47 protein-coding genes, 2 tRNA genes and 1 pseudogene are annotated in these 54,361 nt (G+C 63.6%); 22 read left to right on the forward strand and 28 right to left on the reverse strand.

The window, feature by feature from the left end:
• The first annotated feature begins 476 nt into the window (after nucleotides 1-476).
• Nucleotides 477-2,372, forward strand: a complete 1,896-nt coding sequence (locus AC1DN9_RS26805) for an ATP-binding cassette domain-containing protein (protein WP_478105022.1) — start codon at nucleotides 477-479, stop codon at nucleotides 2,370-2,372.
• Between the two features lie 73 nt (nucleotides 2,373-2,445).
• A complete protein-coding gene (locus tag AC1DN9_RS26810) occupies nucleotides 2,446-4,194 on the forward strand; it encodes a phospholipase D family protein (RefSeq protein WP_478105024.1) in 1,749 nt (582 codons plus the stop codon).
• Between the two features lie 16 nt (nucleotides 4,195-4,210).
• Here AC1DN9_RS26810 and AC1DN9_RS26815 read toward each other — a convergent pair whose 3' ends face one another.
• Nucleotides 4,211-5,638 (reverse strand): aminotransferase-like domain-containing protein, encoded by a 1,428-nt coding sequence (locus tag AC1DN9_RS26815; protein WP_478105025.1) that lies wholly within the window; start codon nucleotides 5,636-5,638, stop codon nucleotides 4,211-4,213.
• A gap of 101 nt (nucleotides 5,639-5,739) precedes the next feature.
• Between AC1DN9_RS26815 and AC1DN9_RS26820 the strand changes: the two genes are divergently transcribed.
• From AC1DN9_RS26820 to AC1DN9_RS26865, 10 genes and pseudogenes are all read left to right on the forward strand, one after another.
• Nucleotides 5,740-6,339 carry a LysE family translocator gene (locus AC1DN9_RS26820; protein WP_478105026.1) on the forward strand — a complete coding sequence of 200 codons (600 nt, stop codon included), beginning with the start codon at nucleotides 5,740-5,742 and terminating at the stop codon, nucleotides 6,337-6,339.
• Complete coding sequence (locus AC1DN9_RS26825; RefSeq protein WP_478105028.1) at nucleotides 6,336-7,268, forward strand: DMT family transporter; 933 nt, start codon at nucleotides 6,336-6,338, stop codon at nucleotides 7,266-7,268. Before AC1DN9_RS26820 ends, AC1DN9_RS26825 begins: the two co-directional genes overlap by 4 nt.
• 27 nt (nucleotides 7,269-7,295) lie before the next feature.
• Nucleotides 7,296-8,510 (forward strand): aminotransferase-like domain-containing protein, encoded by a 1,215-nt coding sequence (locus tag AC1DN9_RS26830; RefSeq protein ID WP_478105029.1) that lies wholly within the window; start codon nucleotides 7,296-7,298, stop codon nucleotides 8,508-8,510.
• Nucleotides 8,511-8,535: 25 nt separating this feature from the next.
• Complete coding sequence (locus AC1DN9_RS26835) at nucleotides 8,536-9,177, forward strand: glutathione S-transferase family protein (RefSeq protein ID WP_478105031.1); 642 nt, start codon at nucleotides 8,536-8,538, stop codon at nucleotides 9,175-9,177.
• A 5-nt stretch (nucleotides 9,178-9,182) separates the two neighbouring features.
• Nucleotides 9,183-10,085 carry a PhzF family phenazine biosynthesis protein gene (locus tag AC1DN9_RS26840; RefSeq protein ID WP_478105032.1) on the forward strand — a complete coding sequence of 301 codons (903 nt, stop codon included), beginning with the start codon at nucleotides 9,183-9,185 and terminating at the stop codon, nucleotides 10,083-10,085.
• Between the two features lie 9 nt (nucleotides 10,086-10,094).
• Nucleotides 10,095-10,781, forward strand: a complete 687-nt coding sequence (locus AC1DN9_RS26845) for a VOC family protein (protein WP_478105034.1) — start codon at nucleotides 10,095-10,097, stop codon at nucleotides 10,779-10,781.
• 2 nt (nucleotides 10,782-10,783) lie between these two features.
• Nucleotides 10,784-11,416 carry a LysE family translocator gene (locus AC1DN9_RS26850; RefSeq protein WP_478105035.1) on the forward strand — a complete coding sequence of 211 codons (633 nt, stop codon included), beginning with the start codon at nucleotides 10,784-10,786 and terminating at the stop codon, nucleotides 11,414-11,416.
• Nucleotides 11,416-12,380: pseudogene (locus tag AC1DN9_RS26855) on the forward strand (threonine dehydratase). The gene AC1DN9_RS26850 and the pseudogene AC1DN9_RS26855 overlap by 1 nt, the downstream one beginning before the upstream one ends.
• 91 nt (nucleotides 12,381-12,471) lie before the next feature.
• Complete coding sequence (locus AC1DN9_RS26860) at nucleotides 12,472-13,113, forward strand: response regulator (RefSeq protein ID WP_478105036.1); 642 nt, start codon at nucleotides 12,472-12,474, stop codon at nucleotides 13,111-13,113.
• Between the two features lie 69 nt (nucleotides 13,114-13,182).
• Entirely contained in the window at nucleotides 13,183-13,857 is a 675-nt protein-coding gene (locus tag AC1DN9_RS26865) for a histidine phosphatase family protein (protein ID WP_478105038.1), read from the forward strand.
• Here AC1DN9_RS26865 and cutA read toward each other — a convergent pair.
• Genes cutA through AC1DN9_RS26880 form a run of 3 tightly spaced genes read right to left on the reverse strand, consistent with a single transcriptional unit; the run spans nucleotide 13,848 to nucleotide 14,828 of the window.
• Entirely contained in the window at nucleotides 13,848-14,180 is a 333-nt protein-coding gene (cutA, locus tag AC1DN9_RS26870) for a divalent-cation tolerance protein CutA (protein ID WP_478105039.1), read from the reverse strand. The genes AC1DN9_RS26865 and cutA overlap by 10 nt on opposite strands.
• A 24-nt stretch (nucleotides 14,181-14,204) precedes the next feature.
• The gene (locus AC1DN9_RS26875; RefSeq protein WP_478105040.1) at nucleotides 14,205-14,546 is read right to left on the reverse strand and encodes a hypothetical protein; all 342 of its coding nucleotides are present in this window, start codon (nucleotides 14,544-14,546) and stop codon (nucleotides 14,205-14,207) included.
• A 36-nt stretch (nucleotides 14,547-14,582) separates the two neighbouring features.
• Nucleotides 14,583-14,828: a GlsB/YeaQ/YmgE family stress response membrane protein gene (locus tag AC1DN9_RS26880; protein ID WP_478105042.1), complete on the reverse strand. Its 246-nt coding sequence runs from the start codon at nucleotides 14,826-14,828 to the stop codon at nucleotides 14,583-14,585.
• A gap of 125 nt (nucleotides 14,829-14,953) precedes the next feature.
• Here AC1DN9_RS26880 and AC1DN9_RS26885 point away from each other — a divergent pair, with 125 nt between their 5' ends.
• Nucleotides 14,954-15,583, forward strand: a complete 630-nt coding sequence (locus tag AC1DN9_RS26885; RefSeq protein ID WP_478105043.1) for a YbhB/YbcL family Raf kinase inhibitor-like protein — start codon at nucleotides 14,954-14,956, stop codon at nucleotides 15,581-15,583.
• 20 nt (nucleotides 15,584-15,603) lie between these two features.
• Here the strand turns inward: AC1DN9_RS26885 and AC1DN9_RS26890 are convergent, their stop codons facing one another.
• Nucleotides 15,604-16,422, reverse strand: a complete 819-nt coding sequence (locus AC1DN9_RS26890) for a creatininase family protein (protein ID WP_478105044.1) — start codon at nucleotides 16,420-16,422, stop codon at nucleotides 15,604-15,606.
• A 24-nt stretch (nucleotides 16,423-16,446) separates the two neighbouring features.
• Nucleotides 16,447-17,799 (reverse strand): PQQ-dependent sugar dehydrogenase, encoded by a 1,353-nt coding sequence (locus AC1DN9_RS26895; RefSeq protein WP_478105046.1) that lies wholly within the window; start codon nucleotides 17,797-17,799, stop codon nucleotides 16,447-16,449.
• Nucleotides 17,800-17,896: 97 nt separating this feature from the next.
• Here AC1DN9_RS26895 and AC1DN9_RS26900 point away from each other — a divergent pair, with 97 nt between their 5' ends.
• The 5 genes from AC1DN9_RS26900 to AC1DN9_RS26920 all read left to right on the forward strand — a co-directional run bounded on the left by AC1DN9_RS26900 (nucleotide 17,897) and on the right by AC1DN9_RS26920 (nucleotide 25,312).
• On the forward strand, nucleotides 17,897-18,640 hold the full coding sequence (locus AC1DN9_RS26900; protein WP_478105047.1) for an alanyl-tRNA editing protein: 744 nt from the start codon (nucleotides 17,897-17,899) through the stop codon (nucleotides 18,638-18,640).
• A 115-nt stretch (nucleotides 18,641-18,755) separates the two neighbouring features.
• Entirely contained in the window at nucleotides 18,756-20,885 is a 2,130-nt protein-coding gene (locus AC1DN9_RS26905; RefSeq protein WP_478105089.1) for a protein-disulfide reductase DsbD family protein, read from the forward strand.
• A 96-nt stretch (nucleotides 20,886-20,981) separates the two neighbouring features.
• The gene (locus AC1DN9_RS26910; protein ID WP_478105049.1) at nucleotides 20,982-21,671 is read left to right on the forward strand and encodes a thioredoxin family protein; all 690 of its coding nucleotides are present in this window, start codon (nucleotides 20,982-20,984) and stop codon (nucleotides 21,669-21,671) included.
• Nucleotides 21,672-21,722: 51 nt separating this feature from the next.
• Nucleotides 21,723-22,826, forward strand: a complete 1,104-nt coding sequence (gene hemE / locus AC1DN9_RS26915) for a uroporphyrinogen decarboxylase (protein ID WP_478105050.1) — start codon at nucleotides 21,723-21,725, stop codon at nucleotides 22,824-22,826.
• A 371-nt stretch (nucleotides 22,827-23,197) separates the two neighbouring features.
• Nucleotides 23,198-25,312 (forward strand): primosomal protein N', encoded by a 2,115-nt coding sequence (locus AC1DN9_RS26920; protein WP_478105052.1) that lies wholly within the window; start codon nucleotides 23,198-23,200, stop codon nucleotides 25,310-25,312.
• A 19-nt stretch (nucleotides 25,313-25,331) separates the two neighbouring features.
• Here the strand turns inward: AC1DN9_RS26920 and AC1DN9_RS26925 are convergent, their stop codons facing one another.
• On the reverse strand, nucleotides 25,332-25,541 hold the full coding sequence (locus AC1DN9_RS26925; protein WP_478105053.1) for a hypothetical protein: 210 nt from the start codon (nucleotides 25,539-25,541) through the stop codon (nucleotides 25,332-25,334).
• Between the two features lie 203 nt (nucleotides 25,542-25,744).
• On the opposite strand from AC1DN9_RS26925, the gene AC1DN9_RS26930 reads away from it, so the two are divergent.
• Complete coding sequence (locus AC1DN9_RS26930) at nucleotides 25,745-26,437, forward strand: hypothetical protein (protein ID WP_478105055.1); 693 nt, start codon at nucleotides 25,745-25,747, stop codon at nucleotides 26,435-26,437.
• A 20-nt stretch (nucleotides 26,438-26,457) separates the two neighbouring features.
• On the opposite strand, the gene AC1DN9_RS26935 is transcribed toward AC1DN9_RS26930, so the two are convergent.
• Nucleotides 26,458-27,468: an AEC family transporter gene (locus AC1DN9_RS26935; protein WP_478105057.1), complete on the reverse strand. Its 1,011-nt coding sequence runs from the start codon at nucleotides 27,466-27,468 to the stop codon at nucleotides 26,458-26,460.
• Between the two features lie 129 nt (nucleotides 27,469-27,597).
• On the opposite strand from AC1DN9_RS26935, the gene AC1DN9_RS26940 reads away from it, so the two are divergent.
• The 3 genes from AC1DN9_RS26940 to AC1DN9_RS26950 are packed head-to-tail and all read left to right on the forward strand — an operon-like array spanning nucleotide 27,598 to nucleotide 31,306.
• Nucleotides 27,598-29,697, forward strand: a complete 2,100-nt coding sequence (locus AC1DN9_RS26940; RefSeq protein WP_478105059.1) for an ATP-dependent helicase — start codon at nucleotides 27,598-27,600, stop codon at nucleotides 29,695-29,697.
• On the forward strand, nucleotides 29,694-30,167 hold the full coding sequence (locus tag AC1DN9_RS26945; protein WP_478105061.1) for a hypothetical protein: 474 nt from the start codon (nucleotides 29,694-29,696) through the stop codon (nucleotides 30,165-30,167). The genes AC1DN9_RS26940 and AC1DN9_RS26945 overlap by 4 nt, the downstream gene beginning before the upstream one ends.
• Nucleotides 30,164-31,306 (forward strand): phospholipase A, encoded by a 1,143-nt coding sequence (locus AC1DN9_RS26950; protein ID WP_478105062.1) that lies wholly within the window; start codon nucleotides 30,164-30,166, stop codon nucleotides 31,304-31,306. Before AC1DN9_RS26945 ends, AC1DN9_RS26950 begins: the two co-directional genes overlap by 4 nt.
• A 16-nt stretch (nucleotides 31,307-31,322) precedes the next feature.
• On the opposite strand, the gene AC1DN9_RS26955 is transcribed toward AC1DN9_RS26950, so the two are convergent.
• The 20 genes from AC1DN9_RS26955 to AC1DN9_RS27050 form a co-directional block, all read right to left on the reverse strand.
• Nucleotides 31,323-32,858, reverse strand: a complete 1,536-nt coding sequence (locus tag AC1DN9_RS26955; RefSeq protein ID WP_478105063.1) for a DHA2 family efflux MFS transporter permease subunit — start codon at nucleotides 32,856-32,858, stop codon at nucleotides 31,323-31,325.
• A complete protein-coding gene (locus AC1DN9_RS26960) occupies nucleotides 32,855-33,325 on the reverse strand; it encodes a MarR family winged helix-turn-helix transcriptional regulator (RefSeq protein WP_478105065.1) in 471 nt (156 codons plus the stop codon). Before AC1DN9_RS26960 ends, AC1DN9_RS26955 begins: the two co-directional genes overlap by 4 nt.
• A 68-nt stretch (nucleotides 33,326-33,393) precedes the next feature.
• Complete coding sequence (locus AC1DN9_RS26965; protein ID WP_478105067.1) at nucleotides 33,394-34,596, reverse strand: ammonium transporter; 1,203 nt, start codon at nucleotides 34,594-34,596, stop codon at nucleotides 33,394-33,396.
• 176 nt (nucleotides 34,597-34,772) lie between these two features.
• Nucleotides 34,773-35,846, reverse strand: coding sequence for a glycosyltransferase (locus tag AC1DN9_RS26970; protein WP_478105069.1), 1,074 nt, complete (start codon nucleotides 35,844-35,846; stop codon nucleotides 34,773-34,775).
• Between the two features lie 198 nt (nucleotides 35,847-36,044).
• Nucleotides 36,045-36,120 (reverse strand) — tRNA-Phe (locus tag AC1DN9_RS26975).
• A gap of 18 nt (nucleotides 36,121-36,138) precedes the next feature.
• Nucleotides 36,139-36,834 carry a response regulator gene (locus tag AC1DN9_RS26980; protein ID WP_478105071.1) on the reverse strand — a complete coding sequence of 232 codons (696 nt, stop codon included), beginning with the start codon at nucleotides 36,832-36,834 and terminating at the stop codon, nucleotides 36,139-36,141.
• A 79-nt stretch (nucleotides 36,835-36,913) separates the two neighbouring features.
• Nucleotides 36,914-39,238, reverse strand: coding sequence for a sensor histidine kinase (locus AC1DN9_RS26985; protein ID WP_478105073.1), 2,325 nt, complete (start codon nucleotides 39,236-39,238; stop codon nucleotides 36,914-36,916).
• A complete protein-coding gene (locus tag AC1DN9_RS26990; protein ID WP_478105075.1) occupies nucleotides 39,235-39,894 on the reverse strand; it encodes a DUF4390 domain-containing protein in 660 nt (219 codons plus the stop codon). Before AC1DN9_RS26990 ends, AC1DN9_RS26985 begins: the two co-directional genes overlap by 4 nt.
• A complete protein-coding gene (gene rsmB / locus AC1DN9_RS26995; RefSeq protein ID WP_478105076.1) occupies nucleotides 39,845-41,194 on the reverse strand; it encodes a 16S rRNA (cytosine(967)-C(5))-methyltransferase RsmB in 1,350 nt (449 codons plus the stop codon). Before rsmB ends, AC1DN9_RS26990 begins: the two co-directional genes overlap by 50 nt.
• Nucleotides 41,195-41,242: 48 nt before the next feature.
• Entirely contained in the window at nucleotides 41,243-41,824 is a 582-nt protein-coding gene (locus tag AC1DN9_RS27000) for a LemA family protein (RefSeq protein ID WP_478105077.1), read from the reverse strand.
• Between the two features lie 105 nt (nucleotides 41,825-41,929).
• A complete protein-coding gene (gene rpoC, locus AC1DN9_RS27005) occupies nucleotides 41,930-46,168 on the reverse strand; it encodes a DNA-directed RNA polymerase subunit beta' (RefSeq protein WP_478105079.1) in 4,239 nt (1,412 codons plus the stop codon).
• Nucleotides 46,169-46,189: 21 nt separating this feature from the next.
• A complete protein-coding gene (rpoB, locus tag AC1DN9_RS27010; protein ID WP_478105081.1) occupies nucleotides 46,190-50,314 on the reverse strand; it encodes a DNA-directed RNA polymerase subunit beta in 4,125 nt (1,374 codons plus the stop codon).
• 249 nt (nucleotides 50,315-50,563) lie between these two features.
• Nucleotides 50,564-50,938 carry a 50S ribosomal protein L7/L12 gene (gene rplL, locus AC1DN9_RS27015; protein WP_262076740.1) on the reverse strand — a complete coding sequence of 125 codons (375 nt, stop codon included), beginning with the start codon at nucleotides 50,936-50,938 and terminating at the stop codon, nucleotides 50,564-50,566.
• Between the two features lie 43 nt (nucleotides 50,939-50,981).
• A complete protein-coding gene (gene rplJ, locus AC1DN9_RS27020; protein ID WP_478105082.1) occupies nucleotides 50,982-51,512 on the reverse strand; it encodes a 50S ribosomal protein L10 in 531 nt (176 codons plus the stop codon).
• 249 nt (nucleotides 51,513-51,761) lie between these two features.
• Nucleotides 51,762-52,460 (reverse strand): 50S ribosomal protein L1, encoded by a 699-nt coding sequence (gene rplA / locus AC1DN9_RS27025; protein ID WP_478105084.1) that lies wholly within the window; start codon nucleotides 52,458-52,460, stop codon nucleotides 51,762-51,764.
• Entirely contained in the window at nucleotides 52,461-52,892 is a 432-nt protein-coding gene (gene rplK / locus AC1DN9_RS27030; RefSeq protein ID WP_028252759.1) for a 50S ribosomal protein L11, read from the reverse strand.
• 147 nt (nucleotides 52,893-53,039) lie between these two features.
• Complete coding sequence (gene nusG, locus AC1DN9_RS27035; protein ID WP_478105085.1) at nucleotides 53,040-53,636, reverse strand: transcription termination/antitermination protein NusG; 597 nt, start codon at nucleotides 53,634-53,636, stop codon at nucleotides 53,040-53,042.
• Nucleotides 53,637-54,020 carry a preprotein translocase subunit SecE gene (secE, locus tag AC1DN9_RS27040; RefSeq protein WP_478105087.1) on the reverse strand — a complete coding sequence of 128 codons (384 nt, stop codon included), beginning with the start codon at nucleotides 54,018-54,020 and terminating at the stop codon, nucleotides 53,637-53,639.
• 103 nt (nucleotides 54,021-54,123) lie between these two features.
• A tRNA-Trp gene (locus AC1DN9_RS27045) sits at nucleotides 54,124-54,199 on the reverse strand.
• A gap of 14 nt (nucleotides 54,200-54,213) precedes the next feature.
• The coding region (locus tag AC1DN9_RS27050) for an EF-Tu C-terminal domain-related protein (protein ID WP_478099174.1) at nucleotides 54,214-54,361 on the reverse strand (148 nt) is incomplete at its 5' end.

The raw sequence follows: 54,361 nt of genomic DNA on the forward strand, positions 1-54,361 counted from the left end.
CAGCGAAGCCCTCTATTATTACACGCTTTTCAGAAGATCTGAAAAACTTTTTAAGCTTTTCTTTTCCCCCCTCCGCTCACCTCAACCTCGCTCCGAAGAACTCCTTCGAGATCCGTGTTTAGCGGAGCCTGCGATTATGACACGGTTTTTTAAAACCAGTCAAACCCTAGGGTTTTTGCTTCTTCGACCACTACTCTCAATCCGCTCCGAAGTGAGGCAGTCAGTCAATTCAGCTGAGCTTTCGATTATGCAGTGTTTTTTCAAACAACCTTCACATCGACTGCGCATTTTTCGACCTACTTGGCTCTTCCCCATGTAAGAGGGAAATCACCTGAACCGCCTTCGCGCTTTCAGCCGAGCCCACGAGTATATGCCATCCTTCGTCGCCTAGCGGAAGGCCATCCAGACTTGCGCATCGTCACTTCACTGCTGGCACAGGGATAGAGCGAGTTCCCCAATCCGATAATCCACTCCACATGGCACTCATCACTCTTCTCGATGCCCAACTGGCATTCGGCCACGTCCCGCTGTTGGATCATGCGGACTTCTCTCTCATTGAATCTGAACGCATCGGGCTGATCGGCCGCAATGGTGCCGGCAAGTCTTCGCTTCTCAAGATTCTCGGCGGACTGGAGAGACCCGACGATGGGACGCTTCAGGTTCAACAAGGACTGCGAGTCACTTACGTCGCGCAAGAGCCATCACTCGACATGGAGGCCAATGTCTTCACGGCCGCGAGTGCGGGCCTCGCCAACGTGATCGCCATTCGGGATCAATACTTGTCCGGTGCGCCCGGCGTCGATCTCGACGCGCTCCAGTCACAGATCGAGGCATTCGACGCTTGGAACTGGGAGCAGCGCGTCAACGAGACGCTGCACCGGCTGCATCTGGACGGGGCGGCACAGGTCGGCTCGCTTTCCGGCGGCACACGTAAACGCGTGGCGCTCGCGCAGGCACTCGTTGCGGCGCCTGCCGTATTGCTTCTCGACGAGCCGACCAATCACCTTGACCTCGACTCGATTGAATGGCTCGAACAACTGTTGATCGACTTCAAGGGAAGCGTGGTGACCATCACGCACGACCGGAGCTTTCTCAACCGAGTCGCCACGCGCATCGTGGAACTGGACCGAGGCAAACTGAGTTCTTATCCCGGCAACTTCGAGCAGTATCTGATTCAGAAAGAGGAGCAACTCGCGCAGGAAGCGGTGATCAACGCCAAGGCCGACAAACTGCTCGCCCAGGAAGAAATATGGATCCGCAAAGGCGTCGAGGCCCGCCGAACACGGAGCCAGAGCCGAATCGGCCGGCTCGAAGCACTCCGCGCCAATCGCGCTGCCAGGCGGGAGGTACTGGGGAGCGTCAACATGGACGTCTCATCGGGCCAAAACAGCGGGAAGATCGTTGCCGAATTGACCGACGCATCCAAGGCTTTCGGCGACAAGAAGGTGATCCGCGGATTCACCGGCACGATCCTGCGCGGTGACAAGGTCGGCATCCTCGGTCCCAATGGCGCCGGCAAGACGACACTGCTGAAGCTGATCCTCGGCGAACTGGAGCCCGACAGCGGGAAGATCCGCCGTGGAACCAACGTGCAGGTGGCCTACTTCGACCAGATGCGCAATGCACTCAACCTCGACGCGACACTGGAGGACTTCATCAGCCCCGGCAGCGAATGGATCGAGATCGGCAGTCAGCGCAAGCACGTCAAGAGCTACCTTGCCGACTTCCTGTTTTCGCCTGCACGTGCCCATTCACCCGTGCGTTCGCTCAGTGGCGGAGAACGCAATCGGCTGCTGCTGGCACGCTTGTTCGCGCGCCCGGCCAATGTGCTGGTTCTGGACGAGCCGACCAATGACCTCGACATCGACACGCTCGAGCTCCTCGAAGATTTGCTCCAGAACTACGACGGGACCGTATTCCTCGTCAGTCACGACCGAACCTTCCTCGATAACGTAGTCACGAGCACGATCGCGTTCGAAGGCGACGGCCGCTGGCGCGAATATGAAGGCAGCGTGCAGGATTGGCTGACCCAATCGAAGCGCGCACGAGAGATTGCCGAACAACGCGCCGCCGCGGTTGCGCCGGCACCTGCAGCACCGCCGCCCGCCTCTGCCGCACCTCAACGTACCGGAGCAAGGAAGAAGCTCAGCTACAAGGAACAGCGCGAACTCGAATTGCTCCCAACGCAAATCGCCTCCCTGGAGGAGGAGCAGAAACGCATCACCGAGATGCTGGAGTTGGACGGGGGCGCCATCTACGCGAACGATTCATCGCGGGCAGCCGAACTTGGCGAACGCCACGCCCGCATCGACGAGGAGTTGCTGGCGGCGCTCGAACGCTGGGAAGAACTCGGCGCTTTGGGCCCGGGTTAACGGCGTTCTTGTCTGACGCGCGGCAGCCGGCGGCCGCGCTTAGGATGCGCCGTCTAGGCTCTCCTGATGCTGCATGCCCTCATTCGTAACGCTTCGACGATCTGCCGCGACGGCCCTTCGCTTTTGCGTCGCATGCGGCCTTGCCTACTGCTTGTCCGCCTGCGCCGAGTTGCCGCAAGACGTTCAACGGCCGGTCTCGACCGCCCTGGCATCACCGACGGAGACGCCTTTGGCGGTGCTCGTGAAGCAACGCCGGGATGCTGCGGCAACCCGCTTCGACTCCGGCTTCCTGCTGATCGATGGACCTCAGGCCGCGTATGGAAGCAGACTGGCCCTGGTCCAGGGCGCGCAAAAGACGCTGGACCTCCAGTACTACGCGATCCACGCCGACGCCAGCACCGCCCGCTTGCTCCTGGGGGTGCGCGATGCAGCGCGGCGTGGCGTGCGTGTTCGCATCCTGCTCGACGACTTCCACAGTACCGGTCGCGATGCTCGTGTGATGCGGCTTGCCTTCGAGCCCAACATCGAAATGCGGATGTTCAATCCGCTGACCGGCGCGAGAGCATCGACTCTGGGACGCCTTGTGAGTTCGCTCGATGATGCATCGCGCGTCCAGCAGCGGATGCACAACAAGCTCTTCATCGCGGACAACGTCATTGCCGTTACCGGCGGCCGCAACCTTGGAGATGCCTACTTCGGCAACGACAAGAGCGCAAATTTCATCGATCTCGACGTGTTGGTGGCAGGACGCATCGTGCAGGACTTGTCGCGCAGCTTCGACGCCTACTGGAACAACAATCGCGCCTATCCGGTGCAATCACTCGTCTCGCGGGACGAACTCAACAAGATTCGCGATCAGGCACGAGCGGCTGACAAAGCAGAGCGCGAACGCGCGGCGTCCGGCGCCGCACCGCCTGAAAAAGCCAATGGCCCTGCCCCGACGGCCGAACAGCGCGCCCGTGCCTGGGACGAGAAGCCCATGGAGCTTCGCGATGCGACCTTTGTGTGGGCCCCCGCGGTCGTGCTGGTCGACAAGCCGGGCAAGATCCCTTTGGACGGAGCCAGTGCTGGGAACGCGGGCGCTCCGAACAAGGCTCCCGGCCTCGTGGTGATCGGCAAGGCGGGACGATCCCATCAGGTGCGCGCGAACAATTCGATCGATGCTGCAGCCAATGCGGCCCAAGATGGCGACACCGTCGTCGAAGGGCTTCTGCAACTGATCGGCCTCGCCCGACGCGACCTGCTGATCATTTCCCCCTACTTCGTCCCTGGTCCCGACATGATTCAGGCCTTCGCCGCTGCGCGAGCGCGCGGCGTCAGCATCCGGGTGCTCACGAACTCCCTCGCATCGAACGACGCGCCCGTCGCTCATGTGGGCTACGCGCGGCATCGCGAGGAGCTACTCGCGATGGACGTCGAACTCCACGAACTGCGCAGCGAGCAAGCAGGTCTGAGCAGCGCCTTCGGGGCGGGAAGCAACGTCTCCGGTGAATCACGTTCGATGCTCCATTCGAAGGTGCTGGTCGTAGATGGCCAGCTTCTGGTGGTCGGCTCGATGAATCTCGATCTGCGCTCGCAATTGCAGAACACCGAAATCGCGGTGCTGATTCGCAGCAGCGAGCTTTCGCAGACCGCGACTGACAAGATCGAGGCGGTGTTGCGCGAGGGCGCGTGGCATGTCGAGCGGCGCGACGGCCAGCTTGTCTGGCGGGCGCCGCAAGGCAGTGGACTGGCCGACGTCACTTCCGAGCCCGATACCAGCGCCGGCCTTCGCCTGCTGCTCAAGATGTTCGGGCCGCTCGCGCCGGACAAACTGCTCTGACCGCCGACCCCGGCGTCTAGAGCTGGTCCCTCACTCGCGTGAACACCCTCCAGAACCCTGCATCCTGGCCGGTGGCGAAATTGATTCTCATCAGGGTGGTCGGAGGGCGCCTCGCATGAAACAGCGAGCCGGGCGCGATCAGATAGCCCTCGTCCAGCATGCGCTGCGTCAATACATCGGTATCGACACCCGTGTCGAGCCACCCGAATAGTCCTGCCGGCTCCGACGCCAGCGTGCATCCCGCACCCAGCGCAAGCTTGACGGTACGGCCGCGCGCCCCGTCGAGGCGCAGTCGAATGCGCTCCGCGTGTCGGCGCAGTTGGCCTTGATCGATACACCACGCCAACGCGCGCTCGAACAAGGAGGGCGTGGTCAAGGTCGCGATCAGCTTGGTTTCGAGAAGACGCCCGACCATTTCTGATGAAGCCGCGAGGAAACCAATGCGCCAGTTGGGCGCGAGAATCTTCGCGAACCCGCTGACATAGATGGTTCGCTGCAAGCCGTCGAGCGCGCAGAGACGAGTCGCGTGCTCGGGCGCGAGATGGCTGTACGTGTCGTCCTCGACGATATGGAAATCATGCTTGTTCGCCAGCTGAAGCACGCGGTGAGCGCTGCCCGGCGACAGGCTGTACCCCGTCGGGTTGTGCAGCACGCTGACACTCACGAACAGCTTCGGCCTATGGCCTTCGCCAGCGCTGCAATAGCGCTCCATGACGTCCAGATCCGGGCCGTCGGTATGGCGTGGGACAGGCAGGATACGCATGCCTAGCGCTTCCAGTCTCGCGAACTCGAGCGCCCAGCCCGGCTCCTCGACCATCACGGGATCGCCCGGCCGCAACAAGGTCCGGCTGACGATGTCGAGTGCATGCGTGGCGCCGACCGTTGTCACAATCTGCTCGGGTCCCGCAGGCACATTGATGCGCGCGAGCTTGGTGGCCAGGCTGCGTCGCAAACCACTGTCCCCGGCGGGCTCGCCGTATTGCAGCGAGAACTCCTGCAGCGCCTTGGTATTTGTCACGCGGCGCACTGCGGCAGGCATGAATGTCGACTCCAGCCAATCGGGCGGAAAGACGCCCATGCCCGGCTGCGGCTTGTCGCTGGGCCGATGGAACATGCCACGGATCAGCATGCTGGCATCGGCCGCCACCGTCTGCACCGGCGGTTGCTGAGCGACGAAGGTCATGCTCAGTGATGCGGCCCCGGTAGTCGCCGCAGCCGAATCACGGACATAGAAACCCTTTTGGCGGCGCGCCTCGACAAGTCCCTGCGCAAGGAGCTGGTCATAGGCCGCAACCACAGTGTGCGGACTCACGCCCTGCTGGCGCGCGCATTCACGCACGGACGGCAGGCGCGCTCCCGGCGCCAGCAACCGGTTCCGGATGCGTTCGGCAAATCGGTCGGCGAGTTGGCCAGTCAGCGACTGGGTGGAGGTTCGTGTCAGCATGCGATCCGGGTTCTGTGTCGATCCTGAGACCAATACAGATTTCAAACATGTTCGAAAATCTGTACCGGAACTGTAATGGTCATCAGTTTAAAGTGTGGCCCATGAACTGGCAAGAATTCACCGCGCTGCTGGTACTGGCCACGGCGATGAGTTTCTCGCCCGGCCCTAACACCACGCTCTCTACGGCACTGGCAGCCAACGGCGGCCTGCCGCGCGCCATGCGCTTCGTGATTGCCGTCCCTGTGGGCTGGACGCTTCTTCTGATGCTCTGTGCGGCAGGCGTCGGGGCACTCGTGGTGGCCGCGCCGTCGCTGCGATGGGTCATCAAGGCGCTCGGCATCGTCTATCTGCTATGGCTTGCGTGGAAGCTCAGCGGCAGCGCCTCGCTCGCTCAGTCGAATGGCGAGCAACTCAGCGTCGGCTTCAAGCAGGGGGTTCTGCTTCAATTCCTCAACATCAAGGCGTGGCTGCTGGCGTTGACGCTGGTCGCAGGCTGGATCGCCGGTCAGCCCGATGCGCTGCACCGCTTCGCCATCGTGGCACCGGTCATGCTGGTCTACGCCTTCGCCAGCAACTTCAGCTATGCACTGGCTGGCGCGTTGCTGCGCAACTGGCTGGCGCAGGGCCGACGACTGCTTTGGTTCAACCGCGGCATGGCGGCTGTGCTGGTGCTCACCGCCTGGTGGATGGTCGGCGTATGAAGATCAAGGACGAAGCACTTGGCATGTGGCTCGGCGTGCTGGGCGTCGCGTTCTTCGCGGTGACGTTGCCAATGACGCGGCTCGCCACGGGTACGCAGGCGGCACCGCAGCTTTCACCCTGGTTCTTGACGCTGGGCCGCGCCGCTCTGGCCGGCGTCCTGTCTGTGATCTTCCTCCTGAGTACCCGCGCTCCCTTGCCGCGGCCGCATCAGTGGAAGGCACTGGCAATAGCGGTCATGGGCAATGCGATCGGCTTTCCGCTGCTGTTGGCCTATGCACTGCGCGTGGTCACCGCAAGCCACGCAGCCGTAGTCACGGCGCTCTTGCCGCTCGTGACGGCGGCGTGTGCGGCCTGGGTGCTGCACCAGCGAGCCAGGCTGGGCTTCTGGCTTTGCGCCATCGCAGGCAGTGGTCTGGTGGTGGTCTTTTCACTGCTGCGCGCGAACAACCAGGGCGCCAGCTTTGGGTTCGAATGGGCCGATGTGCTTCTGGTCGGAGCCGTGTTCGCAGCCTCGCTAGGCTACATCTACGGGGCGCAGGTCACGCCCGCACTGGGTGCCGAACGGGTCATCTGCTGGGTCTGCGTGCTGGCATTGCCGGTGACGCTGCCCGGAACGCTGTTGCTCTGGCCGCAACAGCCGGTGGCTGCGTCCGCTTGGGTCGGCTTTGTCTACGTCGGGGTGTTCTCGATGTGGGTCGGCTTCTTCGCCTGGTACCGCGGCTTGGCGATGGGTGGCGCGTTGCGCGTCAGCCAGACGCAATTGCTGCAACCTTTTCTTTCCATCCTCGCCGCCATTCCCCTGTTGGGCGAGCCGCTCGATATCGTTACGCTCGGCTTTGCTGCCGCGGTGGTCGCCACCGTGGTCGCGGGGAAGAAGCTTTCGCAACCGCGGGCCCCTGCTGCTCTCGCCGCTGCTGCTTCGCGATAGCGATTCATACATTCACGGAGTCATGACATGAACTGGAAACTCGCCGCCCGCGCCGAAAAGATGAATCCTTCGGTGATTCGCGAAATTCTCAAGGTGACCGAACGCCCCGGCATCATCAGTCTCGCCGGCGGCCTGCCGTCGCCGAAGACTTTTCCGATCAGCGCCTTCGCCGAGGCCTGTGCCGAAGTTCTGCACAAGGACGGTCAGGCGGCCCTGCAATACGCGGCCAGCGAAGGTTACGGCCCCCTGCGCGAAGCGGTCGCCGAAATGCTGCCCTGGAGCGTGGACCCCGCGCAGGTGCTGATCACGACCGGATCGCAACAAGGGCTGGATCTGATCGCCAAGGTGCTGCTCGATCCCGGCAGCCGTGTGCTGGTCGAGACGCCGACCTACCTCGGCGCGCTGCAGGCCTTCTCGCCGATGGAGCCCGAACCGGTCAGTGTCGCGAGCGACGACGACGGCGTGGTGGTCGACGACCTGGTCGCCAAGTCGAAGGACGCACGATTCGTCTACCTGCTGCCCAATTTCCAGAATCCCACCGGCCGCACGATGACCGAGGAACGCCGCGCGGCGGTGTCGGCCGCTGCGGCAAAGGCCGGCCTGCCCATCGTCGAGGACAACCCCTACGGCGAACTCTGGTTCGACGAAGCGCCGCCATTGCCGCTCACAGCGCGCAACCCCGACGGCTGCATCTATCTCGGTTCGTTCTCGAAGGTGCTGGCACCCGGCCTGCGACTCGGCTTTCTGGTGGCGCCCAAGGCCATCTATCCAAAGTTGCTGCAGGCCAAGCAGGCTGCCGATCTGCACACGCCGAGCTTCAACCAGCGCATGGTGTCGGAAGTGATGCGGGAAGGCTTCCTGAGTCGCCACGTGCCGACAATTCGCGCGCTCTACAAGGGCCAGCGCGATGCCATGCTCGCCGCACTCACGCGCGAAATGAAGGGCTTGCAGGTCGAATTCAACAAACCGGCCGGCGGCATGTTCCTGTGGCTGCGTCTGCCCGAAGGCATGAACAGCGTCGAGCTGCTGCCCAAGGCGGTCGAACGCGGCGTGGCATTCGTTCCGGGCCTGCCCTTCTACGCCGGCGAAGGCGATCCGCGCACGATGCGTCTGTCTTTCGTGACGGCGAGCGTCGACGAAATCGACACGGCCATCACAGCGCTGGCCGAAGCAGTTCGCGAGCAGCTTGCGCACAACGCGGCGGCTGAGGTCCAGCGTCAGTTGGCCGGCAGCCCCACCTGAGATAGCCTCGCAAAGGTACTCCGACATGCTCAACATCTGGGGGCGCATCAGCTCCATCAATGTACGCAAGGTGGTCTGGTGCGCGCAGGAACTCGGCCTCGACTTCCAGCGCACCGAGGCCGGCGGGAAATTCGGCGTGGTCCAGACGCCCGAATACCTCCGGCTGAATCCGAATGCGCTGGTACCGGCCATCGACGACGGCGAGGGCGAGGACCGCGTCATCCTCTGGGAATCGAACGTGATCGTGCGCTACCTCTGCGCGAGGCACTCCATGGGGAAGCTTTATCCCGAACCTCTTGCTCAGCGTTTCGATGCCGAGCGGTGGATGGACTGGCAGCAGACCACGTTGAATCCGGTGAGCGGCGGCGCGTTCAAGCAATGGATCCGGACGTCGGCATCACAGCGACAGCCCGAGGTGATCGAGTATTCGGTTCGTGCGACGGAGCCCCTGTTCGCGCTGCTGGATGCCCATCTCGCCACGCGCGCATACATGCTCGGCGATCAGTTCACGATGGCCGACATCCCGGTCGGCTGCGAAGCGCACCGCTGGTTCGGTCTGCCGCAAACCGAATACACGCGTCCGTCCTGGCCCCATGTCGAGCGATGGTTTGCCGATCTGCGCAGCCGGACGGGCGCACGCGGCGTGCTCGACCTTCCGCTTGAATGACACCGATGAAAACCCGCCCGTTCAAACAAGTCGACGTCTTCACGTCGGCGCCCTACTTCGGCAATCCCCTCGCGGTCGTGCTCGACGGCACCGGACTCGACGACGAGACGATGCAACGCTTCGCGGCGTGGACGCATCTTTCCGAAACCACTTTTCTGCTGCCCCCCACCGAGCCCACGGCCGACTACCGTGTGCGCATCTTCACGCCGGGTGGCGAATTGCTCTTCGCGGGTCATCCAACACTCGGTAGCTGTCACGCGTGGCTGCAGGCCGGTGGAAAACCCAAAGCCGGCAACCGCATCGTGCAGCAGTGCGAAAGCGGACTGGTGCCGATCCATCGCGACGGTGATCGCCTGACCTTCGCCGCGCCACCGATGCGGCGCAGCGCACCCAGCCCGACGATGCTGGCGAAGGTGGCAGGAGCGCTCGGCATCCGAGCCCCACAGATCGTCTCGTCGCAGCTGCTGGACAACGGCACCGTCTGGCTTGGCCTTTTGTTGAACGATGCTGACACCGTGCTCGCGTTGAAGCCCGACCATCGCGCGCTGCACGAACTCGGCCACAAGATCGGCGTCGCCGGCATCTCTGCCAGTGAATCGCCCCAGTTGATCACGCGCTCGAATCGCGAAGCACGTGCCTTCTCGCGGTCCGAAGAGTCGGCCGCCGGCATTGAAGTACGCGGTTTTGCGGCGCCGGTAGGCATCGAGGAAGACCCGGTCACCGGAAGCTTCAACGCCAGTCTCGCCCAATGGTTGATCGCCGACGGCCATATGCCCGAACGCTACGTTGCGACCCAAGGCCAGGTCCTGGGCCGCGACGGGCGTGTCCATGTGATGCGCGACAGCGACGGCCAGGTGTGGGTCGGCGGCGACTCGGTCACTTGCATCGACGGGAGCGTGACGCTCTAGGTTTCCACCATGAAAGCGCGAATCGACCATTTGGTGATCGCGGCCCACGCCCTCGAAGAGGGTGTGCGGTGGTGCGAGGCAACCTTCGGTGTCGCGCCCGGCCCCGGCGGCGCGCACCCCCAGATGGGCACGCACAACCGCTTGATGAAGATCGCAACGGCGGATTCGCCGCGCGTCTATCTGGAAATCATCGCGATCGATCCCGCTGCACGATCGACGCGGCCCACTGGCCAACAGCGATGGTTCGACCTCGACGACGCGGCATTGCAGGCGACGCTGGCGCGTGATGGGCCCCGACTGGTGCACTTCGTGGCGGAAGTTCAAGACATCGATGCCGCCGTCCAGGCCCTGAATCAAGAGCGGCTCGACCGCGGCCAGGTGATCGAGGCGTCGCGCGATACGGTGGCCGGTCGCCTGTCGTGGCAAATCACCGTCCGCGACGATGGTCAGCGACTTTTCTACGGCGCATTGCCGACACTGATCCAGTGGGGCCCCGTTCACCCCAGCGACAGCATGACTGAATCCAGCGTCACGCTGCGTTCGCTGAGTCTTGCGCATCCGCGTTCAGTGGATCTCGGCACCGCCCTTCGCGCAATCGGCCTTTCCGGCGTGTCGCTGGTCAACGGCCCTCCCGATCTTCATGCCGTGTTCGACACACCGCACGGCACCGTCACGCTTCACTCCCGAGGAATTTGATCATGCTGACTGGCTCCGAACTCGCCTGGTTCACCGTCGCCGCGCTCTTGCTGGTGCTGACGCCCGGCCCCAACATGATCTACTGCGTCTCGCGCGCCCTTTGCCAAGGCCGTGCTGCTGGGCTGATTTCGCTCGCCGGCGTGCTGCTCGGATTCGTGGTGCACTTGATGGCGGCGGCGCTTGGCCTCACCGCGCTGTTGATCGCCGTCCCCTTCGCATTCGATACGATCCGCCTGCTCGGTGCCGCCTACCTTCTGTGGCTCGCCTGGCAAGCGTTGAAGCCCGACGGCATTGCACCTTTCGAGGCGCGACTGCTGCCGCACGATCGGCCGGCAAAGCTCTTCACCATGGGCTTTCTGACCAACGTGCTGAACCCCAAGGTGGCGATGTTCTACCTGTCCTTTTTCCCGCAGTTTCTGCATCCGGACCGCGGCTCCGTGCTGCTGCAGAGCCTGGCACTCGGTGCCGTGCAGATCCTCGTGAGCGGCGGGATCAACGCGCTTTTGGTTTTGGGTGCGGCGAGCATCACGACCTTTCTTTCGAAGAGCAAGGGCTGGCTCCTCGCGCAGCGCTACGTGATGGGCAGCGTTCTCGGTGCACTCGCGGTTCGCATCGCGCTGATCGATCGCAAGTGATGAAGTTCAGCCGCGAAGAGATCGAATCCGCGTTGCATACCGTCCATGCGGCGATGCCGCCGACGCCACAGTACGCCTGGCCGCTGCTCGCGCAGCGCCTGGAGTGCACGGTCTGGACGAAGCACGAGAACCACACGCCCACCGGCGCTTTCAAGCTTCGTGGCGGGCTCACCTTTTTCGAGACACTGGCGCGCGAACACCCCGAAGTACGGCACGTCGTCAGCGCCACGCGCGGGAACCACGGGCAATCGGTCGGCTTCGCCGCTCAGCGTTACGGCATCGCCGCCACCATCGTGGTGCCTATGGAAACTCGGTCGAGAAAAACGCCGCAATGCGAGCGCTGGGCGTGACGCTCGTTGAGCACGGCGACGAATTCCAGACAGCGAGCGAACACGCCGCCCTCCTGGCCAAACGCGACGGGATGTACCGCATCCCGTCCTTTCATCGTGAACTCGTGCGTGGCGTGGCAACCAGCTGGGTCGAATTCTTCGAGGCGCTGGCGCCTGCACCGCCGGATGTTCTCTTCTTGCCGATCGGCCTGGGTTCCGGATTCGCCGGTGCCGCGGCCGCCCGTGCGCATTGCGGCGTCTCCACCCGGCTGATTGGCGTCGTCTCGTCTCACGCGACGGCTTATCTCGACTCGTTTCGAGCCGGAACGGTGCTCGAGGCGCCCGTCAGCACCCTTCTGGCAGACGGCATGGCGTGCCGCACGCCGGTCCCGGAGGCGCTGGACGTGCTGCGGCGCGAGGCCGACGACATCGTCTCTGTCAGCGATGACGAAATCGCCGTGGCGATGCGAACTCTTTTTACCGACACCCACAACGTGGCGGAGGGCGCAGGCGCAGCGGCCCTGGCTGCCGCGATGCAGCAGCACGAGCGTTGGCGCGGCAAGACGGTCGGCATCGCGTTGTCAGGCGGCAACGTCGATGCATCCGTGTTCGCGGACGTCATCGCCGGGTCCTGATCAGGCGCTGTGCCCGCACTCGGGCATACTTCCTCTGACTGACAGCGGTACTACAATTTCCGCTCCAACCTTCAACCAACATTGGATCGCCATGAAGAAGCGCGTCATCGTCGCTGACGACCATCCAATCATCAGGGCCGGCGTGCGAATGGTGTTGAAGGACGCCCTGGACGTCAATGTCATCGCGGAAGCTGATTCGCCTGAGGCGCTGTTGGCCGTGCTGAGCGAGACACCCGCCGATTTGCTGATCACCGATTTTTCGATGCCGAGCGCCGAGGAGGCCGACGGCCTCGGGCTCGTTCAACGCATCCGCCGCCTGTATCCCGACCTGCCGATCATCGTGCTCACCATGATGAGCAACGTAGGCGTGCTCGGTGCCATCCTTGCCACCGGCGTGCGCGGCCTGATCGACAAGTCCGCGGGGATGAACGAGATATCCATTGCGGTCCAGGCCGTAGGGCAAGGCCGGGACTACGTCAGCACCACATTTCGGCAAAGCCTTCTGCAAAGCCAATTCAATTCCGAAGCGGGCGCATCGGCGCGTCTTTCGCCACGCGAGGGCGAGGTTCTTCGACTCTTCGCTTCCGGCCTGACGGTGTCTGCCATCGCAGAGCGCCTTTCACGCAGCGTGAAGACAGTCAGCCGCCAAAAGTCCGATGCCATGGCCAAGCTCGGCCTCAAGAGTGATCTTGAAATCTACGTCTTTGCGCGCGAGCACAACCTGATCTCCTGAGCCGGATCAGCCACTCGGCGGTCGCCCCGGTGACGCGAAGATTCGGCGTCCCTTGTCAGAATCAGCCGCATGGGAACCCTTTATCTCGTGCGCCACGGACAAGCCAGCTTCGGCGCGGCCGACTACGACAACCTGAGCGAACTGGGCAAGAAGCAGTCGGTTCGCCTCGGCGAATACTGGCGTGAGCGCGGCATGCAGTTCGACGCCGTCATCACCGGCACGTTGAAGCGCCATCGGCAAACCTGGGAAGGCATCGCCGAGGGATTGGGATTGAAGCGCGACGACGTCCTGCCCTGGCCCGGCTTGAACGAATACGACAGCGAGGCGGTGATCGCGACCATCCATCCGGGCAAGCTGGAGCGAGCCGACACGCCTGAGATGTACCGGCACCATTTCCGCCTGTTGCGCCAGGGACTGGACAGCTGGATGCAAGGCCGGACCGCGCCAGTGGGCATGCCGAGTTATGTCGACTTCCTGGCCGGCGTCACCAGCGCGTTGGACCACATTCGCGACCACCACCACGGCGCGAAGGTGCTGGTGGTGTCGAGCGGCGGCCCGATCAGCACTGCGGTCGGTCACGTGCTGGGGACGAGTTCCGCAACGACGATCGAGCTGAACCTGCGCATGCGCAATTCTTCCGTCACGGAGTTCGCGTTCACGCCCAAGCGCCACATGCTGGTGACCTACAACACGCTGCCGCACCTCGACGGGCCCGCCTACGAAGACTGGGTGACCTACTCCTGAGCGGGCAGGACGCAGCCCGCTTCGACCCAGCCCAGATAGTCGGCCGATCCGCCGGCGATCGGTACTCGGATGATCTCCGGCGTCTCGTAGCTGTGACGTTCACGGATGAAGGCCTCGAGCGCCGCGTAGCGCGCGTCGACCGTCTTGATGTGGAGCACCCATTCGGGTTCGCGATGCAGCGCGCCCTGCCAGATGTAGAGGCTTCGAACACGTTGGATCTGGACGCAGGCCGCCAGGCGCGCCTCGACGACTTCCGCCGCCAATGTTTCGGCTTCGTCTTCGGTGCCGAGGCTCGTCATCACGATGCAAAAAGCGGTATTCATGCGCACCTCCATGGGCCCCTTTCCCTACCCCTGCCAAACGCCGTATCCGGCCTCGCGCAGTGCAATACCGAGTTCGACCTCCATGTCACGCGCAGCCTCGTAGGGCATGGGGTTGTACATCGCATAGAGGGCCGGCAGCAAACGCAATCCGTGATCGCGAACGAAGCCATTGGCCTGGATGCCTGCCTTGTGCTTGTCGAAGCGTACGTCCGGATCGAGACCTGTCATTCCGACATAAACGAAGGGCATGCCGAGCTTGTAATCGGGATTGGCGCGTCGAAACCGCGCCGCGTTCCAGACTCGGTCGTCAAGCTCGACCACGTACACATGGTGGTGATGGCGACTTCGTGTCTTGCGAACCGGCATGCCTGAGTCCAACGGCGGTGTCGCCGCCGCGCCAACTCACTTGCGTTTGATCAGGCCGTAGAGGAACAACAGCACGATCGCGCCGAGTACCGAGGCGATGAATCCCGCCCCCTGCCCCGCCGTGTACCACCCCATGGCCTGCCCCACATAGGTTGCGATCAGCGAGCCGGCGATGCCGATCAACGTGGTCACGATGAAGCCGGCCGAGTCGTCGCCGGGTTTGATGGCGCGCGCCACAAGGCCCGCGACAAAGCCAATCAGAATGGTCCAAACGATGCTCATAGGATTCCTTGGCTGGAGTGGCTGAAGTGGCGCCCGCCGACGAAAGTGACGGTGGAGTTTTCATGATAGCGCCGTGTCCCGCGGCGTCCTACACACGTTTCGTCGCACGAGCGCTATATAGACGGATGCTCGAAAAACTCCCCGATGCGATCGGGCACGCACTGCACGACGTGCGGGCCGGACTCGACCAGGTCGCGTTCAATACGCTGGGCCTGCGCCAGGGCATGGCGTCGATCAAGGTCGCGAGCCTTGCCTTCGCCGACCACGCACCGTTGCCGTCGCGCTATACGGCCGACGGCGAGGGCGAGTCGCCTCCGCTGCACTGGCTCGACGTTCCGACGGCGTCAGTCTCGCTGGTGCTGCTGGTGGAGGACGCGGACTCGCCGACGCCCCATCCCCTGGTCCATGCCATCGCGGTCGATCTGCCGGGTGCCGATGGGGGGTTGCCTGAAGGTGCGCTTTCGCGTGACGATGACGAAGGCACGGTGGTCCATGCGGGCCTCAACTCCTATCTTCAGGCGACGTGGTTGCCACCCGATCCGCCGCCGGGCCATGGTGTGCATCGCTACGCGTTCCAGATCTTCGCGCTGGGGGCCGCGCATGAGTTTTCGGCAACACCGGGCCGTGACGAAATCTTCGACGCGCTGAAAGCGCATGCAATCGCGAGCGGCTTGCTCATCGGCACCTGCGAGCGGCCCGACGGCTCCATCAAGATCAAGGATTTCGCGCCGACAGGCCCTTTGGCCGCGGGCTGAAATTCGTTGCCTTTACGCCTTCAAGACAACGGCTCGGTGTTTGCCGTCGTCAACGGCAGGCGCGCCACTTCGGTCAACAGGGCGGCGAGTTGCCCGGCGGCCGCATCGATCAGCGCCTGGCCCTTTTCCGCGGTCGCAGCGGCGGCGTTGCCGGCGGCGCCTTCGGGGTTGTAGTCCTCCATCGCCCAACCCAGCTTGGCGCTCCGGCCGTTGCCGAGGATCGAATAGTCGGCAGCGCGCTGGCGCGAGGTTGAGTCGAAATCGCGGGCTGCTTCCATGGCGACGTGATCGGGCGCGAGGGCCAGCATCATCGAGGTTTCCATCTCGCCGGCATGGACGCCGAAGCGGTGCTCGTCGGCGCTGAACTGCGCGCCGGCATCGCCGAGCGACAAGTTGAACCAGCTCGCGCTGTAGACAATGAGACCGTGCGTCGCCCGCAGTTCGCGCGCAACGATGTCCATGGCGCCGACATGCCCCCCGTGGGCATTGAAGAGCACCAGCTTTCTGACGCCGGCACGCGCCACGCCCGCGCCGATCTCGCTCCAGAGCCGGATCAGCGTCTCGGACGACAAGGTCAGGGTGCCGGCAAAGCGCGCATGCTCCGGGCTCAGGCCAACCTGCTGGGTCGGCAGGAAAAGCACCGGCAGGTCGACGGGCAGCAGCGGAAGCGCAGCCGCCACGATGCCATCCACCAGGGTCGAGTCCACGCAGAGCGGCAGATGCGGACCATGCTGTTCCGTCGCCCCGAGCGGCAGCACCGCGACGGTCGTCGCCGGATCGAGCGCGCGAAAGTCGCGCGTCGTGAGTCGAGACCAGAAGCGGCTGGCGGGGGCTTTCATCCGGGCGATCTTAGTGCCCCGGAATCATTTCTTCCTGGCGACCCGCCACACCGCGTTGCCGACGTCGTCTGCCACCAGAAGCGCGCCGCTCTGGTCCAGCGCGACGCCGACCGGCCGTCCCTGGGCTTTCTCGTCGGCATTCAGAAAGCCGGTGAGGAAGTCGACCGGCGGCCCGCTGGGACGACCGCCAGTGAAGGGCACGAACACAACCTTGTAACCGGCAAGGGGTTTGCGATTCCAGGACCCATGCTCGCCGACAAACGCCCCGCTGGCGAACTGCGCGGGCATCCCGCGCGGGCTCGAGAAGGCGATTCCCAGAGGTGCCCGGTGCGAGCCGAGGGCGTAGTCCGGGGCGATGGCTTTGGCGACCATGTCCGGCCGCTGCGGAATCACGCGAGCATCGACGTGGCCGCCGTAATAGCTCCACGGCCAGCCATAAAACGCGCCATCCTTCACCGAAGTGAGGTAATCCGGCACCAGATCGCTGCCGAGCTCGTCTCGCTCGTTGACGACCACCCACAGAGTCTGGGAATCTGGCTCCCACGCCGCCGCCACGGGGTTGCGCAGGCCGCCGGCAAAGAGGCGCTTCTGACCGGTCTTCACATCGACTTCCCAGATCGCGGCACGCCCTTCCTCGGCCGGAATCCCGTTTTCACCGATGTTGCTGTTGGAGCCGACGGTGACATAGAGCTTGGAGCCGTCCCCGTTAGAGACGACGTCTTTCGTCCAATGATGATTGATGCCTGCCGGCAGATCGGTCACCCGCGTCGGTGTGGCCGCAATGCGCGTCTGGCCATCGGCATACGGCACCTTCACCAGCGCATCCGCATTTGCGATGAACAGTTCGTTGCCGACCAGGACCACGCCGAACGGCGAATTGAGGTTTTCAATAAAGACCTGCCGCACGTCGGCCACGCCGTCGCCATTGGTGTCTCGCAGCAGCGTGATCCGATTGGCGCTCGGCACGCCGGCGCCGGCGCGGTTCTGGACCACGTGCTGCACCTTCGCCCTGATGCGCGCAATCACTCCGTCTCCACCGTCATGGCTGCCCTCCGGCGCAGGCGGTTTGTTGCTCTCGACGACCAGGACGTCGCCATTGGGCAACGTGTAGACCATGCGGGGGTGGTCGAGCCCTCGGGCCAGCGCTGTCACCGCAAAGCCTTCGGGAGCAGTCGGGCCCGCGGTGTCCGTCCAGCCGATGGCCGGCGCGATCTTGAGCGTGGGAATCAGCGTCGTGACGGGCGCCGGCAATTCCGGTTTTGGGCCAATGCCGGCGTCGGGCGGCAGTTTCGCGGCTTCGCCGCAGGCACTCAGCAAGATCGCGGCAGCCAGCGGGATGATGGTGGCGCGGGCGGAAATACGGAGCATGGCGTTCATGGTTGTATCTTGATGCATTCCGGGCATCCGACTGTCGGCGACGGGCGCTTTTGGCCGTGGGCACACCCCGTCGTGGCGGCGCCGCTACCATCGGGCGATGACCGACGATCTTTTCCGCGCAGATGCCTATCTGCGCGAGTGCGAAGCCCGCGTCCTGCGCATCGAGGAAGGTGGCATCGTGCTCGACCGTACCGTGTTCTATCCGCAAGGCGGCGGCCAGGCCGGCGACAGCGGCTGGCTGGCACTCGGCGACGGACGCCGACTCGCAATCACCGACACGCGCAAGGCCAAGGATGCAGAGGGCAAGCCGACCGACGACATCCTGCATGTGCCGTCGACCGAACAGTCCGAAATCCTGGACATGTTGAAGCCCGGCGACACGGTGGCAGCACAGATTGACTGGGAACGCCGCCACAAGCTGATGCGCTTCCACACCGCGACCCATCTGCTGTGCCACCTGGTGCCGCAGCCGGTCAACGGCTGCTCGATCACGCCCGAGTACGCGCGGCTGGATTTCCACATGACCGAGCCGCTGGACAAGGAGGCGCTCACTGCCGGGCTGGCGCGCTTGGTCGCTGCCGGACATCCCCTCGCGGTAGGCGCGATCACAGACGCCGAACTGGATGCCAACCCAGCCCTGGTCAAGAGCATGAGCGTGCAACCGCCGCGCGGTACCGGCACCGTCCGGACGATCCGGATCGGCGAAGCCGAGCAGATCGACTTCCAGCCCTGCGGTGGAACGCACGTCGCCAATACGCGCGAGATCGGCGCCGTCGTCGTGACCAAGATCGAGAAGAAAAGCGCCAACAGCCGGCGCGTGGTGCTCGGATGGGCGACCTGATTTCCTCCCGGAACTTCGCCTTGAACACCCGCTCGGACTGACCGGCATGGCATTTTTCTACTCTCCACGTCTCGCGGCCCTTGGGTTCACAGCGCTTTCAGCGCTCGCCGTCAGCATGCCGGCGACGGCGCAGTTGGCTTCCAAGGTCGGTTCGGTCGTCACGACACCCCATGTGCGCGCCGAACTGGTCGCGCATGCGCCCGACGGCGTCTCGGCCGGGGCACCGGTCTGGGTCGGGCTGCAGATCACGCACCAGCCCGAATGGCACACCTACTGGAAAAACGCAGGTGACTCCGGTCTCCCTACGGAGCTCGCGTGGTCGCTTCCGCCGGGCGTTTCAAACGGCGATATCGCTTGGCCGGTGCCGAGAAAAATTCCGATCGGCAATCTCGCCAACTACGGCTACGAGGGCACGGTGCTGCTGCCCGTGCCGCTCACGGTGGCCCCGGATTTCAAGCCTTCAGCCACGCTCACCGGCTCGGGCGAACTTGACGTCCGGCTCAAGGCATCCTGGCTTGTCTGCCGCAAGGAGTGCATCCCCGAAGAGGGCGAATTCCAGCTCAAGTTGCCGCTGCAAAGTTCGACCGCCCTTCACAAGAGCGAATTCGAAGCGGCATGGGCAGCGCAGCCCGCCCCTCTCGCAAAGCCGGGCGAGATCGCCGTTGATGGCGACAAGCTGCAGGTTCGCCTTGAAGGCCTGCCGGCATCCGCTCACGGCAAGACGCTGGAATTCTTCCCTGAAACCGGCGAGGTCATCCGCACGTCGGCGGTTCTCGGAAAGGACTGGACGCAATCGTGGGAGGGCGGGACCTGGACCGCGACCGTGCCGCTCGCCGAGCAACGCAGCGCCAGCCCCACAGTGATGCCGGTCGTGGTCGCGCTCTCCGAAGCCGACCGGCAACCCGGCCAGCCTATAGCGTGGCGCGCCGAGGCACCGGTCAGCGGCAATTGGCCCACAGGCGTCGCCAAGGCACAGGTTTCACCGGCCCTTCAGGCGGCCCTCGATGCCAACACCAGCGCGCCGTCACCGACGCGCCCTTCCGGATCGCTCGTCATTGCGCTGATCGGCGCCTTGCTGGGAGGCTTGCTCCTGAACCTCATGCCCTGCGTCTTTCCCGTGCTGGCCATCAAGGTTCTCAGCTTCACCCGGCATGCAGAAGATCAGCGAGGCCACCGCATGGCCGCGCTCGCTTATGCCGGCGGCGTGATCCTGTCCTGCCTCGCATTGGGCGGCGCGATGCTGGCGCTGCGCGCGGCGGGAACTCAGCTCGGCTGGGGTTTCCAGTTGCAGTCGCCCGCAGTCGTGGCGGCGCTAGCGGCGCTGTTCACGCTGATTGGCCTCAACCTCGCCGGCCTGTTCGAATTCGGCAACATCGCGCCGCCCTCGCTCGGCGCGGTGCAGGCGCGGCATCCCGTGGTCAACGATTTCCTTTCGGGCGTGCTTGCAGTGGTGATCGCATCGCCTTGCACGGCGCCTTTCATGGGCGCGTCACTGGGTTTCGCGATCGGACTGCCCGCAGGGGAGGCGTTGCTGATGTTCGGCGTGCTCGGCTTCGGTCTGGCACTGCCCTATCTCGCCGCCGGTTTCGTTCCGGCCGTCGCGCGCCTGTTGCCGAAGCCGGGCGCGTGGATGGACACGCTGCGGCGCCTGCTCGCGTTCCCGATGTTCGCCACCGTCGCATGGCTGGTCTGGGTGCTGGGGCAGCAAAGCGGCATCGACGGCGCGGGCGCGCTGCTCGGCCTGCTGGTGTGCCTGGCCGCCATCGTGTGGGCGCTGACGCTGCAAGGCCGCACGCGAGTCGTGTTGACCAGTGTCGTCGTCGCAGCGACTGCCGCGCTGACCGTCGCAATCGGCGGAAATGTCGTCAGGACCGCCGAACCCGCCACCACCACCGCAGCCGCAGGCGAACGGTGGCAGCCCTGGTCCGTCGAGCGGGTGGCGGAAATCAACGCAGCCGGTCGCCCGGTGTTCGTGGATTTCACCGCAGCCTGGTGCGTGACCTGCCAATACAACAAGAGAAGCACGCTATCCGACGACGCCGTGCTCGCAGACTTCGAAACGAAGAACGTCGCGATGCTCCGCGCCGACTGGACGCGCCGCGACCCGGCCATCACCGCCGCGCTGATGGCCCTGGGACGCAGCGGCGTGCCCGTTTATGTGCTCCAGGCGCCCGGCAAGGCACCGGTCGTGTTGACTGAAATCCTGAGCAAGAATGAGGTGCGGGCGGCGCTGGCGGCGCTTTGACCACTACGGCCGTACGGGTTGTCACAAGCGGTTGAAGAATCCGTTCTAAGCTGTGGTGGTTGTTAAGTATTTATCCATTGGAGGTCAAAGCTGACCATGTCGCCATCGTCATCTTCAGAGTCCCGCTCCTATCGTGCCGCACGCCAGGCCAGAGCCGCCTTGAACCGCGCTTCGCGCCGTGCGGTCATGACCGCCGCTGTCGCGCTCGGCGCCACTTTCCTCATGACCCAGGCCATCGCGGCCCCCGCTGTCGGCCAGCAAGCTCCCGATTTCATCGCCGTCGACACCGCCGGCAAGCAGCACCGCCTCTCCGAATTTGCCGGCAAGTATGTGGTGCTCGAATGGACCAACCCCGGCTGCCCCTTCGTCCGCAAGCACTATGGCAGCGGGAACATGCCGGCCACCCAGAAGGCGGCAACGTCCAACGGCGTGGTCTGGCTGGCCATCAACTCGACAGAGCGCGCCGCGAGCGACTACCTGAAACCGCTGGCACTTGATGCCTGGATGCACGAACACGCGGCCGCACCGACCGCCGTTCTAATGGACGAAGACGGGGTGATCGGTCGGGCCTACGGTGCGCGCACGACGCCGCACATCTTCATCGTCGATCCCAAGGGGACGCTCGTCTACGCGGGCGGCATCGACAGCATCGCTTCGGCGCGACCGGACGACATCAAGACGGCCACCAACTACGTGAACCAGGCGCTGGGCGAAGTCTTCGACGGCAAGACGATCAGTGCCGCGACGACGCGTCCCTACGGCTGCTCGATCAAGTACAAGACCTGAGGTCGTCCTGAGTCCAGGGGCCTGCGGCCGTCCCCCTGCGACAATCGCAGGATGCCTTTCGCCCCCCTGAAGAACGACACCTTCCTGCGCGCCTGCTGGCGACAGGCCACCGACCACACGCCCGTCTGGCTCATGCGCCAGGCCGGGCGGTATCTGCCGGAGTACGTCGCCACCCGCGGCAAGGCGGGCAGCTTCATGGGGCTGGCGACCAATGTCGACTACGCGACGGAAGTCACCCTGCAGCCGCTCGAGCGCTATCCGCTCGACGCTGCCATTCTCTTCTCCGACATCCTCACGGTGCCCGATGCGATGGGGCTCGGTCTTTCGTTCGAGGCTGGCGAGGGGCCACGCTTCGCGCGTCCTGTGCGCGACGAGGCGTCAATTTCCGCGCTCGCCGTGCCGGATCTGGACAAGCTGCGCTACGTCTTCGATGCGGTCACCTCGATCCGCCGGGCGCTGGCCGGACGCGTGCCGCTGATCGGGTTCTCGGGCAGCCCGTGGACCTTGGCCTGCTACATGGTCGAAGGCGCGGGTTCGAGCGATTACCGGCAGATCAAGACGCTGCTATACAGCCGCCCAGACCTGATGCACAGGCTGCTGGCCGTGAACGCTGACGCTGTCGCCGCCTATCTCAATGCACAGATCGCTGCAGGTGCTCAAGCCGTCATGGTGTTCGACAGTTGGGGCGGCGTGCTGGCCGATGGCGCGTTCCAGGAATTCAGCCTGGCCTATACCGCGCGGGTCCTGGCCCAGCTTCAACGCGACGGCGCTGACGGCCGGCCGGTGCCGCGCATCGTGTTCACCAAGGGCGGCGGGCCTTGGCTGGAAGACATGCGTGACCTCGACTGCGAGGTTTTGGGCCTGGACTGGACGACAAATCTCGGCAAGGCACGCGCGCTGGTCGGCGAAGGGCCCGGCGGCAAGGCGTTGCAAGGGAACATCGATCCGAACGTGCTGTTCGCGCCGCCACGGCAGATCGAATCTGAGGTGGCAAAGGTGCTGCAGAGCTTCGGCCGGCCACACGCCGACGCTCAAGGCACCGGTCCGACCCACATCTTCAATCTGGGTCATGGCATCAGTCAGTTCACCCCCCCGGACCACGTCGCCGCGCTCGTCGATGCGGTCCACGCGCAGTCCCGCGCGCTTCGCACTTGAGCAGATTGTTATCAGTTGTAAACAGTGAGAGGGACGATCCGCCGTTTGTCAAGGGGCAAAAAGCGTGAGGAGGGACTGACTTATGCACAAAACATCTGTTGCGGTGCGCAAAAAAATTTAAGGTCCGATCGCCGGTGCTCCTAAAGCGATAGCGAAGCTAAGTCGTTGATTCATATGGATTTTGAACTTTGCTTTTTTTACGAGCATTCCAGCCGAAGCCTTGATTTTCAAGGGCTGCCGGCGTGTCAAGGCCCGATATCAACAAAGTTATCCACAGAAAATCTGGACTGACCGCAAAGCGCATCAAAATCAACAACTTAGGTCGTTTTGCTCAAAGTCGCTTTAACAAACACCCGTAGCGGAGACCGCCCTTGAAATGGCGCGTCGACGTTGCTGTGCAGACTCCGGCGCACAGCGCACTAGGGGATGTCCTTAGTTACGCAAGTGGCGCGCCGGTGACGCCGGGTGCCTTGGTGCGCGTGCCGCTGGGCCGCCGCGAGGTGCTCGGGGTCGCTTGGGCGACGCATACCAAAGAAAACGGGGACGGCGCGCCGACCATTGAACTGAAGCCCGTGAGCGCGGTACTCGATGCGCTCCCGCCCCTGGGCGACGCCTGGCGCGATCTGGTGGCGTTCGCGGCGCGCTATTACCAGCGCTCTCTGGGCGAAATCGCGCTCGCCGCATTGCCGCCGCAGCTTCGAGACCTGACGGCCATGCAGTTGGCTCGGCGCCTGAAGCGAAAGAGCGGATCGACATCGACGGTCGCCAGGGCCCAAGCCCCAACGCCGGTGACCCTCAGCGACGAGCAGATCGAGTCCCTCGCAAGATTCGACGCTGAAACCGGCCCCTTCTTGCTCTTCGGCAGTACCGGCAGCGGCAAGACCGAGGTCTATTTGCGCGCCGTCGCGGCGCTGCTGGAACGCGAACCGGAGGCCCAGGCGCTGGTCATGGTGCCCGAGATCAACCTCACACCGCAGCTCGAAGCACGCTTCAAGGAGCGCTTCGCAAGCCGCTTCGGCGTCGACGCGGTCGTCTCGTTGCACAGCGGAATGACGAATCCACAACGTCTTGCGAGCTGGCTCGCAGCGCACAGCGGCGCAGCTCGAATCGTGCTCGGGACGCGCATGGCGGTCTTCGCCTCGATGCCCGCGCTGCGACTCATCGTGGTCGACGAAGAGCACGACCCCAGCTACAAGCAGCAGGAAGGCGCGCGCTATTCCGCACGCGACCTGGCTGTATGGCGCGGCCGCCGCGAGAACATCAAGGTGATACTCGGCTCGGCCACTCCTTCGCTGGAGAGCTGGCACCAGAGCCGGCCGCCTTTGGGCGAAGACACGGGCGGACGCTACGCGCGTCTGGCCATGCCCTCGCGCATCGGCTCCAGCTTGCTGCCTACAGTGCGGCTCGTCGACATGAACCTTCAGCCGCCGAAGACGGTCCTGTCCGGGGCATTGCTCGATGCCATCGGCCAGCGCATCGCGCGCGGCGAGCAGAGCATGGTGTTCCTCAACCGCAGAGGCTATGCCCCGGTGCTGGCATGCGGCGACTGCGGCTGGAAGAGCGAGTGCCCCCACTGCAGCGCCTACCGCGTGTTCCACAAGATCGATCGCACGCTGCGCTGCCATCACTGCGGCTTCACCGAGCGCGTGCCGCGTGCGTGCCCGGCCTGCGGCAACCCCGACATCGCGCCGGTGGGCCGTGGCACGGAACGGCTCGAAGAACACTTGGGCGAACTTTTCGCGCCGATCCGGCGGCCGGACGGAAGTGCGGTGCGCATCGCCCGGATCGATGCCGATAGCACGCGCAAGCAGGGTGCCCTCGAATCACAGTTGGCTGCAGTGCATGCGGGTGAAGTCGATGTACTGGTGGGCACACAGATGATCGCCAAGGGACACGACTTCAGGCGCATCACGCTGGTGTCCGCAATCAACCCCGACGGAGCGCTGTTTTCGAGCGACTTCCGCGCGCCCGAGCGGCTGTTCAGCCTGCTCATGCAATCGGCCGGACGCGCGGGTCGCGATGCGGCCTACCTGTCGTCGCAAGGTGCGACCGCGGAAATGTGGATCCAGACCCATCACCCGCAACATCCGCTCTTCGCCGCATTGCGCCGCCATGACTATTCCGCCTTTGCCCAACGCGAACTCGAGGACCGGGCCGCCGCCGGCATGCCGCCGTTCGCCTTTCAGGCGCTCCTGCGGGCTGACGCCCGAACCCAAGAGATCGCCCAGGCATTTCTAGGTGCAGCGAGCTTGGCGGCAGAGGACCTGCCCGGGGCAGATCGGGTCACGCGCTACCCCGCCGTTCCGCTGGCGATCCAGCGCGTGGCCAATGTGGAGAGGGCGCAGATGTTGATCGAGAGCCAGTCACGCACAGCCTTGCAGCGATTGCTCGCAGGCTGGCAACCCCTCTTGCATGAATTGCGGCGCACCCCCGAAGGCAAGGGGGTCATCCGATGGCTGGTCGACGTCGACCCGCACAGCATCTGATTGCCAGCAACATCCGAGCTCAAAGCAGCCCGACCGGCTCCTTGCCCATTTCAACGTACTGCAGGCTGGAGCGTCGCCTTCGATGCGCGGCACCCGGCCACAGCAGCAACACCACGCTCAACAGGTAGGTAGCGAGCGCCGCACCTGTGCCCAGCGCGCCCGTATGCCACAGCCAAGTGACAACGGCGAGCAAGACCAGACAAAGTACCCCTCTCATCAAGGTCGTCATCTCAACTCTCCCGATCAAGAATCCACTTTACAGTGACTTTGAGAACCTAAGCATTATTCATAAGCAATATTTGGCACTATCACCTTCTTGCAGAACATGCTGCGTAAGAAATACCCCCAAACAGGGCTTGACGATGCGCAGAGGCGATGTCAAATCTAGGGAAATGGCGGGACTCATTTCGAGTCTTGCAAAGGGGTGGAATCGTGAAATCGCCGTTCGGAGTACTGTGGGTTCTGTCGCTCGCATGTCTGGCCTGGGGGGCGCGAGCGGCTGACTTGGAACTGGAAGGCGACCGACTGCTGGTCAGCGGCATGCTCGACGGCAGCGCCATCAAGGCGTTCGAAGAACACCTTGTCAGTGGCCGGGTGCGGACCGTGGTGTTCGAAAACTCCCTGGGCGGCACGCCGGAAATCGCCAGCGATTATGCGCGCGCAATCCGGACCACCGGTGTCAATACAGAAGTCAAGGGTCAGTGCCAAGCCGCCTGCGCCTATGCATTCCTGGCGGGCAAGGAGCACCGTTTCGGGCGCGGCTTCCAGGTCAACGGCTTGCTCATTCCGATTTCAGGACGTCCGCGTCCCGCCGATCTGACAAGCCGCTGGAATGGGGAGGACAGCTTCCGGACGTTGTCCGAGTTCATGGGCGAGCACACCGCACCCGGACAGGATCCCACCGCCGCTGCCACAGCGACGTCCGCTCCCGCCACGGCGTCCCCCGCCGCCGCGCCGAGGGAACGCTGGCAACCGAATCAGGGCGTGCTTTTCGTATCCACGCCGACGCTGTTCGGCCGCGTCTACAACAGCTTCTATTGCGACGGCACGCAGGGGCGCGACATGTCGCGTTGCGAATTGCTCTCCGATGCCGATCCCTACAAGCTGGGCGTCCTGACGCCTTAGTGCGAATCCTCCAATCCTCCCTATCGCAACCAGCCCACCGCCAGCGGGAAGGTGAAAAAGGCCGCTGCCGTCGTCCAGAAAATGATCCGGGCAATGCGGTTGTTGTCGGCGCCGAATCGCTCGGCCAGCATCGACACGTTGCTTGCGCTAGGCAGCGACGCCACGAGGACGATCGTGACCAGGGCCGGTCGCGCCAGCGGCAGTCCGAGCGCCATCGCGCTGCGAGCGACGCCGTAGACCAGCAGCGGGTGTGCGACCAGCTTGATCGCGATCACCGGCAACACGTCGCGCAGCGGTGCCGGGTGCGGCGGTATCGACGCACTCCCCATGGCTTCGGCAACGGCCGCACTGGCCTGATGTTCGCGCGCCAGCAGCGCCGAGCGTGCGAGCACCGCACCGATGGTGAACAGCGCGACTGGCGATGCGGCCTCCGCCAGCATCGCGATGGTCCGATCGAGCGGACCCGGCAGATTCAAGTGCGTCGCGGAGGCCAGAACGCCGAGCAGGATCGCCCATGGCATCGGGTTCTGCAGAATGGCGCGCAGCGACTGCCGGATGGCCTTGGTGGCGCCGTGTTCGTCCGCGCCGTCGAGACGCGACAGGGCGATGCACAGCGACGACGTCACGATCATGTCGAATGCGATGCTGATGATCGTCGGCGTCGCCGCCTGTGCGCCCAGAATCGCCACCAGCAGCGGTACTCCCATGAAGCCGGTGTTCGGAAACGCGGCGACCAGTGCACCAAAGGCCGCATCGTTCCAGCCGATGCGCTCATTGCGGCTCACGGCTACCGTGGCGCCCACCACGATCAGGGCACTCACGCCCCACACCAGTGCGACGCCAACATCGAGCAACTGGTCGATGGGCGCGCCGGCGCCGAAGCGAAACAACAAGCACGGCAGCGCGAAATACAGGACAAAGACATTCAGACCCGGAATGGCCACCAGGGGCAGTGCACCGCCGCGGGCGGCCGCATAGCCGGCTGCAATCAATGCAAAGAAGGGAACGGTGACGAGGAAGATCTGAAGCACGGGGCGATTGTCCCTGCGCGGGCCTAACGCAAAAAGCAACGCCGGTCTAGCACATCTGCTGGGCCCGATGGCGGCCGGGCGCCCCGTATCATTGCCCGCTTTGCGCTTCCCGTTCTCCCGTCCCCCTCCATGTCTTCCGGTCTCAATCTCGCGCAGCAAGAAGCGGTCAACTACATGCATGGCCCCTGTCTCGTCCTCGCAGGTGCGGGTTCCGGCAAGACACGCGTCATCACCCACAAGATCGCACGGTTGATCCAGGCGGGGCTGGAACCCAAGCGCATCGCCGCCATTACCTTTACCAACAAGGCTGCGGCCGAAATGCGCGAACGCGCCAAGGGCCTCATCGGGCGCGATGCGAAACAAGTGGTGGTCTGCACCTTCCACGCGCTCGGCGTGCGCATGATGCGTGAAGACGGCGCCGTGCTGGGCTTGAAGCCTGCCTTCAGCATCCTCGACAGCGACGACGTGACGAAGATCCTCAAGGATGCGGGCGGCACCACGGATGCCGCCACCGCGCGCATCTGGCAGTGGACCATCAGCAAGTGGAAGAACATGGGCCTCAACGCCGCGCAGGCCGAAGCGCAGGCCGCCGACGACAACGAGCGCATCACCGCTCGCATCATGGGTCGCTACGAAGAGCGGCTCGTCGCCTACCAGAGCGTGGACTTCGACGACCTGATCGGCATGCCGCTCAAGTTGCTGCAGCAGTTCGATGAAGTGCGCGCCAAGTGGCAGGCGGCGCTCGGCCACATCCTGGTCGACGAATACCAGGACACCAACGCCACGCAGTACGAGGTCCTGAAGGCATTGGCCGGCGAACGCGGGCGCTTCACTGCCGTGGGCGATGACGACCAGTCGATCTACGGCTGGCGCGGCGCCACGCTCGACAACCTGAAGAAGCTGCCGGTCGACTACCCCACGCTCAAGGTCATCAAGCTCGAGCAGAACTACCGCAGCACGAGCGCGATCCTGCGCGCAGCCAACAACGTCATCGGTCCGAATCCCAAGCTCTTTCCGAAGACGCTGTTCAGCGAACTCGGCGAAGGCGAACCTGTTCGCGTCGTCGATGCCGACAACGAGGCGCACGAAGCCGAGCGCGCGGTCGCCCGCATCCAGAGCCTGCGTGCCGGCGACGCAGCCACGCAGGGCCAGCAGCACAGGGAGTTTCGCGACTTCGCGATCCTCTATCGCGCCAACCACCAGGCCAGGGTCATCGAGCAGGCGCTGCGCAAGGCCCAGATTCCGTACAAGGTCTCTGGCGGGCAGAGCTTCTTCGATCGCGCCGAAATCAAGGACCTGTGCGGCTGGTTCCGCCTGTGGGTCAACAACGACGACGATCCGGCCTTCCTGCGCGCGGTGACAACGCCGAAGCGCGGCATCGGACACACTACGCTCGCGAGTCTCGGCACCTTCGCCAGCCAATACAAGTTGAGCCTGTTCGAGGCGCTGTTCAGCCCTTCGCTGCCGAGCGTGATGCCCAAGCGCGCGCTGGAAGGCCTGCACGAGTTCGGCCGCTACATCAACGACCTGGAATACAAGGCGCGCCACACGATGGGCGCCGAGGACTCGCGCGCATTCCTTGGCGAATGGCTCAAGGAAATCGACTACGAGAAGCATCTCTACGACGGCGAGGACAGCGAACAGGCCGCGGCCAGCCGTTGGACCAACGTGCTGGAGTTCTGCGACTGGATGTCGCAGCGCTGCGGCGGGCAGATCGACGATGCCTCCGGAGCGACCGTCGAGAGCGAGCGCAAGAGCCTGCTCGAAGTGGCGCAGACCATCTCGCTGCTGTCCACGATCAGCGAACGCGAACAGGACCAGAACGTCGTCACGCTCTCCACGCTGCACGCGTCCAAGGGGTTGGAGTGGCCGCATGTAATGCTGATCGGCGTGACCGAAGGTTTGCTGCCCTTCAAACTCGACGACGATGGCGGCCGCCAGGAGAAGGTCAGCGAGAGCACGCTGGAACGCCTGCAGGAAGAGCGCCGCCTCATGTACGTGGGCATCACGCGCGCGCAACGCAGTCTTGCTGTGAGCTGGACCAAGCGACGCAAGCAGGGCCGCGAGATGGTCGCGGCGCAGCCGAGCCGTTTCATCGCGGAGATGGCACTCGACAAGAAGACCGCCAAGGAAGACCCGCGCGAAAAGCTCAAGGCATTGCGCGCGGAGTTCGCTCGAAAAGTCCAGGACAACGCAGCCGCAGCCGCGGCTGCCGCATCGGCACCATGAAGCGCACGATGTGGGTCTGGCTGGCAGTCCTCTGCCTCGCTTCAGGCGACGCCGCTGCCCAGAACTCGCCAGCACCTGCGCTCGCACAAGCTGCGAATTGCCCTGCGAACGGATCGGAGATGCCGCTCGAAGTGCTCTTCGGCGAATGGGAGGCACGCTTCGATGGCGTCCCTGGCGTTGCGAAGGTGCAGCTCACCAAGCACCCCGACTATGCGGGTGTGCGAGGCACTATCACGCGCAATGATGTCTCCCCCGGCATGGTCGCCCAACTCGCAGGCGACATCGACGACGAAGGCATGCTGAGCCTCGACGAATCGCTGGACGGCCGGGCCATCAGCGGTGTCTGGCTCGGCGAACTGGCGCCCGGATCTTGCGGCAAGCAATGGAGGGGCGTCTGGCGCAACGCCGCAGACGACAGCAATCGTCCCTTCACGCTGAACAAGGTTGGCAACTCGGGAACAGAACGATGAATCAACGCATCCTCTTAATCGCCGCGCTCTTCAACGGAATCGGCGCCACGGGCGCGATGGCGCAAGCCGTGGACAAGCCGCCGAGCCCGTTGGCCCAAGCGGAGTTGACCTGGCAGGAGTGCCAACGGCTCTCAGGGCCCGGCAACAGTGAGGCGCGGCTCGCCTGTTTCGATCGCTGGGCTCAGCAGCAAACCCTGCCGGCCGCCGCGGTGCCCCCGGCGCCGCCAGTGCTCGCAGAAACCCTGCCGCCGGTGGACGCCACGGTGCCGGCCACGCGAGTGATCACGCTGACCACCGAGGACGGCTGCCGCGACCGCCAGTACTCGCCGCTGTCGCGATTCTGGGAACTCGAAGCCGGCAGCAACTGCGGCACCCTCGGCTTCCGCGGTTATCGACCGCTCAGTGTGGGCATCGGTGTTGCGGCCCGGGACCCGGAAATCCCGACCTCGCCCGCACCCGACCATACAGGCGCCGATCGACCCTACCAGGCGCAGGACATGCGCATCGGCTTGTCGCTGCGCACCAAGCTCGCACAAGGGTTGCTCACCGGAGATGATCCGGTCAAGAAGGACGGCCTCTGGTTCGCCTACTCGCAGGCATCGACCTGGCAGGTGTTCAACGAAGAGCTCTCACGCCCGTTCCGCACCACGGATCATGAACCGGAGTTCATGTACACCTATCCGTCCGACTACAAACTACCCGGCGGCTGGCGTCTGCGCTACACCGGCCTGGGCTTGGTGCACCAGTCGAACGGCCAGGACTTGCCCTACTCGCGAAGCTGGAACCGTGTCTACCTGATGGCCGGTGCAGAACTTGGCGATCAGTTCGTCATTACCGGACGCGTCTGGCACCGCATCAAGGAAGACGCAGCCAATGACGACAACCCCGATATCACGAAATACCTGGGCAATGCCGACCTCAGGGTTGGCTGGCAGGTCGACCGAAGCAACCAGCTCGGGGTTTCGGTTCATGGCGGCAAGGGCGCCATCAAGCTCGAATGGCTGAAGGCGATCGGTGACCCTGTCCGGAGCAACCTGCGCTTCCAGACGCAGCTCTTCTACGGCTACGGCGACACGCTGGTCGACTACAACCGGAAGCGCACGGTGTTCAGCGTTGGACTGGCGCTGGTGGACTTCTGAGGCACCTGGTGCAGCACTAATGCGGCACTTCGACTGCCGCACCCGCAGTAGCCGCGTGACGCGGACTGCGGATGAGCAGCAGCAACGGGATCGCCGCCAGGGTGATGACCATCATGATCCCGAAATCGTCGAGGTAGCCGATCAGCACCCCCTGCCGTGTGACCTCGCTGTTCAGCATTGCCAGTCCGGCCGACGTGGCAGGGTTCAGCATCTGAGGCAGGTTGGCAAGAGCCTGATTGCCGGGGCCGACCGTCGCCGCCAGCGTGGCGTGGGCCTTGCTCGAACCCTCGGTCAGTAGCGCCTGCACGATCGAGATGCCGACGCTGCTGCCGATGTTGCGCAGCAGGCTGAAGATCGGCGTGCCCTGGTTGCGCAAGCGCGATGCGAGCGTCGCAAAGGTCGCCGTCGATAACGGCACGAAGGTGAATCCGATACCCAGGCCTTGGATGAATCCTGAAGTGACGATCAGCGTGCTGTCCATCTGCAGCGTCAGGCGGGTCATCTGCCAAAGCGAGAACGCGGTCAGACTGAAGCCGACGGCCATGATCGCGCGCACATCCATCCGCTGCACCAGCCGGCCTACCACGATCATTGCAATCATGGTCCCGATGCCGCGCGGCGCAGTGACCTGGCCGGTGTAGATCACAGGGTAGTCCATCAGGCCCTGCAGGAAGCTCGGCAGCAGTGCCATGGTGCCGAACAGGATCATTCCCACGATGAAGGCGAACAGCAGGCCGGTGACGAAATTGCGGTCCTTGAGCAGATCGCGATTGAAGAACGAGACACCTTGCACGGTCCACGTGTGGATCACGAAGAACGCGAAAGCGACCAGTGCGGTCACGGCTTCGAGCCGGATTTCCCAGGAGTCGAACCAGTCCATCTGCTCGCCGCGGTCGAGGAAGAGTTGCAGCATGCCGATCGCGATACTGAGCGTGACGAAGCCGAACACGTCGAGGCGCTCGCCCTGTGGACGGCTTTCCGGCAGATAGCGCACGATGCCCCAGAGCGCGAAGATGCCGACAGGCAGGTTGATGAAGAAGACCCATCGCCAATCGATGTTCTCGGTCAGCCAACCGCCCAGCAACGGGCCGAGGATGGGACCGACCATGATGCCCGCGCCCCAGATCGCCATGGCCTGGCCGACCTTCTCTCGCGGGTTGATGTCGAGCAGCACGGCCTGCGACAGGGGCACGAGCGCCGCGCCGAAGACGCCTTGCAGCAGTCGGGCTGCAACGATCTCGACGAGCGAATTCGCAAGCCCGCACATGGCAGACGCGATCGTGAAGCCAACGACCGAGACGATGAAGACCTTGCGCCGCCCCCAGTGCCCGCACAACCAACCCGTGAGCGGCAACGCGATGGCCGAGGCAACGATATAGGAGGTGAGCACCCAGGTGATCTGATCCTGAGACGCCTGCAGGCTGCCTTGCATGTGCGGCAGCGCGACGTTCGCAATGGTCGTGTCGAGCGCCTGCATGATGGTCGCGAGCATGATCGAGACCGTGATCAATCCGCGGTGCGCAATCGCGCCTTGCATGGAAGGTGTGGTCATTTGCCGGCTGCCGTGGCGTCGGCGTCCAGGGCGATCAGCCCTTCACGCGCCTTGCCGAGTAGGGTGAGGAGTTGAGCGCGTTCCGCCGGAGTCATATGCGCGAGCGCCCGGGCATGCAATGCGTCGCTGATGGTCAGCGCAGCATCGAGCGCCTCCTCGGCGCTGGGCGCCAGATGGACTTCATTGATGCGCCGATCACTGGCGCTCGGCTGGCGATAGACCCATCCCGCGGCTTCGAGCCTGTCGCACAGGCCGCCCACCGCCATCGCGCTCAGGTCGAGGCGCTGCGCCAGTTCGGCCTGCGAAAGCGGACGCTCATCGCCGTGCATGGCCAGGACCCCGAGAACACGGCACTGCGCACGTGACAGGCCGATTCGCTCGCGCGACAGGCGGTCGAACTGCTCGCCATATCGCTTGGCGACGTCGTTGACCAGGAAGCCGAAGCGCTGGGAAAAGTCTCTTTTCATAAGCGCCGTGATTATAAATATGCTTATGAATTCCGTCCTGGCGACAGGGGGACGGCTCCCGAACGGGACTACCAGGTCGGTTCGCGTTCCGGTGTCGCCGTGATGTGATGAATCGACAGATCGGCGCCGTCGTATTCCTCTTCCTGCGACAGCCGCAAGCCGAGCGTCGCCTTGAGCGTGCCGTACACGGCGGCGCCAGCCAGCGCAGCCCAGACCACACCGATCGCGACGCCGATCGCCTGGGCGGTCAAGCTCACGCCGCCGATGCCGCCCAGCGCCTTGCTGCCGAAGATGCCCGCCGCAAGACCACCCCAGGTGCCGCACAGGCCGTGAAGGGGCCAGACGCCAAGGACGTCGTCGATCCGCCATTTGTTCTGAGTGAGCGTGAACATCACCACGAAGATCGCCCCCGCTGCGCCGCCGACGACCAGCGCCCCAAGCGGGTGCATGACGTCGGAGCCGGCGCACACGGCCACCAAGCCAGCCAATGGACCGTTGTAGACAAACCCTGGATCGTTCTTGCCCAGCGCCAGCGCCACCAGCGTGCCGCCCACCATGGCCATCAACGAGTTCACCGCGACCAGGCCGGAGATCTTGTCGAGCGTCTGCGCGCTCATCACGTTGAAACCGAACCAGCCAATGCACAGCACCCACGCGCCCAGCGCGAGAAAGGGGATGTTCGATGGCGGATGCGCGCTGAGAGAGCCGTCGCCTCGATAGCGATTGCGACGCGCCCCCAGCAGGAGCACCGCGGGCAGCGCCAGCCATCCGCCGACCGCGTGGACAACCACCGACCCCGCAAAATCGTGGAACTCACTACCGGTCAGCGACGCGATCCAGCCCTGGATGCCGAAGGCCTTGTTCCAGGCGATACCTTCGTAAAGGGGATAAACAAAGCCCACGATGACCGCCGTTGCGATCAGTTGCGGCCAGAACTTGGCGCGCTCCGCGATCCCACCGGAAATGATGGCAGGAATGGCGGCAGCGAACGTCAGCAGGAAGAAGAACCGCACCAGTTCGAAGCCGCTCTTGGCAGCCAGCGCTTCGGCCCCGACGAAGAAGTGCGTGCCGTAAGCCACGCCGTAGCCCACGAGGAAATACACGACTGTCGACACCGAGAAGTCCACGAGGATCTTCACCAGCGCATTGACCTGATTCTTCTTGCGGACCGTGCCGAGTTCGAGAAAGGCGAAACCGGCATGCATGGCGAGAACCATGACGGCGCCCAGGAGAAGGAACAGCGCATTCGCGCCCTGTGTTAGTGCGTCCATGAAAACTTGCGGGAGATTTGGCTTTGAAGTGGTGCAATTCGCCGCTTTTGTGCGAATGCACAACGACCGCAAGCAAAAGTGGTGCCGACTCGGCGCGACCATGGTGCCGAATGGGTCCAAATCACAGCATGCCGCACCGAAATGGCACGACTGTGCCAACACACGCACACGCCCTGTCAGTCAGCGACCGTATGCTCGATCGCTTCCCGAATGCGCCGGAACACCCTGGGGCTGCTGAAGTTCTGAACGGATTCACGCACGGCGTCGCTCGACGGCAGCAGAGTGCGGTCGCTGGCGAGGCGCTGGATGCGTTCGCTCAAGCCTCGGACATCGCCGACCTCAAACAGCCATCCGTTCTCGCCCGGACGGACGATGTCGCCAGGTCCGGACGGGCAATCGCTCGCGATGCAAGGAATGCCGCGCGCCATGGCCTCGATCAGGACAAGCGGAAAGCCTTCATAGGATGAACAGAGAACGAGGGCGTCGGCCTCCCGGACCGCGCACCAGGGCTCAGTCTGGCGGCCGAGCCAATTCAATCGATTCGAGATGCCCAACTGCTCCGCCAGCGACCGAAGCTCCGCGATCTCAGTCTCGGGGCTGCCGGAGCCGATGAGATCCAGTTGCCAGTCGGCCTGCACCTGCGCCAGCGCACGCAGCAGATCGTCCGTACGCTTCTGGTCGCCGCGCATGAGGCGTCCGACATGAAGCAGGCGCAGTGGGCCTTGGTCAGATCGAGGCACCGGCGTGACCGAGTCCATGCGTGTACCGTTGTAGACCAGATGCACCGCCTCGGGCCGCACGCCTGGGACGTGTTTGGTTGCGTCCGCGATCTGAGGACTGATGCAGAGATGTCCATCCGCCAGCCTAAGGAGCTCGGTTCGCTGCCGGTGCGCCGTCGAAAAGTGCAACCACGCCAACACCGGCCGCTTGAGGCGCGCAATCCACAGTCCCAATTTCACGAGTAGAAGCGTGGAGCTGTAGATGACCACGACTGCGTCCGGCAGTTGCTTCTTGCACGTGCGGATGAAAACGGGCAAGCCGCGGAGCATCTGCCTTTTCAGAGATGTCGAGCCGTTCTCGACTTCGGAATATGCGATCCCCTCGTGCCACTTGGCATCACGAACGCTGGGGCATAGCGCCAGCACGCGAACGCGATCACCGTTGGCCTGCGCCTCCTCCGCAAGCGACCGCACGCAGACTTCGATGCCTCCCAGGCCGGACAGGGTACCGACGACGACAAGAATTTCCATAGGTGCACGTGACCCGCATGCGGTTCATGTGCAGCGAACCTAGCGTTTGCGGCGCGGCGCGAACGTCGGACGCGAAGGCGCCGCCGTGTCAGCCAATTCATCGGCACCAGGATTGGGACTCGGCACCAACGCAGCCAAAGAGTGCAATACACGTAGAAACGCCCCAGAACCCGAAACGGGCGCTGGGGCGCATGAATTTGGTGGCCTGGGGCGGAATCGAACCACCGACACGCGGATTTTCAATCCGCTGCTCTACCAACTGAGCTACCGGGCCATTGTGTGCAGCCCGCGATTATACAGTGCTGCGGCGCCCCCTCGACAGATCGACGCCGAGTTGCTTCAGTTTTCTGTATAGATGGGTTCGTTCGAGGCCGGTCTTTTCGGCCACGCGCGTCATCGAACCGTTTTCCATCGCGAGGTGGAACTCGAAGTACGCCTTTTCGAAGCCGTCGCGCGCATCACGCAACGGTCGATCGAGGTCGAAGCTCTGCGTGGCCTGTGGTCCCAGTTCAGCAGGTGACAACTGCGGCGCGGCAGGCACCAGCGCACTGTCGCCTATCGTCGTGACCACCGCCGAGAAGCTGCTCGCCGGCGGCACGACGCTGGCAGCTGCACGACGGGCGTTTTCCCGGGCCAGGCCCTGCTCGACGGCCTTGAGCAACTTCTGCAGGGTGATCGGCTTTTCGAGGAACGCAAAAGCGCCGATGCGCGTGGCGTCGACGGCGGTATCGATCGTGGCGTGACCGCTCATCATGACGACCGGCATACTCAGAAGGCCGGCCGCGGACCATTCCTTCAGCAAGGTCACGCCGTCGGTGTCGGGCATCCAGATGTCGAGGAGAACCAGGTCAGGACGTGCACGCTGTCGCGCGGCGCGCGCTTCAGCTGCGTTCTCGGCGAGTTCCACGTTGTGGCCTTCGTCATTGAGAATTTCGAAGAGCAGGTCTCGGATACCCAGCTCGTCGTCGACCACGAGGATGTTTGCCATGTGTGCTTGAGATGTGCGCCGATGTTTGTGTAGTTAGGGGTGTCTTCGCTGCCTGTTCCGAACCGAGCATCCTGTGTGCTCAGGTGACAGACGACCTCGAATCCTCGGTGTGAGCAACCGCTCCCTGCGGTCCTCCCGCAAGCGCGAATGATAACGAGACTTGCGCGCCAACCACACCCCCATCAACCATACGATTCGAAAGTTCGATACGCGCCCCGTGCTCGTCGGCAATTTTTTTGACGACGGCCAGACCCAACCCGGTCCCCTTGGACTTGGTCGTGACGTAGGGCTCGAAGGCGCGCTTGAGGATGTGCTCGGCAAAGCCTGCTCCGTTGTCCTGGACGGTCAAGCGCACGCGCTGGCCCGATTCGCTGAGCCGGGTCCGGATGCTGACTTCGCCCGCATGCCCCGTCCGCGCGGCGTTGACTTCGGCCGCATCCTGGGCGTTTTGCAACAGGTTGTGAATGACCTGCCGGATCTGCTGCGCGTCGGCGCGAATGGGCGGGCAGCGGTCATCCAGCTCGGGATGCAATGGGACAGCAGAACTTTCCGAGGGGTAGAGATGCAAAACGTCTGCCACCAACGCATTGAGATCCACGGGTTTCAACTCGGCCGCGGGCAGGCGTGCGTAGTCTCGGAATTCATTGACAAGGCGCTTCATCGCGTCGACCTGATCGACGATGGTCTTGACCGACTTCGCAAGTACCGCCTGCTCGGGAGGCGCCACCTTGCCCGAGAGCTTCATTTCAAGCCGCTCCGCCGAAAGCTGGATCGGGGTCAGCGGATTCTTGATTTCATGGGCCAGGCGGCGCGCGACCTCGCCCCAAGCCTGGGCGCGCTGCGCCGACACGATCTCGGAGATGTCGTCGAACACCAGCAGTCTCGTCGCGCCTGGCAGTTCCGCTCCGCGCGCCACGATGTTGATGGCGTCCTCGGACATCGCGTCGCCCTCCGCGTGAAGTTCGAATGCGTGCTGCCAATGATCGAGCCCGTGCTGCAGGCGTTCCACGTCGAAGTCGTCGAACTGCTGTTGCACACTTTGCGCGAATTCGGACAGGCCCGGTACGTCGGACAGGTGTTGACCTTCGTAGGCCGCCAGCGGCGCGCGCAGCACGCGTGTGGCGCCGGGATTGGTCGAGACGATGACGCCGTCGGCGTGAAGCACGATCACACCCGAGGTCAGGTTGTCCAGGATCGTTTGAAGGTTGGAACGTGCGGCATCCAGTTCGCCCATGGTTTTCTCGACCGCACCTCGTGCATCGGCGAGTTGCTGCGTCATGACGGCGAACGAGCGCGTCAGGCCACCGAGTTCGTCCTTGCCCTGCAGAACGGCAGTGGGTCGCAGATCCCCGCCCGCCACCTGCCGCACGCCATCGGCCAGCACCAGAAGCGGCCGCGCAAGCTGATTGCCGAAGAGCACGGCGAGCAGCACGGCACCAAACACGGCGAGGAACAATGTCAGCGTGAGGGTGCCGATATACATCCGGCGCAGACCTTCGCGAGCGAGCGCCCTTTCCTGATATTCGCGGTTCGCCTCCTGCACGGCGAGCGCGTTGGCGACGACTGCGGGCGGAAGCGGCTGGGTGACCTGCAGGAAGCGGGGTTCTGTGTTGAATTCGAAGCCCTGCCTTTGCACCAGCGCGATGGCCCGCACGCTGGCCGGAGGTGGCGCCGCCGCGCCCGGCGCCGGCGCCTCGTCGAGACCTTCGATGTGGGCGATGGCTCGATCGGCACGCACCTGCCGCAGTTGCTGTTGCGTGGGCCGCTCGGGGTTGAGCTGAAAGCGTGATGCGCCCGCCCCGGCCACCAATTGGCCGTTGCCGGTCCAGAGCACGACGTCTGTGGCACCCAACTGGTCGCGGATGCGTTCCAGCACGAGGCCGGCGCCTGCGTCCGACACGTTGGCCAATTGCCCGCTGGCGGTCTTCGTCTTGCTCATGAGGTCGTCGGACAGCGAATCCAGCGTGGCGCGGCCGAGGTTCAGGCCCGCATCCAGCGCACCCTCGACCTTGACGTCGAACCAGCTCTCGATCGAACGCGCGACGAACTGATAGGACACGACGTAGACGAGCATGCCCGGCACGACGCCGACAAGCGCGAAGATGGCAGCCAGCTTGATCAGGAGGCGACTGCCGAACTTGCCCTGGCGCAAGCGGCTCAGAAGCCGGAATGCGACCCAGCCGATCACGAGGATCAGCACCGCCGCCACAACGACGTTGATATAAAAAAGCCGTGCGTAATTGCGCTCGTAGAACGCGCGGTTGTTGGTGGCCTGCGCCAGCAGGAACATCAGCACCAGGCCGATGGCTGTCACCATCGCCGCACCGACGCCAATGGCCCATCGAACCGCACGCGAGCGGCGCGCCGCCGGCGACCGGGAGCGGCCGCGCGCTTCGGTGCTCACTTCGCCTTCTCCAGCGGGAGCCGCGTGCTCTTTTCGACGGAGATGTTCCAGTCCGACTGACCGAAGGCGCCGATTTGAAAGGGACGCGGCAGCTGTGAAGTGTCGAGGCGAAATCGGAACATCACCGGATGGGTCGGCTCATCACCGATCTCGGAAACGTCGCCCAGCCGCATGCGCCCCACCCGGCGCACGCCATCGAGGGCATCGGCCAGGGTCTCGAAATTCTGGTTCAGCGAAACGCCGAAGCCAGCGTTGGTGATGGGTACGGGTGACACGTTGAGGCGCCAGCGGCGGCTAAGCGGCTGATAGGCCAGCCGCATGTACCGCGAAGCCTGTGCAACTTTGAGATCGGTCCAATACCAGCGTTCCCGGTAGAGCTCGGCCTCGGCCACGAAATAGACGGCGATACCCTTGTCGAGGACTTCCTCGACCAGCGGCGGGAGTTCGAATTGAACTTGGGCGCTGAGGTAGACGCCGTCGTCCGCCTCCTCGAGCCGCATCTGGGTGACGGATGTGCTGTGCGTGTCCGCAGCGGCCGGCCCGGGAAACCAGGCCAGGACCCAGACGAGCACCAGCAACACGGCCAGCCAGGTCGGGGAACGTTTGTCAGCGCTGCAGCTTCTCGAGCAGGGCGTAGAAGAAACCGTCGTGATCACCCAACGGATTGTCCGGGACGCCACCCGCATTCACCCCGCTTTGGGGTAGCAAATGCCCCGGCGAGGGCAGTAAACGAGCGTCGGTGTTGTGCGCAAGGAACGCCTCAATCTGGTGCGAACCCTCTTCGCGAAACACCGAACAGGTGCAATACAACAGGCGCCCACCCGGCCGGACCAGCGGCCAAAGGGCTGCGAGCAGCATCGCCTGCTGCAACGCGAGCTGCCCGATGTCGCTCTCGCGGCGCAACCAGCGCACGTCCGGGTGCCGCCGGACGATGCCGGAAGCCGTGCACGGCGCGTCGAGCAGGATGGCGTCGAAGGGCACACCATCCCACCATCCCGCCGGACGCGAAGCGTCCGCAACGACGACTTTGGCACTCATTCCAAGCCGTGAGAGGGTTTCGTCGATGCGCCGGCTGCGCGCTGCGTCCACCTCGAGGGCGACGACGTCAAGGTTTCCGGGGGTACCGGTCTCGAGCAGATGGGCCGTCTTGCCACCCGGCGCGGCACATGCATCCAGCACGCGCAGCGGTGTCGACCTCTTGCCGAGGCCATTCAACAGGAGGGGCGCAGCGATCTGAGCTGCGGCGTCTTGCACCGAGCACTCGCCTTCAACGAATCCCGGCAACTGCTGTACCGGCCGCGCACGCGTGAGCTGGATGCCGCTGGCACCGACGGGAATGCCGTGCAACCCCGCGGCTTCCAGTGCACGCAGATAGGACGCGACATCGGTCTTGCGGGCGTTGACGCGCAATGTCATTGGCGCCTGCGTGTTGTCCGCGGTCAGGACGCGTTGCCATTCACGCGGATGGTCGCGCTTCAGGCGCTCGATCCACCAGCGCGGGTGATTCCATTGGGCAACCGGCTCGTGCTCGGTGGCCGCGACCAGGTCGTCGCGTTCTCGCAGGAATCGCCGGAGGCAGGCGTTGATGAAGCTCGCTTGCGCCCTCGTACCCGGATTGCGCTTCGCCGCCTCGACGGCCTGGTCGACCAGGGTAAAGGGTTCGTAGGGGGATCGCTCGGCGTCCCACGCCAGCGCGAGCGCAGTGCAAAGCAGCGCGTCCGCCGCTGGAGGAGGCGTTCGCTTGGCCAGATGGCGGCGCAACGCCTCGGCACGGCCGAGCCAGCGCAGCACCTGGAAGCCGAGCGCCTGCACGCCCGGCCGCAGGGCTGGCTCGATCGCCGCGAAGGCGACAGAACCGGAAACTCCGGCACGGATCGAAGCGAGCGCCGTGGCAACCAGTTGCAGCTGGCGCCAGAGCGGCGGCGATGCGAAATTGGAATCTGGAAGGTCTGGCAAATTGGGTCGATGGTAATGGGGTGATGCGTCAGCAGCGCGGCGCGTCGATCAGCGTAGCGGAGCTGCAGGCTTGAGCTGCATGATCCAAGCCACCAAGAGCGCAGGAAACTGAGTGATTGCAGCGTTGTACCGGCCGACGGCGAGATTGAACTGGCTGCGGGCCATCTCGGCGGCGGCGGACGGCTCGGGCCACGCGATGGGGACGGCACCTTCAGGCAACTCGTCCTTGCCCTCGAGGTTGGCTGGCCGCGACAACGTGCCATCGGCCTCGAAGCTGACCACAGCATCCGGATACAAGCGCTGCCAAGCGCCGACCATCACGTGCATCGCCGTACTCATAGCAGCAACACCTGCCGGGTCCAGCGGTCGAAGGCGGGTCGCGGCCAAGAGGGTCGACAGCTGATTCGCGGCGGCCTGCAGCGACGCGCCGGGAGGCATCTCCGCGGCGGGGGGCACATCATCCTGCGCCGCACGCGCCAGGACGAAATCGAGCTGACGGGCCATTGCGGCGTCGAGAACCGCATAAGCACTCAACGCCGCCGAGCGCAGTCGCATGAGGCGGTTGTAGGCGCCCACGAACCAGAACAGCGCAAGCGCGCCGCCAATCCAGTACGGCAGTGAATCGGGCATGCCATTCATCCAGGTAAACATCGCGATAAGGGAAAAGAAAAAGCCCCCGATCCGCAGGCGGAAAGGGGGCGTTTGCTACCGGTCATGGCCGGCGATGCTAACCAACTATTCGGTGGCAGCGCCTTCGCTGGCATCGACCGTCGTCGTGGCTTCGTCGGCCGCGGCCGAGGAGCCGGACAGCTCCGCCGCTTCGGCTTCGGCGATCGCACGACGCTCGGCTTCGTCCATCGCGTCCTTCACCTTGCGTGCCTGGTGGTAAGCCATGCCTGTACCTGCCGGAATCAGGCGGCCGACGATGACGTTTTCCTTCAGACCACGCAGCTCGTCGCGCTTGCCCATGATCGCGGCTTCGGTCAGCACGCGCGTCGTTTCCTGGAACGATGCAGCGCTGATGAAGCTGTCGGTCGAGAGCGATGCCTTCGTGATACCAAGCAGCAGGTTCGTGAACGTCGCGGGGATCTTTCCGTCGGCGCGCAGGGCGTCGTTGGTGTTGAGCATCTCGCTGCGTTCGACCTGTTCACCGGCGATGTAGGTGGTGTCGCCCGGGTTCTCGACCACGACGCGGCGCAGCATCTGGCGAACGATCACCTCGATGTGCTTGTCGTTGATCTTCACACCCTGCAAGCGATACACGTCCTGCACTTCGTCGACGATGTAGCGCGCCAGTTCCTCGGAGCCCAGCAGGCGCAGGATGTCCTGCGGATCGGCCGGACCGTCGACGATCGACTCGCCCTTGTTCACGACCTGGCCTTCGTGCACCAGGATGTTCTTTTCCTTCGGCACGAGTTCTTCCCAGACTTTGCCTTCCGGGTCGGTGATCTGCAGGCGGACCTTGCCCTTGGTCTCCTTGCCGAACGACACGGTACCAGTCATCTCGGCCAGCATGCCCTTGTCCTTCGGCGAACGCGCCTCGAACAGCTCAGCCACGCGCGGCAGACCGCCGGTGATGTCGCGAGTCTTCTGGCCTTCGACCGGAATACGCGCCAGCACTTCGCCGGGGCCCACGTCCTGACCGTCGCGCACCTGGACCAGCGCACCGATCGGGAAGCCGATGGTCACCGAGTGGTCGGTACCGGGGATCTTGACCTCGGCGCCGGAGGCGTCAATCAGCTTCACTTGCGGGCGAACGACCTTGGCTGCACCACGGCGCTTCGGATCGATCACGACCAACGTCGACAGGCCAGTGACCTCGTCCACCTGCTTGGCGACCGTGAGGCCTTCCTCGACGTTCTCGAACTTCGACGTACCGGCGAATTCCGTGATGATCGGGCGCGTCAGTGGATCCCAGTTGGCCAGCACGTGGCCAGCCTTGATCTGCTGGTCGGCCTTCACCGCCAGCGTGGCGCCGTACGGCACCTTGTGGCGTTCACGCTCACGACCATGCTCGTCATGGATGACGATCTCGCCCGAACGCGCAATCACGACCAGCTCGTTCTTGCTGTTGGTCACGTAGCGCATCGTGGCGTTGAAGCCGATCACGCCGGTGGACTTGGCTTCGACGCTCGAGGCAACGGCCGCACGCGATGCCGCACCACCGATGTGGAAGGTCCGCATCGTGAGCTGCGTGCCGGGTTCGCCGATCGACTGGGCAGCAATCACACCGACTGCTTCGCCGTTGTTGACCAGGCCACCGCGGCCGAGGTCGCGTCCGTAGCACTTGGCGCACAGGCCGAAGCGGGTCGCGCAGGTCAGCGCCGTGCGAACCTTGACTTCGTCCACGCCCTCGGCTTCGAGCGCCTCGATCACATCTTCGTCGAGCATGTCGCCGGCCTTGGCCAGCACTGCACGCGTTTCCGGATGCAGGATGTCCTCGGCCGCGGTACGGCCCAGGATGCGCTCGCGCAGGGATTCGATGACTTCACCGCCTTCAACGATCGCGCGCATCACTGCGCCGTCCTGCGTGCCGCAGTCCTGTTCGATCACGACCAGATCCTGCGTCACGTCCACCAGGCGACGCGTCAGGTAACCGGAGTTCGCGGTCTTCAGCGCGGTATCGGCCAGACCCTTACGGGCACCGTGGGTGGAGATGAAGTACTCCAACACGTTCAGGCCTTCGCGGAAGTTCGCGGTGATGGGCGTCTCGATGATCGAGCCGTCCGGCTTGGCCATCAGGCCCCGCATGCCGGCCACCTGGCGAATCTGCGCCGCGGAACCGCGAGCGCCCGAGTCGGCCATCATGTAGATGGAGTTGAAGGACTCCTGCTCGACTTCCTTGCCGTGGCGATCGATGACCTTCTCCTTCGACAGCTTGGCCATCATGACCTTCGACACTTCGTCGCCGGCCTTGCCCCAGATGTCGACCACCTTGTTGTAGCGCTCGCCGGAAGTGACGAGACCGGAGACATACTGCTGCTCGATCTCCTTCACTTCCTTGGCGGAGCGGTCGATGATCCCGTGCTTCTCTGCAGGCACCAGCATGTCGTCGATCGCGATCGAGATACCGGCCTTCGTCGCCAGGCGGAAGCCGTTCTGCAACAGCTTGTCGGCGAACACGACGGTCTCCTTCAGGCCGCACTTGCGGAACGAAGCGTTGATGAGCTTGGAGATTTCCTTCTTCTTCAGCGCCTTGTTGATGTTCGAGAACGCCAAGCCCTTCGGCAGGATCTCGGACAGGAGCGCACGACCCACCGTGGTGTCGACGAGCGAGGTCGAGGGCGTGAATTCGCCCGTATCCTTGTCCTTCGTGAACTCGGTGATGCGCACGCTGACCTTGGCGGTAAGCTCGACCACGTTGGCGTCGAGCGCGCGCTGGACTTCGCCGATGTCCGAGAACATCAGGCCTTCGCCCTTGCCGTTGATGCGATCGCGGGTCGTGTAGTACAGACCCAGCACCACGTCCTGCGATGGCACGATCGACGGTTCGCCGTTGGCCGGGAACAGCACGTTGTTGGAGGCCAGCATCAGCGTGCGGGCTTCCATCTGCGCTTCCACCGACAGCGGAACGTGGACGGCCATCTGGTCACCGTCGAAGTCGGCGTTGAAGGCCGCGCAGACCAGCGGATGCAGCTGAATTGCCTTGCCTTCGATCAGGATGGGCTCGAAGGCCTGGATGCCAAGGCGGTGCAGCGTCGGTGCGCGGTTCAGCATCACCGGGTGCTCCTTGATCACTTCTTCAAGGATGTCCCACACCACTGGCGTACCGGATTCAACTTCCTTCTTCGCCGCCTTGATCGTGGTCGCGATGCCCATGGCTTCCAGGCGCGAGAAGATGAAAGGTTTGAACAGCTCGAGCGCCATCAGCTTCGGCAGGCCGCACTGATGCAGCTTGAGCGTCGGGCCCACCACGATGACCGAACGGCCCGAGTAGTCGACGCGCTTGCCCAGCAGGTTCTGGCGGAAACGACCGCTCTTGCCCTTGATCATGTCGGCCAGCGACTTGAGTGCGCGCTTGTTGGCACCCGTCATGGCCTTGCCGCGGCGGCCGTTGTCCAGCAGCGAGTCGACCGCTTCCTGAAGCATCCGCTTTTCGTTGCGCGCAATGATTTCCGGCGCCTTGAGCTCGAGCAGGCGGCGCAAGCGGCTGTTGCGGTTAATGACACGGCGATACAGGTCGTTCAGGTCGGAGGTCGCGAAGCGGCCACCGTCCAGCGGCACTAGCGGACGCAGGTCCGGCGGCAGCACCGGCAGCACGTCCAGCACCATCCACTCGGGCTTGATGCCCGACTTGCGGAAGGCTTCCAGCACCTTGAGGCGCTTGGAGTTCTTCTTGACCTTGACTTCGGAACCCGTGAGGTCGCCACGCAGCTTCTCGATCTCGCTGTCGAGCTCGATGCCCATCAGCAGGTCCTTGATGCCTTCTGCGCCCATCTTGGCGATGAACTCGTCGCCGTATTCCTTGCGCTTCGCGTCGTAGTCGTCCTCGGACATGATGCCGAACTTCTTCAGCGGGGTCATGCCGGGGTCGGTGATCACATAGGCTTCGAAGTACAGCACGCGTTCGATGTCGCGCAGCGTCATGTCGAGCACGAGGCCCAGACGCGACGGCAGCGACTTCAGGAACCAGATGTGCGCGCAAGGAGCAGCCAGGTCGATGTGCCCCATGCGCTCGCGGCGCACCTTGGTCTGCGTGACTTCAACGCCGCACTTCTCGCAGATCACACCGCGATGCTTCAGGCGCTTGTACTTGCCGCACAGGCACTCGTAGTCCTTGATCGGGCCGAAGATCTTGGCGCAGAACAGGCCGTCGCGCTCGGGCTTGAAGGTCCGATAGTTGATGGTCTCGGGCTTCTTCACTTCGCCGAAAGACCACGAACGGATCTTCTCGGGCGAAGCCATGCCGATCTTGATGGCATCGAAATGCTCATCCGGAGTGAATTGCTTGAACAGGTCGAGTAGCGATTTCATAAGACTCTTTCCCTTTTCAAATTAAGAACGCTCGAGCTCGATGTCGAGCCCCAGCGAACGGATTTCCTTGACCAGCACGTTGAACGATTCCGGCATGCCGGCTTCGATCGAGTGTTCGCCCTTGACGATGCTTTCGTACACCTTGGTACGGCCTTGCACGTCGTCGGACTTCACGGTCAGCATTTCCTGGAGGACGTAGGAAGCACCGTAGGCTTCGAGCGCCCACACTTCCATTTCCCCGAAACGCTGGCCGCCGAACTGTGCCTTGCCGCCCAGCGGCTGTTGCGTGACCAGCGAGTACGGGCCGGTCGAGCGGGCGTGCATCTTGTCGTCCACCAGATGGTGCAGCTTCAAGAAGTGCATGTAGCCGACAGTGACCGGGCGCTCGAACTGGTCGCCGGTACGTCCGTCGTACAGGTACGCCTGCGTGCGGGTCTCGGTCAGTCCCTTGAGCTTGGAGATGTCGTCAGGGTAGGCAAGCTTCAGCATGCCGCGGATTTCCTCTTCCGAAGCGCCGTCGAACACCGGCGTCGCGAAAGGCACGCCCTGCGACAGGTTGTTCGCCATTTCGAGCACGTCGTCGTCGCTCAGCTTGCTGAGGTCTTCCTTGCGGCCCGAGCCGTTGTAAAGCTGGTCCATGAACTTGCGCAGTTCAGCCACCTTGGCCTCTGCCTGCAGCATGTCGCCGATGCGCTGGCCAATGCCCTTGCCGGCCCAGCCCAGGTGCACTTCCAGCACCTGACCCACGTTCATCCGAGAGGGCACGCCCAGCGGGTTCAGGCAGATGTCGCACGGCGTGCCGTCGGCCATGTGGGGCATGTCTTCGACCGGAACGATCTTGGACACCACACCCTTGTTGCCGTGACGGCCAGCCATCTTGTCGCCGGGTTGCAAGCGGCGCTTGACGGCCAGGTAGACCTTGACCATCTTCAGCACGCCTGCAGGCAGTTCGTCGCCTTGCGTGAGTTTCTTGCGCTTTTCCTCGAAAGCGAGGTCGAAGCTGTGGCGCGTCTGCTCGAGCGAGTTCTTGATCGACTCGAGTTGTGCAGCGACTTCATCTTCCGCCGGGCGGATGTCGAACCAGTGGAACTTCTCGATCGACGAGAGGTAGGCCTTGTCGAGCTTCGTGCCCTTCGCCAGCTTGTTCGGACCGCCGTTGGCGACCCTGCCGGTCAGCAGCTTCTCGATACGATCGAAAGCGTCGGCTTCGACGATACGCAGTTGGTCGTTGAGGTCGAGCCGGAAGCGCTTCAGCTCGTCGTCGATGATCTGCTGGGCGCGCTTGTCGCGCGTGATGCCTTCGCGAGTGAACACTTGCACGTCGATGACCGTGCCCTGCGAGCCCTGGTCAACACGCAGCGAGGTGTCCTTCACGTCGGAAGCCTTCTCGCCGAAGATCGCGCGCAGAAGCTTCTCTTCAGGCGTCAGCGTGGTCTCGCCCTTGGGCGTGACCTTGCCGACAAGCGTGTCGCCCGGTTGCACTTCGGCGCCGACGTAGATGATCCCGGATTCGTCCAGGCGGTTGAGCTGTTGCTCGGCCAGGTTCGGGATGTCGCGCGTGATTTCCTCGGCACCCAGCTTGGTGTCGCGAGCCATCACCACCAGTTCCTCGATGTGGATCGAGGTATAGCGATCTTCGGCGACCACGCGTTCGCTGATCAAAATCGAGTCTTCGAAGTTGTAGCCGTTCCACGGCATGAACGCGATCAGCATGTTCTGGCCAAGGGCCAGTTCACCGAGGTCGGTTGATGCGCCATCAGCCACCACGTCACCCTTGGCGATCTTGTCGCCGCGCTTGACGATCGGACGCTGGTGGATGTTGGTGTTCTGGTTCGAACGCTGATACTTGATCAGGTTGTAGATATCCACGCCGACTTCACCGGCCGCCGCTTCGGCGTCGTTCACGCGCACCACGATGCGGGTCGCGTCGACATAGTCGACGGTTCCACCGCGGGTGGCGGTCACCACGGTGCCGGAGTCGACCGCGGAGACGCGCTCGATGCCAGTACCGACGAACGGCTTCTCGGGACGCAGTACCGGCACGGCCTGACGCTGCATGTTGGCGCCCATCAATGCGCGGTTCGCATCGTCGTGCTCCAGGAAGGGCACGAGCGAAGCAGCCACCGACACGATCTGCGCGGGCGACACGTCCATGTACTGGACGCGTTCGGCGCTCACCAGGATCGATTCGCCGGTTTCGCGAGCCGAAACGAGATCACCGGTCAGCTTGCCGTCCTTGTCGAGGGCAGCGTTCGCCTGCGCGATCACATACTTGCCTTCTTCGATGGCGGAGAGATAGTCGATCTCGTTCGTCACCTTGCCGTCCACCACGCGACGGTACGGCGTCTCGATGAAGCCGTACTCGTTCAGGCGGGCGTACAGAGCCAGCGAGTTGATCAGACCGATGTTCGGGCCTTCAGGCGTTTCGATCGGGCACACGCGGCCATAGTGGGTCACGTGCACGTCGCGCACTTCAAAGCCTGCGCGCTCACGGGTCAGGCCGCCCGGGCCAAGGGCCGAGACGCGACGCTTGTGGGTGATCTCGGACAGCGGGTTGGTCTGATCCATGAACTGCGACAGCTGCGAGGCGCCGAAGAACTCCTTCAGCGCGGCCGAGATCGGCTTGCTGTTGATCAGGTCGTGCGGCATCAGCGGCTCTTGCTCCGCCTGACCCAGACGTTCCTTCACAGCCTTCTCGATGCGGGCGAGGCCGGTGCGGTATTGGTTCTCGGCCAATTCACCGACGCAACGAACGCGGCGATTGCCGAGGTGGTCGATATCGTCGACTTCGCCTCGGCCATTGCGCAGGTCCACGAGGATCTTGACCACGGCGAGGATGTCCTCGTTGGTCAGCACCATCGGGCCGGTCGATTCGTCGCGGCCGACCTTGGCATTGAACTTCATGCGGCCGACGCGCGACAGGTCGTACGTGTCCGGGTTGTAGAACAGGCGCTGGAACAGGGCCTGCACCGCGTCTTCCGTCGGCGGCTCGCCGGGGCGCATCATGCGATAGATGGCCACGCGCGCGGCGAATTCGTCCACCGTTTCGTCGATGCGAAGCGTTTGCGAGATGTAGGCGCCCTGGTCGAGTTCGTTCGTATAGATTGCTTGCACGTCCTGCACGCCGGCGGCACGAAGCTTCTTCAGCAACGCTTCGGTCAACTCGTCGTTGGCCTTCGCCAGGATTTCACCGGAATCGGGGTCCACGATGTTGCGGGCCACGACGCGGCCGACGAGGAAGTCTTCCGGCACGCTGATGTGCGTGGTGCCCGATTGCTCGAGTTCACGCGTGTGGCGAGCGGTGACGCGCTTGTCCTTGGCGACCACGACCTTGCCCGACTTGTCAGTGATGTCGAAGCGCGCGACTTCGCCACGCAGGCGCTCGGAGACGAACTCCATCTGCGCGCCGCTGTCCATGAGGCGGAAGTTGTCGTTCACGAAGAAGTTCGCGAGGATCGATTCCGGGTTCAGGCCGATGGCCTTCAACAGGATCGTGACCGGCATCTTGCGGCGACGGTCGACGCGGAAGTACAGCATGTCCTTCGGATCGAACTCGAAGTCGAGCCACGAGCCGCGGTAGGGAATCACGCGAGCCGAGAACAGGAGCTTGCCTGAGCTGTGCGTCTTGCCCTTGTCGTGTTCGAAGAACACGCCCGGCGACCGGTGGAGCTGAGACACGATGACGCGCTCGGTACCGTTGATGATGAACGAGCCTTTGTCCGTCATGAGCGGCACTTCGCCCATGTAGACCTCTTGCTCCTTGACTTCCTTCACCACCTTCGACTGAGAGGTCGACGATTCGCGGTCATAGATGATCAACTGGACCTTGGCACGCACGGCCGAAGCGAAGGTGAGTCCGCGGGTTTGGCACTCGCGCACGTCAAATGCGGGCTTTGCGAGGTTGTACTCGAGGAACTTCATCTCGACGAAACCGTTGTGCGAGACGATGGGGAACGCCGCGTCGAACGCAGCCTGCAGACCTTCCACCGTCCGTTTCTGGGGCGGGACGCCCGCTTGCAGGAACGCGGTGTACGCGTCTTTTTGCATCTGCAGCAGGTAGGGGATTTCGACGACGCTGTCGCGATTGCCGAAATTCTTTCGGATGCGCTTGCGTTCGGTGTAACTGTACGTGGACGTTTGGGCCATGAGAGCTCCGGAGCTTGAGATCTTCAGCGACTTGTCAGCAATGCTTTCGCACCACTGCTTGGCGGCTGGCCACTACCAGCCGTTGGCGGACAGTGATGCGTTGCACATCACCCGAACCAAGGGGTCTTCTGCAGTCGGGGTCAGAAGACACTCAAAAACCGTGCGGAAACATCGGCTTTTGGGTGCGCTCTGAAAGCGGCAAAGGCTGGAGGGCCTTTCGGCACACTCCAGCCCTCCGGGGAGACCGAATTACTTCAGTTCCACCTTGGCGCCAGCGTCTTCCAGCTTCTTCTTGGCGGCTTCAGCATCAGCCTTGGACAGGCCTTCCTTGACAGCCTTCGGAGCGGCTTCAACCAGATCCTTGGCTTCCTTGAGGCCCAGGCCGGTGATTTCGCGCACTGCCTTGATCGCCGAAACCTTGTTCGCGCCTGCGTCCATCAGCATGACGTTGAACTCGGTCTTTTCCTCGACGACAGCGGCGGCAGCGCCACCACCGGCGGCCGGGGCCGACATGGCTGCGGCGCTCACGCCGAACTTCTCTTCGATGGCTTTCACCAGGTCGTTGAGTTCCAGGACCGTCATGCTGTCGAGCGCGGTCAGAAATGCGTCTTTATCGAATGCCATTTTTGTTTCCTAACAATTGGGTTGAATTTTTTAAACGCAAGGCTCAAGCGGCCTGCGCTTCCGCCGGTGCATCGGTTTGTGCGTCGCCACCACCACGCTTCTCGGCGAGCGCGGCCAGTACACGGGCCGTGCGCGAGATCGGGGATTGCATCAAGCCCAGCAACTGTGCCAGCAACACTTCCTTCGAAGGAATGTTGGCCAGTTGCTTCACGCCGTCGACGTCCAGGGCCTTGCCGCCGAATGCGCCGCCGCGAATCACCAACTTGTCGTTGGTCTTCGCGAAATCGGCCACCACCTTTGCGGCGGCCACAGCGTCTTCGGAGAAGCCATAGATCAGCGGACCGGTCATCTGGTCGCCGACGACCTCAAACGCGCTACCAGCGACAGCACGGCGTGCCAGCGTGTTCTTCAACACGCTGAGGCTCACACCCTTGCTGCGCGCGTCGTTGCGCAGTTTGGTCATATCGGCAACCGTGATGCCACGGTATTCCGCCATCACGAGCGTTTGAGCTTTTGCGGCGAGGCTGGTCACATCACTGATGACCGCTTCTTTCTCACTGCGATTCAGACTCAAGGTCTACTCCTTTTCAATGCATCCCTCGGCCGGGGCCTCAGGACGCGCTTCATGCAGCGACCAACCGTTCAGGAAACGAATTCCTTTGCAGTGGGATCGCCATCTGCGCTGGCCGCCACACGATGGTGAAGCGATTAAGTACAGGCATCCCTGCACACCAGCGGTCTTGGATGGCCCGAGATTGCGTTGACGCGACCCCGACCCACCACATTGCCCGACTGCCGTTTGACCGGCCGCCGGGCAAATACATCAGCCTTGAGCGATGGTCTGCGTGTCCACACGCACACCCACACCCATCGTCGAAGACACAGCCACCTTGCGCAGGTAAACACCCTTGCTGGTCGCCGGCTTGGCCTTGACCAGGGCGTCGATCAGCGCAGCCAGGTTGCCCTGCAGCTTGTCGTTGTCGAACGAACGGCGGCCGATCGTGCCATGCACGATCCCGGCCTTGTCGACGCGGAACTGGACCTGGCCAGCCTTGGCGTTCTTGACGGCGGTCGCGACGTCGGGCGTCACCGTGCCGACCTTCGGGTTCGGCATCAGGCCGCGCGGGCCGAGGATCTGGCCCAGCGTACCGACCACGCGCATCGCGTCCGGCGCGGCGATCACGACGTCGAAAGGCATGTCGCCAGCCTTCACCATCGCGGCCAGGTCGTCCATGCCGACGATGTCGGCGCCAGCGGCCTTGGCTTCCTCAGCCTTGGCGCCCTGGGCGAACACGGCCACGCGCTTGGTCTTGCCGGTACCGTTGGGCATCACCACGGCGCCGCGCACGACCTGGTCAGACTTCTTCGCATCGATGCCGAGTTGCACCGCAACGTCGATGGATTCGTCGAACTTCGCCGTGGCGGCTTCCTTCACGAGACCGAGCGCGTCAGCGAGCGCATACAGCTTGCCGCTGTCGACCTTGCTCTCGAGGGCCTTTTGCTTCTTGGTGATCTTGGCCATTTACACGCCCTCCACATTCACGCCCATCGAGCGAGCCGAACCGGCGATGGTACGAACTGCGGCGTCGAGGTCTGCAGCAGTCAGATCCTTCATCTTGGTCTTGGCGATTTCTTCGAGCTGTGCGCGCGTGATCTTGCCGACCTTGTCAGTATGCGGACGTGCAGAACCCTTTTCGAGCTTGATGGCCTTCTTGATCAAGGTGATCGCCGGGGGCGTCTTGATGATGAAGGTGAAGCTCTTGTCGGCGAACGCGGTGATGACCACCGGCAGCGGCAAACCCGGCTCGACGCCCTGGGTCTGCGCGTTGAACGCCTTGCAGAATTCCATAATGTTCAAACCGCGTTGGCCCAGTGCGGGACCAATCGGCGGCGACGGATTGGCTTTACCAGCTGGCACTTGCAGCTTGATGAAGCCGACGATTTTTTTCGCCATGCTTTTCTCCTTGCGGGTGATAACGCCTTGGCTGCCTCAGCCTCAGCTCCCCGGGGTTAACGACTCTCTGTTGACGTTTCTTGCCGAGCCGGAGGAGCAAGAAACCAAAAACTCGCGACCCGGCACATGCGGGGCGCGCTTGTCCGATTAGGTCTTTTCGACCTGCGCGAACTCGAGCTCAACGGGCGTGGCGCGGCCAAAAATCATGACGGACACACGCACCTTGCTCTTCTCGTAGTTGACTTCTTCGACCGTGCCGTTGAAATCAGTGAATGGACCTTCCTTGACGCGCACGAATTCGCCAACGACGAACTCCACCTTGTGACGCGGCTTCTCGGTGCCCTGCTGCATCTGGCTGACGATGTCTTCGACTTCCTTCTGCGAAATCGGCGCAGGTCGATTCTTTGCCCCGCCGACGAAGCCGGTCACCTTATTGGTGTGCTTCACCAGATGCCAACTCTCATCATCCATGATCATTTCGACCAAGACGTAGCCCGGGAAGAAGCGACGCTCAGTCGTACGCTTCTGGCCATTCTTGATCTCGACCACTTCCTCAGTCGGAACCAAGATTCGGCCGAACTTGTCCTGCATGCCGGCGCGCGTGATGCGCTCGATGATGTTGCGCTCAACAGCCTTCTCCATGCCCGAATACGCGTGCACCACGTACCAGCGAAAGTCGGGGTTGGTGGCAGCGGCCAGCACGGGCGCGCCTTCCGGCGCTGCTTCGACGACATCGTCAGTCATTTATTTTCTCCAGCCCAGAATGAGGTCGAAAAACACCCATTCGAGCGTCTTGTCGGTGAGCCAAAGGAAGATGGACATGATTGCGACGAAGGCAAACACATACGCCGTCATCTGGATTGCTTCCTTACGCGTCGGCCAAACAACTTTCTTGACCTCTCGCCAGGCATCACGACCAAAGGCCCACAACTGCCGACCACTCTCCGAACTCGCGAACGCTCCCACGGCGGCAGCAAGACCAACGAGCAAAGCGATCCACTGCACGACTGCGCCCTGGCGGGCGAGCAAATAGAACGCCACGATGGCGCCTACCGCCAGCACGACGGCCATCGCCAACTTGGCTTTGTCCGCGTTGGTGCTCACAGTTTCGATTTGAGAAGAAGCCATCTTGGGCAATATTCCTGGGCCTTTCGGCCTTCATTCAAAGCGCCTTCTGAGACGCCGAAGCCCGTCAGGGCATGACGGGCTTTTTTTGGAGGCCACCCTCAGGTGGCAGGGGCAGTAGGAATCGAACCTACAACCTTCGGTTTTGGAGACCGACGCTCTGCCAATTGAGCTATACCCCTTCGCGATCCTTAAATCAGATGTCGAGGATCTTTGCCACGACGCCCGAGCCCACGGTGCGACCACCTTCGCGGATCGCGAAGCGCAGACCTTCTTCCATGGCAATCGGGTTGATCAGCTTCACCGTGATCGACACGTTGTCGCCGGGCATGACCATCTCCTTG

It is taken from the genome of Variovorax sp. 05L425, from assembly GCF_056397705.1.

What these genes read in the sequence shown, in the direction of transcription:
- secE (WP_478105087.1), bottom strand. Translation starts at nt 54,020, where the DNA reads ATGGCTTCTTCTCAAATCGAAACTGTGAGCACCAACGCGGACAAAGCC.
- AC1DN9_RS26960 (WP_478105065.1), bottom strand. Translation starts at nt 33,325, where the DNA reads ATGAAAAGAGACTTTTCCCAGCGCTTCGGCTTCCTGGTCAACGACGTC.
- nusG (WP_478105085.1), bottom strand. Translation starts at nt 53,636, where the DNA reads ATGACTGACGATGTCGTCGAAGCAGCGCCGGAAGGCGCGCCCGTGCTG.
- AC1DN9_RS26945 (WP_478105061.1), top strand. Translation starts at nt 29,694, where the DNA reads ATGAAGCGCACGATGTGGGTCTGGCTGGCAGTCCTCTGCCTCGCTTCA.
- AC1DN9_RS26940 (WP_478105059.1), top strand. Translation starts at nt 27,598, where the DNA reads ATGTCTTCCGGTCTCAATCTCGCGCAGCAAGAAGCGGTCAACTACATG.
- AC1DN9_RS26810 (WP_478105024.1), top strand. Translation starts at nt 2,446, where the DNA reads ATGCCCTCATTCGTAACGCTTCGACGATCTGCCGCGACGGCCCTTCGC.
- AC1DN9_RS26980 (WP_478105071.1), bottom strand. Translation starts at nt 36,834, where the DNA reads ATGGCAAACATCCTCGTGGTCGACGACGAGCTGGGTATCCGAGACCTG.
- hemE (WP_478105050.1), top strand. Translation starts at nt 21,723, where the DNA reads ATGCCTTTCGCCCCCCTGAAGAACGACACCTTCCTGCGCGCCTGCTGG.
- cutA (WP_478105039.1), bottom strand. Translation starts at nt 14,180, where the DNA reads ATGAATACCGCTTTTTGCATCGTGATGACGAGCCTCGGCACCGAAGAC.
- AC1DN9_RS26885 (WP_478105043.1), top strand. Translation starts at nt 14,954, where the DNA reads ATGCTCGAAAAACTCCCCGATGCGATCGGGCACGCACTGCACGACGTG.
- AC1DN9_RS26820 (WP_478105026.1), top strand. Translation starts at nt 5,740, where the DNA reads ATGAACTGGCAAGAATTCACCGCGCTGCTGGTACTGGCCACGGCGATG.
- rplK (WP_028252759.1), bottom strand. Translation starts at nt 52,892, where the DNA reads ATGGCGAAAAAAATCGTCGGCTTCATCAAGCTGCAAGTGCCAGCTGGT.
- AC1DN9_RS27000 (WP_478105077.1), bottom strand. Translation starts at nt 41,824, where the DNA reads ATGCCCGATTCACTGCCGTACTGGATTGGCGGCGCGCTTGCGCTGTTC.
- AC1DN9_RS26840 (WP_478105032.1), top strand. Translation starts at nt 9,183, where the DNA reads ATGAAAACCCGCCCGTTCAAACAAGTCGACGTCTTCACGTCGGCGCCC.
- rpoC (WP_478105079.1), bottom strand. Translation starts at nt 46,168, where the DNA reads ATGAAATCGCTACTCGACCTGTTCAAGCAATTCACTCCGGATGAGCAT.
- AC1DN9_RS26895 (WP_478105046.1), bottom strand. Translation starts at nt 17,799, where the DNA reads ATGAACGCCATGCTCCGTATTTCCGCCCGCGCCACCATCATCCCGCTG.
- rplL (WP_262076740.1), bottom strand. Translation starts at nt 50,938, where the DNA reads ATGGCATTCGATAAAGACGCATTTCTGACCGCGCTCGACAGCATGACG.
- AC1DN9_RS26950 (WP_478105062.1), top strand. Translation starts at nt 30,164, where the DNA reads ATGAATCAACGCATCCTCTTAATCGCCGCGCTCTTCAACGGAATCGGC.
- AC1DN9_RS26955 (WP_478105063.1), bottom strand. Translation starts at nt 32,858, where the DNA reads ATGACCACACCTTCCATGCAAGGCGCGATTGCGCACCGCGGATTGATC.
- AC1DN9_RS26925 (WP_478105053.1), bottom strand. Translation starts at nt 25,541, where the DNA reads ATGACGACCTTGATGAGAGGGGTACTTTGTCTGGTCTTGCTCGCCGTT.
- AC1DN9_RS26865 (WP_478105038.1), top strand. Translation starts at nt 13,183, where the DNA reads ATGGGAACCCTTTATCTCGTGCGCCACGGACAAGCCAGCTTCGGCGCG.
- AC1DN9_RS26880 (WP_478105042.1), bottom strand. Translation starts at nt 14,828, where the DNA reads ATGAGCATCGTTTGGACCATTCTGATTGGCTTTGTCGCGGGCCTTGTG.
- AC1DN9_RS26845 (WP_478105034.1), top strand. Translation starts at nt 10,095, where the DNA reads ATGAAAGCGCGAATCGACCATTTGGTGATCGCGGCCCACGCCCTCGAA.
- rplA (WP_478105084.1), bottom strand. Translation starts at nt 52,460, where the DNA reads ATGGCCAAGATCACCAAGAAGCAAAAGGCCCTCGAGAGCAAGGTCGAC.
- AC1DN9_RS26890 (WP_478105044.1), bottom strand. Translation starts at nt 16,422, where the DNA reads ATGAAAGCCCCCGCCAGCCGCTTCTGGTCTCGACTCACGACGCGCGAC.
- AC1DN9_RS26905 (WP_478105089.1), top strand. Translation starts at nt 18,756, where the DNA reads ATGCCGGCGACGGCGCAGTTGGCTTCCAAGGTCGGTTCGGTCGTCACG.
- AC1DN9_RS26815 (WP_478105025.1), bottom strand. Translation starts at nt 5,638, where the DNA reads ATGCTGACACGAACCTCCACCCAGTCGCTGACTGGCCAACTCGCCGAC.
- AC1DN9_RS26805 (WP_478105022.1), top strand. Translation starts at nt 477, where the DNA reads ATGGCACTCATCACTCTTCTCGATGCCCAACTGGCATTCGGCCACGTC.
- AC1DN9_RS26830 (WP_478105029.1), top strand. Translation starts at nt 7,296, where the DNA reads ATGAACTGGAAACTCGCCGCCCGCGCCGAAAAGATGAATCCTTCGGTG.
- AC1DN9_RS26860 (WP_478105036.1), top strand. Translation starts at nt 12,472, where the DNA reads ATGAAGAAGCGCGTCATCGTCGCTGACGACCATCCAATCATCAGGGCC.
- AC1DN9_RS26825 (WP_478105028.1), top strand. Translation starts at nt 6,336, where the DNA reads ATGAAGATCAAGGACGAAGCACTTGGCATGTGGCTCGGCGTGCTGGGC.
- rpoB (WP_478105081.1), bottom strand. Translation starts at nt 50,314, where the DNA reads ATGGCCCAAACGTCCACGTACAGTTACACCGAACGCAAGCGCATCCGA.
- AC1DN9_RS26965 (WP_478105067.1), bottom strand. Translation starts at nt 34,596, where the DNA reads ATGGACGCACTAACACAGGGCGCGAATGCGCTGTTCCTTCTCCTGGGC.
- AC1DN9_RS26970 (WP_478105069.1), bottom strand. Translation starts at nt 35,846, where the DNA reads ATGGAAATTCTTGTCGTCGTCGGTACCCTGTCCGGCCTGGGAGGCATC.
- AC1DN9_RS26850 (WP_478105035.1), top strand. Translation starts at nt 10,784, where the DNA reads ATGCTGACTGGCTCCGAACTCGCCTGGTTCACCGTCGCCGCGCTCTTG.
- AC1DN9_RS26900 (WP_478105047.1), top strand. Translation starts at nt 17,897, where the DNA reads ATGACCGACGATCTTTTCCGCGCAGATGCCTATCTGCGCGAGTGCGAA.
- AC1DN9_RS26910 (WP_478105049.1), top strand. Translation starts at nt 20,982, where the DNA reads ATGTCGCCATCGTCATCTTCAGAGTCCCGCTCCTATCGTGCCGCACGC.
- AC1DN9_RS26835 (WP_478105031.1), top strand. Translation starts at nt 8,536, where the DNA reads ATGCTCAACATCTGGGGGCGCATCAGCTCCATCAATGTACGCAAGGTG.
- AC1DN9_RS26875 (WP_478105040.1), bottom strand. Translation starts at nt 14,546, where the DNA reads ATGCCGGTTCGCAAGACACGAAGTCGCCATCACCACCATGTGTACGTG.